This is a genomic window from Marinitoga arctica, from assembly GCF_054657315.1.
Genome location: NZ_BAAHYY010000018.1, coordinates 1 through 42398 on the forward strand (window position 1 = coordinate 1; position 42398 = coordinate 42398).

Sequence of the window (42398 nt, forward strand, 5' to 3'; positions counted from 1 at the left end):
ATTAAGTGCAGAGAATACTCCTGTTTTTGTGAATTTCGTTATTCCTGTTATGAATACAAATTTTATATATGCATCTTTTGTTTTTACTTTTTTATAGAATTCTCTCAAAAATGCTCTAAATTCTTCCGCTTTTTCTTTATTGTTTATATGTTCAAGTATTGGTGATTCATATTCGTCTATGAGTATTACTGTTTTTTCTTTATATTTTGCATACAATTCTTCTATTAAATTTCCAAATTTTGTTGGAAGATTATTTTTTATTGGAGGAATATTATATTCTTTATATAACTTTTCAATTGTTTCATTAAGAGAATCTATAAAATCTTTATATGTTGTAAGTGTGTTATCTGACATATCTAATTTTATTACAGGATATTCCTTGAATTCCCATTTGTCATATATGTATGTATCTTTAAATAATTCTTTTTCTCCTTTGAATAAATAATAAAACGTCGATACTGTTAAACTCTTTCCAAATCTCCTTGGTCGTGAGAAAAAGTAAAATTTACCACTGTTTATTAATTCATAGATGTATTTTGTTTTATCTACATATATATAATCTTCTGTTATTATTTCTTTATAATCCTGTACTCCTATTGGTAGTTTTTTCATCAAGTCACCTCCGAGCTTCTCTTCTGTTTTAATTATATCATATTTTTTCTTTATCATTCTTTTTGCAAATGTTGCTCTCAATAAAAAAAGCTCCCTTATTACTCTTGGGAGCTTTTTAAATAATAAAAATTTTTAATAAAACAAATAATTACTGCAAACTACAAAATATTTTATTTCAAATTTTCTACATTTAGGATAAAAATCAAATTTGATCCTTGATTTATAATATTTTTTAGGTATTTTCCAGATGAACTGTTAATACTTATTTCTTCAGGTACTTTTTCTATTTTACTTTTGTTTACTCTTATAATTTCTTCAACTTCATCAACAATTAATCCAAAATCTTTTTCTTTACCTTTTATTATCACTATATTTTTCGAATTACTAATTTCACCATTAAACATTTTATTTAAATCTATTAATGGTATTATTTCACCTCTAATATTAACAACATCTTTAGCATTTTCATCTTCTAATACTGTAACTTCCCTTACCTTTTCTATTTCTATTGCATAAACTTCATCAATTAATTTAAAAATTAAAAATAGATTTGATTCATCTATTTTCTCTTTTATTTTTCCAGTATCCTTTATATAATCATTTTTTATTTCTATTCCCAATTCATTAAATATTTTTTCTAAATCTAAAAGGGTTATTACTTCATCATTTAAATTAATTACACCTACTACCTTAGAATTTTTTGATGTTATATATAATTTGTTTATTGAATTTATTTCTATACTTGTTATATTTTCAATTTCTCCTACATGAAGTCCAAATTTTATACCATTTATTTTTACGATTATTAATTCTTTTAAAGTTACATCCCCTTTTCTGAAAATAGCATTTAAATCTATTATTTGTATAATTTCCCCTCTTAAAGTTATAACGCCTTTTATAAAATCTGGCATATCTGGAACAGAATAAATCATGGGTTTTTTAACTATTTCTTGAACATTTTCTACAGGAATTGCCATTATTTCGTTTCCTAATTTAAATTTTAAAATTTGGATTAATTCCTCATGCTTATCTTCTATATTTTTATTCAAGATTTCTTTTGTATAATTCTTTAAATTTCCTTCAAAGAGAGTATCAATTTCTATAACCTTATATAAACGGTCATTTTTTCTAATAACTGTTGAAAATTTGTCATTTTTTATTTTCTCTATTTCCTGATTTTCAACATCAATAATTTCTGATGTATCATCAACTATAATGCCTATATTATTTTCTTTTTTTGTTAAAATAACAATTTTTGAATCGTCTAAAATTGTCCCTCCAATATCCAATTTATCCTTAAGATTCATTATGGGAATGGTTTTATTTCTTAAATTAATAACTCCTAATATATAATCACTAAATCCTGGTACTTTTACTATATTTTCCTGTTTTACAACTTCTTGAACATTTACCATTGATATTGCATACTTTTCTTTGTTTAAAATAACGCTTATATACTGTGGCATTTTTTCACCACCTTTATTTTTTATTTTTAATTTAATTTAAATTGTTCAACAATATCTTCTAATCTTTCTGCTAATTCTGTTGACTGCTTAGCTTCTGCTGCTATATTTTCAATATTAGCTGTTTGTTCTTCAGTTGCTGCATTTATTTCTTGAACAGATGCATTTATTTTTGTAGAATTTTCAGATAATTCAGTCATTGCTGTAGCTATCTCATCTACAGACGCTGTTTGTTCCTCAACACTTGCTGCAATGCTTTCTAATTTCGCAGTTATTTCTTTTATTGCTTTTAATATTTTATCTAAATTTTTACCTGCATCATTTGAAAGTTCTGAACCTTCTTTAACTTTCTCATTTATAACGCTCGATACTTTCATTGCTTCCATTGAAACAACCTGAACACCTTCAACTACCTCTCTAATTTCATCAGCTGCCTTTCTACTTTCTTCTGCCAATACTCTAACCTCATCAGCAACAACAGCAAAACCTTTTCCAGCTTCACCAGCTCTAGCTGCTTCTATTGCTGCATTTAATGCTAATAAGTTTGTTTGTTCTGCAATATTTGTAACTGTATCAACAAAATCTTTAATTTTTATAGCGCTATCATTAAATTCCTTTACAACTTTTTCAATCTCAAGAGTTGTTTCTGTTATTTCTGCCATCTTATCAATAGCTTTTTTTACTGTATTTCCTGCTTCATCAGCTTCTTCTGTTGATTCATGCCCAAATTGAGCTGCTTCTGTTGCATTATCTGCAATTAATTTTGTTGCAGATGATATTTCTTCTATAGACGCTGTTGTTTCTTCAATCGCTGCAGTTATATTTTCCATTTCTGATGCGATATTTGTTATTGCAGTTGTTGTCTCTTGTGTTGCTTCAGAAGATACATCAAGAGTTTCTGTTATTTCTTTCATTGAGGATATAAGGGTAACACTTTCTTCCTTTAAATCTTTCATATCTTTTTTTAATTGTTTATGCATTTCTTTAAAAAACCCTATTAATTCACCTAATTCACTTTTATCTTTAACATCAGGTATTTCAACTGTATAATCTTTATTTGAAAGCGTTTTTGCATAATTCATCAAAATTCCCAAAGTTTTTTTAATTCCGTTTATTAGCATAATAGAAATTAACAAACCAACTAATATTGATATTACTATTATAATTATACCGGTTTGTTTAGCATTTAAAATAACTTTTTCATTATTTAATGTGATGTTATTTACAATATCGTCAATTCCATTTTGAAGATCCAAAAAAGAGGCTACTGCATTATTTCCTACATTTTTAAAATTTTCTACATTCTTTTTTATGTCTTCAGGAGATTTATATGAAATTATCAAATTAAGATATGCACTAAGATCATTTATTGCTTTTTGTTGTATTTCTTTTAAACTTACGTTTAAATTTAATTTTGATATATTATCTATAACTTCTTTTAATTTATTTTGTGCATCATTTTTTAAATTTTCATCATTAAATGCCAAATATTCTGCAATATTTTTTCTAGATTCCATAAACATTGTTGAGTATTTCCCGATATTTTCCATATTTTTTGTTGCTAAAACTAATTCGTCCTCATTTCTATTAATTACAGAAAATACATTGTTAGATATTAAAAATATAACCAATTGTGAGATCAATAAAACAAATACCAACAACCAAATTTTCGCTCCTAATTTCATAAATATTCCTCCTTTGAAATTTTATTTGACATTGTGTCATATATTTCTTTTATTTCTAAATGATATTTTTTAAATACTTCAAGTATTTTTGGATGAAAATGTGTCGGTTTCACTCTTTCATCACCTTCTGTTATAATTTTATACACTTTTTCATGAGAAAATGCTTCTTTATAACTTCTTTCAGAACGCAATGCATCATATATATCTGCTAAAGATACAATTTGAGCTTCTATTGGTATTTCCCCATTTTTTAATTTAAATGGATATCCACTTCCATCATAATTTTCATGATGATATACTGCTATGTTTTTAGCTAATTCAAAGTATGGGTCATCCAACAATTTAACGGCATATATAGTATGCATTTTTATTTTTTCATATTCTTCTTTTGATAGCTTTTCTGGCTTTCTCAACAAACTTCTATCAATAAAAATTTTACCTATATCATGTAAAGGTGAAAACTTCTCTATTTCAATGCATTTTTCCTCATCTAATCCTAATTTTTCAGCTATAAATTTTGATATTTTTCCTACTCTATAAATATGATTACCTGTAATATCATCATGTGCTTCAGCTATTATCGAAAGTTTAGTTGCAAAACGTAAATAAGCATCTTTTATTTCCCTGGTTAATGTTTTTTCTGACCAAAATGCCTTTATTAAATTTCCAAATCCTTCTATTAATCTATGTGAATTTTCAGAAAAATGTTTCTCACTTTTTTGAGATATATCTAAAGATATTCTTGCCCAAAGATTTTTATTTAAAGCTATTTCATGAATTAATGTTTCTTTTATAGGAAATGCCGCTTCAAGTAATAAATTGAACTCATTTTCAGGAAAATTTTCATTTTTTTCTTCATATATAACGTTATTTACAACTCTTATATCCTCTTTATCAGGGATTTTACCTATAATAGATGTTATTCTTTTTAATTTATTTAAATTATGCCCATATGATGCAACAAATTTGGTTTTTTGATTTTCTAAATCTATTATTATTATACTTCCATAATCTGCTTCTGATATTATATTTATAGCTACTTCTAAAATATTTTTATAAAATTCATCTATAGAATTTGAGGCTTTCATCTTCGATAAAACTTCTGTCATTTTCATAAATTTATTTGAAAATTCCTCATTTTTCCTATATAATTCTTCCAATTCTTCATTAAGAGATATTAATTCTTCATTAGCAGCTTCTATACTTTCATTCTTCTCTTTTAATTCCTTTGTTGCATTTATTAATGATTTTCTATAAATATATAACATTACTAAAGTAATGAATAAAATAAATATTCCTAAACTTAATATCCAAAATATCCACTCTGGTATTTTATTTTTTATATTTCCAAAATATTTTTCTATTAATTCATAATATACAGAATTTTTATCATTTTTCCATTTTTTTAGGTACATATCAATAGTATTTATTATGTCTGCATTTATATTTTTTCTAAATCCATATTTTATATCAACAGGTGAAAACAGTATATTTGTTTTATATAAATTATATTTTTCACCATTGTATGCTCTACTAATCACTCCAGCATATGCAATTTTATTTTTTACAGCTTTTATAACTTCCTCATATGTTTTTAATTCTAAAAATTTTATATTTAAATGGAATTTTTCAGAAAGCTTTTTTATTCCTTCTTCTCCAACATAATATATGTCTTTTTCTGCCACAGCTACAGTTTTATCTTTTAACTTTAATATTGAATCCAAATCTTTATCATAAGAGTATATATTTCCCCAATTTGTAAAAACGTTTTCTTGGTTAAATAAAATAAAATTTTCTCTCTCTTTAGAATAAGCAATATCTACAAGAATATCTATTTCACCATTCTTCAATTTTTCATATAAGGCTATAAATTTCCCATATTCATATTTTAAATTAAATCTTTCCTTTTTAGCTATTTCTTTTAATATTTCTACACAAAAACCCTCTGCCTTATTATTTTCATAATATACAAGTGGTGGATTATTATATATACCTATTATTGATGTTTTTGAAAAACCTATTATTATAATTGTTGTAAAAAATAATATTAAATATTTTTGTTTCATATACAAAAATACCACCTCATTTTAATAAAAAATAAAAAAAAAAAAAAAAAAAAGTTACATTAGAAATTATAATATAACCGTTTATCAATAAGTTTTTTAATGAGTTAAAATTTAATTACATTTTAATTTGTTTGTAATATAAAAATGTAATTATTTTATTTTTATATAAAAAATAGAAGAAGCGTTAAAGCTTCTTCTACGGACATAATATTATATTTCTCCACCATAAACAATCTGCACATGAAGGTTCATTACCCCAACAATCTTGCTGTGTTGTTTCGACAAATTGACATCCATCTTTTAAATCACAATCTGTACAAGATGGAAATAATGCATTTTTTACCTTATATCTAAACCATGAATAATCTTTAGACATCCAAATATTAGATAATTTATATTCTAGTATATTCCCAAATGAATGCGCCTTAATTTCTTTTTTCTGTCCATATACATATTCTATTCCATCATGTAAAAATCTATAACATGGAACTACTTCACCGTCCCATCTAATGACAGTTGCATTATTTTCAATAAAATTGCAATGTCTTTCTGTTTTTAATTTAAAATTGGGAATAATTGCACTTACTTTAGCTGTTACTGCATTTGATATTAATTTTCTTAAATTAATATCTCTCTCTTTATTATCCTCACTGTATAATTCCAATCCAAGAAAATGATCATATACTGGTAATAAATTTGAAATTACCACCTTTCTTATACCATAGGGTAAAAGGGTTTTTACTATGCTCCCAAAATCCTTATAATTTTTTTCTGTCAATACAGTTTCTATTGAAAGTGCTGGTTTCCCTGTATTTCTATTTTCTTTATATTTTGATATTTTTGCTAATAGTTTTTCAACATATTTAAAACTCGGATGCCCCACATCACCTGTTTCAACGGAAATAATCAATTCATCAACCTTAAGGTCTATTAATTGCATAATTAACAAATCATTTAACATATAACCATTTGAAGTAATCGTGAGCATATATCCTTCTTGTTTTATTTTTTTTATCATATCTAAAAAATGTGGGTTCATAGTACATTCTCCAATACCGCCAAAAACAACATGTTCAAAATTAGGAAATTCTTTCAAATCTTTTATGACCTTTTCAAAAATCTGTTTTGTCATAAAACCTTCCGGATCTGTAAATGTATTTTTAAAACACATAGGACAATCAAGATTGCATCTTGATGATAACTCTAAATAAATTTTTTTTAGATCCAAATTTGGTTTTAATATTAATTCCCCCATATTCATTTTAAAATGATATGAATTCATATTACTTCCTTCTTTCTTTTTTTAAATGTTTTTAAATGAATAAAATTCACATATTTCGTCTTTATATAATCCTTCTTTTCCTAATGGAATTCTAACAATCCCATCAGCCATTCTAAATGGAGAGGCAATTCCAGATTCTCCAAGAATAGGATGTGCTAAAAATTCATTATTTTTTCTTTCCAATTTTACAAATATAAATCTTTCTCTTCCTTGTGCTGTTGGAACATTTGTAGTTATTCTTACATATTTATCTACTTCTGGTATGAAATTACTAAATCCTGATATTTTTCTTATAGTTGGGAATAAAAACAAATATGAGCTAACAACAAACGATGTAGGATTACCAGGTAATCCTAATATTATTTTTTTATCTGTTTTCCCAAATATTACTGGTTTCCCGGGTTTCACTTGAACCCCATTATATAAAACTTCTCCAAAATATTCTATTGTTGATAATGAATAATCTCTAGCACCAAGAGAACTACCTCCAGAAATTACAACTATATCTCCATTTTCTAACGCCCATTTAACTCCTTCTTTAAATTCCTCTGGATCATCTTTTATCAATCTATATCTTTCAACATCAATTCCTTGTAAGTTTAACCACGACATTAGTGCATATGAATTACCGTCTCTAATTTGAGTTTTTATTCTATTTTCTGATGGTTCTACTACTTCATCGCCTGTCGGGATAATGCAAACCTTTGGTTTTTTGTATACATTTATTTTTGTAATACCTAAACTCATTAAATTATGAATATGTCCTATATTTATTTTTTCGCCTTTTTTTACCACTATGCTATTTTTCTTTACATCTTCATCTTTTTTTAAAATATTTTCACCAGGAGCTACTGATTTATAAATTTCAACTCTTTTTCCAAATTCTTTTGTATTTTCAATCATCACGCATGCATTTGCCCCAGCTGGTAGCATTCCACCTGTAGGTATTTTCACACATTCACCTGATTTCATTTCTCCTATATATTCTTCACCCATGAAAACTTCTCCTACTATTTTTAAAAAAGCTGGGTTACCATCACTTGCGCCAAATGTATCTTCAGCTATTACAGCATAACCATCAATTGTTGATTTATCGAATCCAGGCAAATTTTCAGGAGATAATATATCTTCTGCAGACGCATATCCTATTGCTTTTTCAGTTTCCAGTTCAATTATTTCAGTTCTTATATTTAACTTATCAATAAAATTAGTATAAATTTCTTCTCTTGGAACAAATATTTGAAATCTTTTCTTCATTTTACTACCTCCCATATTTTCCCAGTATCTTTTAATAAATACCCACCTAATTCTTCTGCTTTCTCTTTAAATTCTTTTGAAGTAATTATATTAACTATTATATCAAACCTTTTGTCACTTATAAAACTTTCATGAATTAATAAATCATATCTTTCATACGCTATTGGGATAAAATCTAAATCATATATATTTGCAGCTGCTTTGATACCTAAGCCCACATCTGCCATATCCTTTTTTATTTTTAATGCAAGATTCACATGTGAATACTCTTCATCTGAATATCCATGTATGTTTTTTGAGGATATTTTGTATTTATCTAAATAATAATCCAATAAAATTCTTGTACCAGCAGTTTTTTGCCTATTAATATATCTTATTCCTTCTTTTGTTAAATCAGTAAAATCTTTTATGTTTTTAGGATTGCCTTTTTGAACAATAAATCCTTGTTCCCTATATGATAAATTCATTAGTCTAAATTCATCAAGATATTCTTTAATATATGGAATATTATATTCTCCAGTCTCTGGATTTAATAAGTGCATTCCTGCCATATGCGTATATCCTTTTAATACTGCTAAAATTCCACCTAAACTTCCAACATTTGCAGATACTAAATTAATATTTTTCTCATATTTTTTTATCATATCTGCCAATAAATCTATTAACAAATCATGGCTTCCTATTACTAATATATTGTTATCTACTACTTTTTTCGATCTTTTTAAATATATGTTTATTTCTTCACCATCTTCAATAACCTCTACCCCTTTTTCTATATACACTACACCATCTTGCTTAGATATTGCAGAAATATTAGCAGCACCACGTTTTAACGGAACAGCTATATAATTGTTTTCTACTTTACCAACACCAACTCTTAAATATTCTTTTTCTGTAATTGATGAATGTATCCTTTTTGCTGAAATCCCATTTATTACTTCATTATTATAATAAATCTCCATTTTTGATTTGTTCAAAATAAGCGGTTTTACTATGTCTTCTAAAATAATATTACAAGATACAGGAAATCCTGGCAGCCCAATAACTGGCTTTTCATCAATTATTCCTAAAATAGCTGGTTTACCTGGTTTTATATTTATTCCATGAATAACTACTTCCCCAAGTTTATTGATTACATGAAATGTAAAATCTTTTGATCCAGCCGAAGACCCTGCATTTAATAAAATTAAATCATAGTCATTTATTTTATTTTCTATTATATTTGATATTATATTTTCGTCATCTGGCAAAATATCATTTACATCAACTTCGGCATTAAATTGCTCTAAATAGTTTTTTATCATTAATGAATTTGTTTCTGGAATTTGAAATTCTTTTGTTTTTTCTTCTGGTTTAACTATTTCATTTCCAGTAGGAATAAGTAATATTTTTATTTTTTTTATTACTGGTATTTTAAATATTCCAGCCATCATTAAAAATGATATATCTGAAGATGTTAATGTATGATATCTTGTAAATAGCATTTCGCCAGCACATATATCTTCTCCTACTTTTCTTACGTCTTTATATGGAAAAACACTATTTCTTATTTTTACATGTTCATCATCTATAATTTCAACATTTTCAATCATTATAACACTATCATACGGATGATCTATTGGATATCCTGTGTTTATATATTTAAAATCCTCATCTTTTTTTAAAATAATAGGGTTTGATTCATTTGCACCATATGTTTTTTTGCTAATAACCTCAATTCCATCCATAGCGCTACTATTATATGAAGGTACATTCTCTTTAGCTATTATAGGTTTTGCAGTAACTCTATTCATAGCTTCTCTTGTGTTTATAACTTCAATTTTATCATTTTTAAAATAAGTTTTTATTTTATCAAAATAATTATCCAAGGCTTCTTTTAGATCTTTTTTATTTAAATAAAATCTTCTTTTCACCTAACCCCTCCTTTAAATTATCTTTTTTAATTATACAATAAAATAACAAAAAAATGAAGATTATTTTCCGATTAATCATTATGAAATAATATAACGATATTTTGTAAAAAAAACGAAAAATGATATAATTATTAATACGAACAATTTTATCAATTATATTTAAAGGGGGAAAAATTATTAACAGCATTATTGTATCCTTAAATATATCTAAAAAAAGAGGAACAAGAAAAAATGTAGTAGATTCAGTAATCTTAAAGGAGAATTGGGGAATTATAGGAGATGCTCATGCTGGTAATTGGCATAGACAAATTTCCATGCTTTCAACAAAAAGCATAAATAAAATTGACAAAGAAAGACTTAAAACTTTAACTTATGGGGATTTTGCAGCTAATATTATTGTAAAAGATGTTATAATACACACATTACCAATTGGAACAAAAGTTAAAATTGGAGATGTTTTACTAAAAATAACACAAATTGGGAAAAAATGCGAAAAAGATAATTTAGTTAGAAAATTAACAGGAAAATGCATTACACCAGAAGAGGGTGTATTTTTAAAGGTGCTAAATGGAGGAGAAATTAAAATTGGTGATAAAGTTGAATTTTTATTGGAGGGATATCTTTGATTGAAAGTTATGTTGTTTCCATTAATATTTCAAGAAAAAAAGGCGTTGTAAAAGAACCCATTAAAGAAGCTGAATTACGGGTTAATTGGGGTATCGTAGGAGATGCTCACGCTGGTAATTGGCATAGACAAATTTCTATGTTATCAGAAGAAAGTATAGATAAAATGCGGAAATACGGTTATGAATTAAAATATGGGGATTTTGCCGAAAATATTACTGTTAAAAATGGAGAAATATATAAATTTCCTATAGGGACAAAGGTTCAAATCGGTGATACTTTATTAGAAATTACTCAAATTGGGAAAGAATGCCATACTTCTTGTGCAATTTCACAAACTATTGGAAAATGTGTTATGCCTCTTGAAGGTATATTTTTAAAAGTTTTAAAAGGCGGGAAAATTAAAATTGGTGATAAAGTGATTTTTTATACTCAAGAAACAAAAAAGTTATCAAAAATATAGGAGGGAATATTGTGAAAAAATTTCTAATAATACTTCTAATATTAACATCTATAACTTTATTTTCAGAAAATTTGATAATTCTTCATGCTGGTTCTTTAACAAATGTTTTAAAAGCTATTGCTATTGAGTTTGAAAAAGAAAATCCGAATATTAACATACAATTGATGGGATCCGGGAGTTTGGTTGTTGCGCGAAAAATTACAGAATTAAACCAATTAGCAGATTTAGCTTTTGTTGCAGACTATACTATTATTCCAAAATTTTTATATGACAAATATGCGAATTTTAATGTTGTTTTTTCATTTAATAGCATGGTATTAGCCTATACAAATAAATCTAAATATAATAATATTATTAATAAAAATAATTGGTATAACGTTATTTTCAATAATGGTGTTCTTTATGGTCACTCAAATCCTGATTTAGATCCTTGCGGGTATAGAACATTAATGACTATGCAGTTGGCAGAAGAACTTTATAATATTGATGGTTTATATCAAAAATTCTTAAATTCAAAAAATAGAATGGTTTTAAAAAAATCAATAGATTTAATTTCATATTTAGAAGCAAATGAAATGGATTATGCGTTTTTATATAAATCAGAAGCATTTCAACATAATTTAAACTATATAGAATTACCCCAAGAAATTGATCTATCCTCTGTAAAATTTGAAGAAAATTATAAAAAAGCATATGTAAACGTTCCAGGAAAAAATGGGGAAAAAATTAAAATTTATGGAAAATCAATAAACTATGGATTTACACTATTAAAAAATGCCCCCCATAAAAATTTAGCTATAAATTTTATAAAATTTATGTATTCTGAAAAAGGAAAAAAGATTTTTAAAGAAAAAGGTATGTCTTTATTTGCAAATGTTGATTTTCCTCAAAATTTACCAAATGATTTAAAAATATTATGGGGGTATTGATTTGGAAATTTTAGTTAAAGATTTCAAAATTACCTTTCAAAATTTTTCGTTAAAAATTGACTATTTAAAAATTAATTCAGGTGAATATATATATATTATTGGTCCAACCGGTTCAGGTAAAACATTATTTTTAGAAGCAATTGCAGGCTTTGTTAAACATAGTGGGAAAATTTTTTTTGGAAATAAGGATATTACTTTTTTCCCGTCTGAAAAAAGAGAAATTGGTTTTGTATATCAAAATTATCATCTTTTTCCACATTTAAATGTAGAAAAAAATATAAAATTTGGTATGAAAATGAAAAAAATGAATGATAAAGACTTTTTTTATTATATTGTCAAAAGATTAAATATATTTCATATTTTAAGTAGAAAAGTTCAAAATCTTTCTGGAGGAGAAAAACAGCGTGTTGCATTAGCTCGTGCATTAGTTACAAAACCAAATGTTTTATTATTAGATGAACCTTTATCAGCTCTTGATCAAGATACTAAAAATGATATTTTGAAATTGTTACATGAAATAAATCGGGAATATAATTTAACTACAATACATGTTACACATGATAAAAACGAAATAATAAATAATTCAAAAATATATAGAATTTATGACGGAACTTTAATGGAGGAATATGATGTTCAGATATCTAATTATAATTATTAGCTTTATTTTTATTTTTTCCATTACATTACCATTTTTAACTATTTTTTTGAATGTTGATTATAGCTTATTATTAGAAATCTCAAAAAGCTCTGAATTTTTAAATGCAGTAAAAACAACATTTAGTGCAGCTTTTTTAGCGACTTTTATTGCAATAATATTTGGAATCCCATTTGCTTATACCGTAGTTAGATATGATTTTCCATTTAAATCTATACTAGAAGCAATTGTTGATATACCTCAAACAATACCACATACAGCAGCAGGTATTGCTTTACTAATGACTTTAGGTAGAAATTCTATTATTGGGAAAAGTACCGAAATTGTAGGAATTTCATTTGTTCATACTTTTTGGGGTGTTGTTGCAGCAATGGGGTTTTTAAGTTTTAGTATTTTAGTAAATTCTGTTAAAGAAGGCTTTAAAAAAGTTGATATTAGATATGAAAAAGTAGCACGCTCATTGGGTGCAACTCCATTTAAAACATTTATTTTTATCTCTATTCCTATGATAAAACATGAAATAATAACAGGATCATTATTAATGTGGGCAAGAGGTATTTCTGAATTTGGCGCTGTAGCAATTTTAGCTTATTATCCTATGACGTTATCAGTACTAACATACGATAAATTTCAAGGTTATGGGTTAAAACAAGCAATTGCTATAACAGCTCTTATATTTATTATGTCTATGATTATATTTATTTTTATTAGAATAATACAAAACATATGGAAATATAATGAATCGAGGTAATTATTATGATTGATACATTTAATAGAAAAATTGAATACGTTAGACTTTCACTTACAGACAAATGTAATTTTAGATGTAATTACTGTATGAATGAAAATGCTGAATTTTTACCAGAAAATTTACTATTAACATTAAATGAAATTGAAAATTTGGTAAAGGTGTTGAAAGCTTTAAAATTTAAAAATATAAGACTCACAGGGGGAGAGCCTACTTTAAGATCTGATATTATAGACATTGCTAAAATTATCAAAAAATATTTTGGTTCATTTAGTATAACTACTAATGGTTCTCTTATGTATTATCTTGCTGAAGATTTAAAAAATAACGGATTACGCGATGTTAACTTTAGTCTTGATTCTCTAAATAGAGACACCTTTAAAGAGATTACAAGAAGAGATGATTTGTCCAATGTATTAAATGGACTAAAAAAATCTATAGATATTGGGCTAAATGTCAAAATTAATACAGTAATTCAAAAAAAGAATTCTTCGGAAGTTTTTGATTTAATAAAATTTGCTTCAAATTATAAATTACCTATTAGGTTTATTGAGTTAATGCCAATAGGTAATAATTATAGTGAAAAAGATTTTATTAGCGAGAATATGTTAAAAGAAAAAATTAAAGAAAAATATTTTTTAACACCTATAGATAACACATTTGGTTTTGGACCATCCAATTATTTTTCTATTAAAGAATTAAATGTTGTTGTTGGATTTATTTCAGCAATGACACATAATTTTTGTTCTTCATGCAATAAAATAAGAATTTCTTCAGATGGATACATATATCCATGTTTAGCTTTTGATTATAAGATTTTCATAAAGGATGTAATTTTTGATGACTATAAATTAAAAGAAAAAATCAAATATGCTATATTAAAAAAACCAAAAAGGCATTTTTTGAATAATTTTAAAAAAGAAACACCTATGCATAAAATGGGGGGATAATATGAATTTCACACATATAGATGAAGATGGTAATGTAAAAATGGTAGATGTTTCTGGGAAAGATGTTACTCTTAGGATAGCTAAGGCCCATGGGAAAATAAAAATGAAAAAAGAGACTATTAATGCTATAATAAAAGGGAATTTAAAAAAGGGGAATGTTTTAACAACTGCAAAAATAGCTGGAATTATGGGAGCAAAAAAAACTTCAGATTTAATTCCAATGTGTCATAATATTTTTATTTCAAAAATAGATATTGAATTTAAAATAAATGAGGATAATATAGAAATTTTTTCATATGCTAAAACATCTTCACAAACAGGAATTGAAATGGAGGCATTAACAGCTGTCAACATTACTGCTTTAACAATATACGACATGTGTAAAGCTGTTGACAAAGAAATGGAAATAACTGAAATTTATTTGTTGGAAAAATCCGGAGGAAAAAGCGGGCATTTTATCAGAGGTGATAAAAAATGAATTATTTTATATTAACACTAAGTGACAAAGGTTCAAAAGGTGAAAGAGAGGATTTAAGCGGAAAAGTCATAATGGAATTAATGAGCTCTATAAATGCAAAAATGATTGGATATAAAATACTACCAGATGAAGAAACTTTAATAACAAATGAATTAAAAGACTTAGTAAAAAATGATATAGATGTTATTTTAACTACAGGTGGAACTGGGCTAACCCCAAGGGATGTTACTCCAGAAGCTACTTTAAAAGTTATAGAAAGAAGAATATATGGAATGGAAATTGCAATGATTATTGAAGCACTAAAACATACTCCTCATGGCATGTTATCTAGAGCAATTGTTGGAGTCGCTAATGAAACATTAATTATTAATCTTCCAGGTAACCCTAAAGCTGTAAAAGAAAACCTTCAAGTTCTTTTACCTGCAATTCCACACGCAATTGAGAAAATTAAAAACTTAGGTGGAGATTGTGCAAGATAATTCATTTTGATATTAATATTAAAAATATCATTTAGAAAACATACTATTTTATAAAAACAAAGCCCGATTTTTCGGGCTATTTCTTTAATGAATTTCTTTCTACTATTTTTTATTAATTATATTCAATAATATCAAAAGAATTAAAATATAAATCAACAACTAGCATTTTGTTTATTAACATATGCTCATAATCTTCCATTATTAACTTCATAGTTTCGCTTACTTGAATTGAGGCTATTACAGAAACTGCATACGGTGTTACAAATTTTATTTCATCTGAATCTTTTATATCTCCTAATATATCTCTTAATGATTTTGTTTTCCCTGGAATTATGTCGGTTACTTGCCCAAAAAATCTTTCTACACCACCATGTATTAACGGTATTTTCATTTCATGAATCTTTCTATCAAGAATTTTTCTACTTTCAAAATTATCAAAACAATCTATTACAACATCTACATCTGGTAATTTTGTTTCATTATTAATTTTTTCATTAAAAATATGAATTTTTACATCAGGATTTACTCTATTTAATTTTTCTTTCGCTACAAATACTTTTGGTTTTCCAATATCTTCTATGTCATATAATATTTGCCTATTTAAATCTGGCATATCTAATATACCATCATCATAAATAAAAATCTCCCCAACACCTAATCTACACAGGTGCATTAACACATTGCTTCCTAAACCACCTGCTCCTGCAACTAATATTTTAGATTTTCTTATTTTTTTAAAGTCTTTATAAAGCTTCATATGTCTATTATATCTAAGAATATTATCCACCTCCTGCTGGCGGAAAAATCGATATTATTCCTTCTTCTACTAACGTATTTAAACCATTAATGTGAATAATGTTTTTCCCATTAATTAGTATCATTGTTCCAACTTTTATTTTTTCTCCATCAACTAGATACTCTCTAATTTTAAAATCATTAAATTTATCAACTAATAAATTTATTAATTCATTTACTGTTATTGGATTATCCAATTCAATATCAACAGAATCAACCTTGAGATATAATCTCAAGGTTGCAAAAAATTTTACTTTAATTTTCATATTATATTAAGCTCCTTTAATTTTTCATCTGTTGGTATCCCTTTTTCGCTCCATCCCCTAACTTCATAATACTTAGGTAATAACACTTCTAAATGAACTACTTGTCCTTTATTTGGCCCTTCTTTTACCGGTTCTTCTAATAATCTTTTTGGTAATGTGTCTTGAGATGGATCAATTCCAGCCTCTAAATTAAATTTTCTTTCTAAATTCCATATTCTTTCACCTATTTTTAATGTTTCTTCTGATGATAAATTCCACCCAAGTGCTGCATTTATAAGATCTTTATAATCATCTAATCCTAATGCAAATGATGTGAATAAACATAGTCCTGCAGAGTCTATAACTGCTGTTAAATCCTGGAATGTTTTTACCCATTCTGCTTTTCCTTCTAATTCTTGTGGATCTATTTTTTCAGGAGCTCCTAATATTTCAGGTGAAATCATATATCCTCTTACATGACATCCTCCCCTGTTACTTGTTGCATATTCAAGTCCATGGCCTTGTGCCCCTCTTGGATCATATGCCGGAATTTCTTGTTTTTTTACTGTCATAGAAATCTCTGGGTGACCATAACTTTCTGCTAATCTATAAGATCCCTCTGCTAATTTATCTCCAAATCCTTCTCTCAAACCAATTTGTTTCGTATAATATACAATTGCTTCAGAACTACCAAATTTTAATTCAGGTCCATTATTTAATTCTTCCCTTTTTATTAATCCTTTTTCATACATTTCCATTGCAGCTGCAATTGTTGCACCAGCAGAAATTGTATCAAGTCCATATTGATTACATAAATGATTTGCTTCAACAATGGCAATTAAATCAGAAACTCCACAATTAGCTCCAAATGCCCAACCAGTCTCATATTCTGGCCCTTCTGTTTCAATACCATTTGGTAGGGTTACTCTTCTCCCACAAGCTATAGGACAGCCAAAACATGGCATATTTTTTATTAAATATCCTTTTTCTACTAAAGCTTCACCCGAAACTTCATCTGTTAATTCAAATATAGATTCCTGGAAATTCTTTGTTGGATATAATCCATTTTGATTGATAATATTATCTAATACTTTAGTTCCAAGTTTTGGTAACCCTTCACCAGTAACTCCATTTTCCTTTAATTTCTTTATTTTTTCTTTTACTGTTTCCATAAACTTTGCAGGTTCTTTTACTTCAGGTCTTTTTTTACCTCTAACAACAACAGCTTTTAAGTTTTTACTACCCATTACAGCGCCAACTCCAGTTCTTCCAGCTGCCCTATGTTTATCATTCATAACAGCTGCAAATTTAACTAATTTTTCTCCAGCCGGCCCTATACATGCAACTCTAGCTTTTGGGTCACCAAACTCTTCTAGTAATTTATCGGTTGTTTCAAAAACATCTTTCCCCCATAAATGAGATGCATCTTTTAGTTCAACGTGGTCTTCATTAATGGATAAATAAACAGGTTTGTCTGATTTACCTTCAAAAATAATCATGTCATAACCAGCAAATTTTAATTCAGCACCAAAGTAACCTCCTGAATTACTAGAAGCAATTGTTCCAGTTAGTGGCCCTTTGGTTACAACCATATATCTTCCGCCAGTTGGCGCAGCAGTTCCTGATAATGGCCCTGTTGCAAAAAATAGTTTATTTTCTGGCGAAAGAGGATCTACTTTTGGATCTACTTCGTCGTAAAACATCTTTGTTGCAAGACCTCTGCCGCCTAAATAAAGTTCTGCATCCTTTGGCAATTCTTCGACTTTTACACTTTTTTCTGTAAGATTTACTCTTAAAATCTTTCCGTTAAATGACACCTTTACCCCCCCTTTTTGATTTTCCTTCCTTTCCAAACACGGGAGGCATAGTCGTTTCCAACTATACCCATTGGCCTTTTACCATGACTAAAAGTTTTAGGTAGAAAGGCTCGGAAGGGGTAATGTATTCACTTTGATTTTATCACATTTTCATAAAAAGTTCAATATAATAATAAACCGGGGAATTTTTCCCCGGTTTTATAAATAACATTATTTTTCAAATAATTTTTTTAAATTTTCTGAATATGGTGGTCTTACTACACCCTTTTCTGTAATAATTGCAGTAACTAATTCATTTGGTGTTACATCAAACGCTGGATTATACACTTTAATTTCTTCTGGAACCATTTTAGATTTATGACAATATCTTACTTCTTTGTGAGATCTTTCTTCAATAGGTATTTCATTCCCAGTAGGTGTATTTAAATCAATTGTTGATAACGGTGCTGCAACATAAAATGGTATTCCATGTTCTTTTGCTAATAACGCTACAGAATATGTCCCAATTTTATTAGCAACATCTCCATTAGCAGCTATTCTATCTGCACCAACTACAACTGCATTTATTTTTCCTTGTTTCATTACCCAGCCAGCCATATTATCTGATATTAATGTAACATCAAATCCATCTTTGTATAATTCCCATACTGTAAGTCTTGCACCTTGTAAATATGGTCTTGTTTCATCAGCATATACTTTAATATTTTTTCCTAATTCTCTAGCTCCTCTTATTACACCTAAGGCTGTTCCATAATCTACTGTTGCTAAAGCTCCTGCATTACAATGAGTTAATACAGTATCTCCATCATTTAATAACTCACCACCAAATTTTCCCATAGCCTTATTTGCTTCTATATCTTCATATGCAATATCTAATGCCTCTTTTTCTATTAATTCAATTAAATTATCTTTATTTTTTATTTCATTAAATTTTTTTTCCATTCTATTTAATGCCCAAAATAAGTTAACTGCTGTTGGTCTTGTATTTGCAAGCGTTTCTTTTACTTCTTTTATTTTTTCATCAATTTTCTCACTATTTGCAAATTCCTTTACTCCTAAAACATAACCAAATGCCGCTGATGCACCAATTGCTGGAGCTCCTCTAACAACCATATCTTTTATAGCAATGGCTACTTCTTTATAATTATTACATATTACATACGTTTCTTCTAATGGCAAGTATCTTTGGTCGACTAAAATTAATGAACTTCCTGTCCATTCCATAGTTATAGTCTTTAACTTGCTCATTCTTTATCATCCTTTTCCACTTCATTTATGACTCTTTTCGCTAATTGAACATAAGGAGCTACATGTTCAGGTTTCCCAAAATATGCTGCTGGTTTCCCTGTATCCATATTTGTTCTTATATCTTCACTAATAGGAATTTCTGCTAAAATTGGTATATTATATTTTTCAGATAATGATTTTGCACCATTTTTACCAAAAATATAATGTTTTGTGTGACAATTTGGACATTCAAAATACGCCATATTTTCTACTAATCCTAAAATGTTCTTATTCATAATTTTAAAGAAATTAATAGCTCTTTCGACATCGTCTTTAGATACTTCTGAAGGAGTTGTAACTATAATTGCCCCATCAAATTTATTAATCAATTGCATAACTGTTAAGGGTTCATCACCTGTACCTGGAGGTGCATCAATAATTAAATAATCTAAGTCTTCCCATTCAATATCATTGAAAAATTGTTTAATTGTACCTGTTTTAATAGCCCCTCTCCATACTATTGGCTTTCCAGATTCCGGAACAAATTGAGATACTGATAAAACTTTTACACCATTCACTTCAGGTGGTAATATTTTTTCTCCTACCTGATAAGGATGGTCTTTTTCTGTTCCGCCAAGCATTCTCATAACATTTGGACCATGCATATCTATGTCCATTAATCCAACTTTTCTTCCTTCTAAGGATAAGGCTACTGCTAAATTTACAGCAATTGTTGATTTACCGACTCCCCCTTTTCCACTCATAACCATAATTACATGTTTTATATTATCTAATTTGGGTTGATCTGGTAAATGAAACGGTATTTTTTTATCTGCCATATTATTCCTCCTCAACTATAATCTCATATGTAACTTCTGCCATGCCTTTTACTGTTGCAGAAGCTGAACAATATTTTTCTTGAGATAATTTAACTGCTCTTTCTAATTTTTCCATCGGCAAATCTTTACCTTTAAATATATATTTCACATTTATTTTCTTAAAGTATCTTGGATGTTCCTCATTTCTCTCTGTTTCTAATTTTACTCTTAAATCTTTATAATCTACTTTCATTTTCTTTAAAATCATTGCAACATCTATTCCAGTACATCCACCAATGCCTAATAAAAATAATTCTAAAGCTCTTGGACCACTATTTGTTCCTCCAACCTCTGGAGAAGCATCAATTATTACTTCATGACCTGATGGTGTTTTAGATACAAATTGCATTCCCACTGTTTTTTTTAATTCTATTTCCATACTTTCCCTCCTAAATATGATTTTTTATGTCAAATATAATTATAGCGCTATACTTATAATAATGTATAACAGAATTTTTAAAAGTTATCTTTTTGAGTTTTTAATATTTTTAATGTATAATACTTAATGAATATAAATAAACCAATTGAAATAAAGAATTGATGGAGGTAATATATGCAAAAAATACATTTAAAAATTATTTTATTACTATTTATATCAATATCCAGAATATTTTTTGCTTCCCCAGATACTTTTCAGATTGTTGATAGGATTCCTGTAGGTGAAAGAACATTTCATATTGATATTTATGGAAATTATGCAACAATTTGTAATTATAGCGGCACTGTAAAGGTAATTGATTATGTAAACGGTGATGTAACTTTATATGTAGATAATGGGATTATGTCAAGACCGATGGCTGGATATTATATTAATAATTATTTATATGTAATAGATAATGGAGATCCTTCTATTAAGGTTATAAACAAATGGGGAAGTTTAAGTAGAAAATTAAAATTAAAAGCTAAACCAATAAATATGAAAGTGTTAAATGATAAATTTTATATCACTACAACTAATCCATATGGATTGTATATTGTAGACAAAAAAACTTTGAAGATAGATAAATTTATTGAATTTCCCGTGAAAACACCTTTTATTTCTATTATAGATAATGATGTATTAATTCCAATGTATGAAAATGAAAAGGATAATATTTTAAACACTTATAAGCTTTTATTCATAGTAAGTGAAAATAAATTTATCACAAATTTAAAAAGAATTGTATTTCCTATCGATATAGAAAAACATAATGATAAATACTATTTAGGGGAATATTTTGATGGTGGAATTTATGAGTTTTGGGATAATTATCAAAAAAAAGTTGCTCAATTTGGGAAAATGCTAATTAATATAGGCATTTTCAATGAAAATATAATTGGAAACTCTCTTTTTGGTGGTCTATATATATACTCTTTAAAAAACAAAACTACAAAAGTTATTTTAAAAGATGTCCCTATTACTGATTTTGATTATAATTCATCAAATGATTTTCTTTTTGCTATATCCCATATAACTGGTCAATTTTTTGTTATAGATAAAAATTTCAATATTTACGAAACTTTAAAGTTAGATGATTATCCTATAGATATTGAAGTCCCTACCGATAATATAATCCTCGTTTTGAGTACGGACGGTCGTTCATTAAGTATTATAAGAAGGTTTTAATTAATTCTTTTGTTTTTTCATATGTTTTATTTAATTTAAACAAATAAGTCTTTTGTACTTCGTTAAAATCAATTCCTTTTATTTCTGTTAAAGCATTTATTAAGCTGTCTTCATTTCTAAAGAATAAATTATATTTTTTATCTATAGTTTTAAAAACTCTATAATTTTTTTGATTTTTATACATTATTACTGGAACACCTAAATATATTGAAAGGATTCCTCCGTGCAATCTATCAGAAATAACAAATTCAGATTTCAATAACTCATCAAGTATTTTCTTTTCTTCTGTAATAGGAAAGGATATATTAAATTTGTTTTTATACTTTTCGTAAAATTCATAAGCATATATAGAATCTTGTGACTTATTAAAAACAATTGGCGTAATTCTTTTTATATTTATTTGTTTTAATAAGAATAATATTTTTTCCCAGTTCTTTTGTCTTTTTATAACAATAGATATATGTGATTCCTGAGGATCACTTTCAAAAATAATATTTTTATATTTTACTGGTCCAATATCTACCCCCAAGTCAAAGTTTTTAGAACATCTTTTTGCATATCTATAACTTGTTTCATCTCTTAAAATACCATATGATTTCTCATATTTTAAAATTTTCTTTAATCTTTTTATTGCATAATTATGCCTAAAATGTCCAAACCCTTGTGACAAGAATAACACATTTTTCCTATAATGTTTTGCTATATTAAATAAAAAATCATAATACATAAAACTTTTTAATGATGTTTCAGTTTGAAACAAGTTTCCTCCACCATAAATTACAAAATCTGATTCTTTTATAGTATTAATTATTTTTAACATATCGTATTTCTCCAGTGGGATGATTTTGAATTTATGATCTTTGTTATATATAACCTTATCTGAAATTATATATATTTTTCCATCGTAATTTAAATCCTTAAATAATTCTAATATGGATTCAAATAACATTTCATCTCCGAGGTTATTATGACCATAATAACCTATAAGAAAAATCTTTTTCATTTTTTCAACTCCTTAGGGTTTTTTTTATTATATATAGAATTATAATTCAGGAGGCGGATAAAATGTTTATAAAAGATATCACTATGAATATTATACCAAAAGCTTTAGATGCAGTTGAAACTAGACAAAAAATATATTCACATAATATAGCTAATTATAACACACCTGGCTATAAGAGAAAAGATGTTTCTTTTGAAAAGGAACTAAAAAAAGCTTTAGGAGATTCTTCTGAGATTAAATTAAAAACTAAAAATGACAAACATTTTAAAAATATACCTTCTCTTAATGAAGTTAAATATAATATTATTGAAGATAACAGTCGTTCTGCAAGAGAAGATGAAAACAATGTAGATATTGATATAGAAATGGTAAAAATGATGGAAAATACTTTACAATATAATGCTTTAACAAGACTTATTAATTATAGATTATCCGACTATAAAACAGTAATAGGAGGCATTAGATAATGAATATAAACGCATTTAAAATAATGGATATTGCTGCAAGTGGGATGACTGCCGAAAGATTTAGATCAGAAGTTATATCAAATAATCTTGCAAATGTTAACACTACAAGAACTGAAAATGGTGGGCCTTATAAGAGGAAAATCGTTACATTTAAAGAAGTTTTAAATAAAAATTTTTTAGAAAAAGATGAACAAATTTCCGGTGTTAGAGTCTCAAAATTAGAAGAGGATAACAGTCCATTCAAATTAGTTTATGATCCAGGACATCCCGATGCCGATGAAAGTGGTTATGTAAAATATCCAAATGTCAATCCTCTTAGAGAAATGGTCGATTTAATTACTGCCCAAAGAGCTTATGAAGCTAATGTCGCTGTTGTAAATTCTGCAAAAACAATGTTTAATTCTGCTTTATCCATAGGTCGTGGAGCTTAGGAGGTGTAGATTATGATAGAAAAAATCCCTGGAGTATCAGGAATAAATGGAATTAATAATATAGCAAGGACGCAAAAAAACAATCAGACATCATCAAAAAATCTTAATTTCGCAGATATTTTAAGAAATGCTATTGATGATGTTAATAAAACACAAAAGATTTCAGAACAAATGAGTGCTGATTATGCTGCTGGAAAAATCGATAATATTCACAATGTTATTATTTCAGCAGAAAAAGCCTCTTTATCCTTGAAATTAACTACAGAAGTTACTAACAAAATTGTTCAAGCTTATAAAGAAATTATGAGAATGCAAATCTAGAAATGAGGTAATAAAATGGAAGAAATTATAAAAGCAGTCGATGAATTTTTTGAAAAAAATCCAGAATTTGATTTTGAATCTTTAGAGTTATTTCTTTATGAAAATTTTAAAAAAGACGATGTTGAAGAATATTTAAGATTATTAGGTGAAACTATTTTAAGTGCAGAAGGTGGTTTTAAAGATCCTATGGGTGCTCTTTTAGATAATGAACCAGAAATTAAAATAATCGAAAACCCTTCAGAAGATGTGTTAAATAAACTCAACATCAGTGAGTGGCCTATATGGGAAAAAGAAATTTCAACTTTTGATTGGTATTATGATGATACCGAAGTATGTTACATATTAGACGGAGAAGTGATTATCCATACAAAAAACAGTACTTATAAAATAAAAAAAGGTGATCTCGTTGAATTTAAAAAAGACCTTTCATGCAAATGGGAAATTATTAAACCTATTAAAAAATACTATAATTTTGGTACAAAAATATAGACTGCTTATGCAGTCTATATTTTTATTATTAAAACAATACAAATAATTATCTCTATATATAAAAACCTTTAAAAAATATAATTTTTTTTGTATAATTTAATATAATTACGCGTATTTATCTTTAATTGCATGTAATTATATTTTTTGTTTATTGATTATATGACTATAATTATAGTCAAGGAGGATTTTTATGGATATTGAAAATTTGAAATTTTATAGTGTTGCTGAATCTAAAGCAAAATTTTCACAAGTTACAGAGGAGTCAAAAAGCAAATTCATTATTATAACTAAAAATGGAAAACCAGAATTTGTATTAATTGGTTATGATAAATTTAAGAAATTAATTAACTTTATAGATGAAATTAGAGATTTATATTTAATGGAAATTGGAGATCCTTCGAGATATAATGAAATAAAGGATATTTTTAAAGAAATTGAAAATTTAGAATAGTTGGAGGTGTTTTTATGGCACAAGTTGTATTGGAAAATATTGATAAAATTTACCCTAATGGATTTCATGCGGTAAAAAATGCAAGTTTTACTATTGAAGATAAGGAATTTTGTGTTCTATTAGGTCCATCAGGTTGTGGAAAAACTACTACATTGAGAATGATCGCTGGTTTAGAAGAAATAACAAACGGAAAGTTAATGATCGATGAAAAAGTTGTAAATGATGTTGAACCAAAAGATAGAGATATTGCTTTTGTTTTCCAAAATTATGCTCTTTATCCCCATATGACTGTATATGATAATATGGCCTTTGGTTTAAAATTAAGAAAATTCCCTAAAGAAGAAATCGATCAAAGAGTAAAAAATGCAGCTAAAATTTTAGATATAGCTCATTTATTAGACAGAAAACCTAAACAATTATCTGGTGGGCAAAGGCAAAGGGTAGCTGTTGGAAGGGCTATTGTTAGAGATCCTAAAGTTTTCTTGTTTGATGAACCTTTATCAAATTTGGATGCTAAATTGAGAGTTCAAATGAGGTCTGAATTAAAGAAATTACACCATAGATTAGATGCAACTATTGTGTATGTTACTCATGATCAAGTAGAAGCTATGACAATGGCAGATAAGATTGTTATTATGAAAGATGGCGTTATTCAACAAATAGGATCTCCTCACGAAGTTTATTTTAAACCTACAAATAAATTTGTTGCCGGATTTATTGGTACTCCTCCAATGAATTTCCTTGAAGCTAAAGTTATTAGAGGAGAAGGAGGATTATGGATTTCTGCTGAAGAATTAAAAGTAAAAGTGCCAAAACAATTTGAAGAAAAATTAGATAAATATATTGATAAGGATATTATTTTTGGTATTAGACCTGAAAATATTCATGATAAATCAATTTATAAAGGGGAACACACAAATGATGTTGTTAAAGGTAAAGTTGATGTTGCAGAACCGCTAGGTAGTGAAACATTATTGCATGTTACTATAGGAGGTCAATATTTAGTTGCAAAAGTTGATCCTACCACAACAGCTAAAGAAGATATGGATGTTGAATTAATATTAGAAATGGAAACTATGCATGTGTTTGACAAAGAAACAGAACTAGCTATCATATAATTAGTCTCCGCAAATGCGGAGATTTTTTTTAGGTTATAATTATTGCGGGGGTGATATTATGGCAAATATTTTTGAAATAGAAAATTTCTTAAATAATTTATTGGAAGTGGATAAATTCAATGATTTTTGCTTCAACGGAATTCAAATAGAAGGAAAACATAATGTGAATAAAGTTGCTGTTGGCGTTTCTTTTAATAAACGCTTTCTTGATGAAGCATTAAAAATTAATGCTGATATGTTATTTGTTCATCATGGAATATTCGGAAAAGATTTTTTTAAAATTAGAGGGTATTTTAAAAAAAGAATAGAAAATCTTATAAAATATAATATTACGTTAATGGGTTACCATTTACCTCTAGATGCTCATATAGAATATGGAAATAATGCTCAAATTGCAAAAAAAATAGGATTGAAAAAATTTGACCCTTTTGATGTTGGAATTATAGGTGAATATGATGAAAAAATATCTTTTGAACAATTTCATACTCTTTTGAAGAATACTTTTAAAAGAGATGACATGGTAATTTATAAAAATAGTGATTTTATAAAAAAGGTAGCTATTATTTCTGGTGGTGCATCCTATGCTTTAGAAAATTTAGAAGGCAAAGTTGATACTTTTATTACTGGTGAAGTAAAAGAACATATTAGAAATATTGCTGAAGAAATGGGAATAAATTATATTAATGCTGGACATTATGTTACAGAGACTTTTGGTGTAAAAGCTATTACTGAGTTATTAGAAAAAAAATTTAATTTAGAAACTATTTTTATTGATATATATAATGAAATTTAATTAATTTATGGTATAATATTCCTGAGAATCTTCAGGAGGTTAAAACATGAAAAAATATTTATTTTTATTAATATTTTTTGTATATGCTATTTTGATTTTTTCTACAAATTTTCTTAAAAGTAATGAAGGATATTACGAGGTTCCTTCATATAGAACTTTCGGATATTTTGAATTTAACAATAATTTTTTTGATAAAAATATTCCATTCTTATTAGCTAATTTAGAATATAAAAATAAAACATATTTTTTGCCTTATAAAAAATATTTATATAAAAATAATGAGATTTTTGTTCTAGGATTGATAGATAGAAACACCAATTATTTAGAAAAAAATTTTCATATTTACAGTATAAAAGAAGCCCTTAATAAATTTTCAAAGGAAATCAATAATGCTAATATTTCTATTCTAATTTTATATGAAAATGTATCTTTGCATGGAGTGAAAATAAGTCAAGAAAGTACAGATATAAACACAATAACAGATAAATTCACACTTGTTATAAAAGATACTTATCCGAGAGAAATTTATTCTCTTGATAATTCAATTTTCGAAAAATACTATAAAGAAGAAAATAAAGATGATAATTATATTTATTACAAAGTAAAAAATGGAGATACTTTATACAGTATTTCAAGAATATTTGGTGTTTCTATTGAATATTTAACAAATATAAATAATATTAAATCGCCAGATTTTTTAAAAGAAGGAATTTTCATTATTGTTGGTACTTCAGATGATTTCAAAGTAAAAGGTGAAGAAAATGACTTATAACCTAGAAAATATTAAATCTTTAATAGCAAATATTCCTATTTCAAATTTTAGATTTATATTAGGAATAAAAATTTCGGATAATTTATTTAGAATAATCACTTATTTTGATTCCGAAAAAATGGATTTTGATTTATCCATGAATAATATGTTTTTTTCTGTAGAAGAAAAATTTAAAATAAGTAATTTTGATTCTATTGAATACGAAGAATCAATTAATAAACATTTTTTTGATGGCAAAGAGGATTTTTTCGCAATCGGTCAAAATATAATTTTCAGAAACGAAGTTGTTGGCTTTATTTATATTTTATTACCAAAAAATACTAAGTTTGATAATATTAATACTTTAAAAGATCTTTTATATGAACATTTAAAGAATTTTTTAACTGTTATACTTGATATTAAAGATAAACACTTGAGGGATTACTCAATTGAGCAAACAATAAATTCAATGTTTTATATATTAAAAGCACATGATGCTTATACATATTACCACTCATTAAGAATTGCTGATTTATCTGTTCTTATAGCAGAGAATTTAAAATTAAATCAAGAAGACATCGAAAAAATATATTATGCTGCTTTAATTCATGACCTTGGTGAAATATGGATCCCTAAGGAAATATTACAAAAATCAGAAAAATTAACTCCTGCTGAGTTAGAGCAAATAAAACAACATACAAATAAATTAGAATTTTTATTTGGTGGTAACGATTATTTTTCTGAATTTGTTGAAATAGCTAAGTACCATCACGAATATCTTGATGGAAGTGGATATTTTAAAAAGAACAAATTTAATTTAACTATATTACAAAGAATTTTAGTTGTTTCAGAAGTTACTGATGCTTTACTTTCAAATAGACCTTGGAGAAAAGCATTAAATATTGAAGATGCTCTTAAAATATTATTAAAAATGGTAGAAAATAATAAATTAGATAACGATATTGTTAATACAACTATAGAAATAATTCCAGAATTTTATGGTGGTTTAATGCAAAGGTCTTTAATGAAATACAACGATGTATTTATTAATATAGAATCTGATGAAAAAACTGAGATTAAACTTAAAGGTAAAATTTTAGATTCCAGAAAAGACTATTTAAACATTTTCATACCTAATAAAATAATAGAAATTAATGACAAAGATATTGACGTTAAAAATACTTATTTAAAAATAGGAAATACATTTACTATAGAGTATTATTCAAATAATAATCTATTTAATAAAACATGCAATATTGTAGGTAAAAATAAATTAGGATATATTTTTAAAATAGAAAAAAACTTATCTAAAGATACTATACATTCTGTAAAATGGAACTTAAATGGTATTGCAGTTCCTTTGAAAAGAGTTGTTTTTGTTGATAAATATGTATGGCGCCTTGACAACGAAAATGCTTTTAAAATTAATATCGAAAGCATTTCTAATAGCAACATTATTTTCTACGCTTTAAAAGATAAAGTAAAAAACATGGCTGATAAAAAAACAGTTATTACATTTGAAGCTATGAATCTAAAAATCAATTTAATCGGTGAAATTGTTTATACAGAAGAAATTTTTAAAGGTTATTATCATTGTGATTTTAAAATTGGAGAAATAAATGCTGATGAGTATACTAAACTAATGCAGGTTATAAATTTAAGAAAAGAACAACTAAAAATGTTACATTAAATTCGGGGATACCCGAATTTTTTCTTAAAAAAAAAATAATTGTAACTTTTTATATTGACATAAAAAATATTTTAAAGGTATAATAGGTGAAGGTATATAGAATAAAATGGAAAAGGAGGAATTTTAATGAAAAGAACATACCAACCTTCAAGAAGGAAAAGAAGCAGAACACATGGTTTTTTAGCTAGAACTAAAACTCCAGGTGGAAGAGCAGTATTAAGAAGAAGAAGAGCAAAAGGAAGAAAAAGATTAGCAGTTTGATATGAATGAAACTTTTAAAAAGAGTGAGAGAATTCACTTTAAAAATGACTTTGATAATGTTTTTTCTTGTGGAAAGAGACAAGTTAATGATTATTTTGTAGTGATATACATTAAAAATAATCTTGAATATTCTAGAATCGGTATTACTATTAAAAAGAAATTTGGTAAAGCTTATAAAAGAAACAAATTAAAAAGATATATTAGAGAAATATTTCGTAGAAATAAAAGTCTCTTTCCACAAGATTATGATATTGTTTTTTTACCTCGAAAAAAACTTTCAAAAGATTTCGATAATATGTCCTTTAATGATGTAAAATATATTATTTTAAATATAGCGGAGCGCTTAAAATGAAAAAAGTATTTTTGTTGTTAATAAAATTTTATAAAAAATTCATTTCACCTTATAAACCATCAAAATGTATTTATTATCCTACATGTTCTTCATATACTTATGAGGCTATAGAGAGATTTGGGGCGTTGAAGGGTATATATTTGGGTTTTCTTAGAATTCTTAGGTGCAATCCTTTTCATCAAGGTGGTATTGATCCAGTACCAGAAAAATTTGTATTTATTCCGAAAAATAAAAATAAACAAAGGGGTGTAAAAAATTGAAAAAAGTATTTTTAATAATAGGACTAATTGTCCTAGGGGTTTTTGTTTTCTCTCAAAATCCAGAATATAAGATTTCTTCATCTGCAACTGAAATCAATTTACAGATGAGGCTGTATAAAGTAACTTTTGATAATATTGGACATATAAAAAGTTTTGAAATATTACAGGACAGAAGCAATACATTATTTGTAAAAATATATAGTTATTACAATGATAGTTTTGATATTTATGATGAAAATGGAAATGAATTATTACCCATATCTTATGACATAGATGATTCATCAGAAGAATTTGTTGAAATAAATTTTAACTTTGATAATTTTGGAAAAAAAACATATAGATTCTATAATGATTCATATTATCATTTTGATATTTCTTTCAATAATTTAATTGGAAAAGTAATTATCCCAACTATTTCATATCCTAATAGCGTAATTACTGATAACGATATACTCCTTTCTTATTTAGATAAACCTATAAAATCTTTATATATTTTTGATGGAAATAATTTAAAAATAGAAAATAACAGCATCTATATTACAAAAAATGTAACTTTTAAAAATTATATGGGACCTAGAAAATATATTTTTGTTAAACAAATTTTCTCAGAGAAATACGATAAAATTATTGAATTATCAAAATCTATAAATGCTATAAATTGGTTATGGTATATTAATTATGGTTTTGTTACCTTTTTATGGTGGCTATACAAATTTACTGGTAACTTTGGTTGGGCTATAATGATCTTCACTGTTGTCATTAGAACCTTGCTATATCCTTTATATCATAAGCAAACAAAATCAATGATAGAAATGAGAAAATTACAACCAGAAATAGAAAAAATTAAGAAAAAGTATAAAGATCCACAAAGGCAACAACAAGCATTAATGGATTTATATAAAGAGCATAAAATTAATCCTGCTGGCGGTTGTTTAACTGCATTTGTTCAATTGCCTATTTTTTGGATTTTATATGGAGCAATAAATTATTATCAAGGAACTTTTGCTTATAACCCTCAATTCTTAATATGGTCTGATTTATCTCAAGGTGGATTTACTCAAAATATCGTGTTAGTTTTATTAAGTGTTGCTGCTTATTTTTATAATTCATTGCAATCAGCTACTGATAGAAAAACAGCATGGAATACATCAATTATGATGATTGTTTTCCCATTCCTATTTATCAATTTACCAACTGGAATATTTATTTATTGGGTAACAAATGCTGTTTTACAAATATTTATTACTGCATATGTAAATAAGAAAAATAATATAAAAGGTTTAACATTAAGAGAATTTTTTGGATTAGGACCTAAACCTTATAAAACATCTAAATAGTCACAATTAGGAGGTGCCAAAAATGAATATCAAGATTCGAGAAAAAAAATTTGAAGGTAAAAGTATTGACTTGGCATTTGATGAAGCTGTTAAATATTTTGATGCCTTACCTGAAGAGATTAATTTTGAGGTGATTCAACAACCAAAGAAAGGATTCTTAGGAATTGGTAACAAAAATGCTATTATCAGCGCATTTTTAAATGAAAAGTATTTATTGAATAGATTAAATGATTTCTTGAGTTCTATTTTAGAACATTTTGAAGGAGATTTTGATTATTCAATTAATTTTCAAGGTAAAAATGTTTTGGTCAGAATGGAAGGCGATGGTTTAGGTAAATTAATAGGAAAATACGGAAGAACAATAGGTGCTATGCAACATATTTTATCTATCTATATTAATAGGTTATCAAGCACTAAAATTGATGTTAATTTAGATGTTGGCGAATATAGGCGGAAGAAAAAAGAAAAAATATATGAAATTGTAGATAACGCTGTAAAAAGATTGAATGAAGAACACGAACGTATAGAATTAGCTCCCATGTTTTCTTATGAAAGAAGAATAGTTCATGAATACGTTAGAAAACAATATCCATATTTAAAAACGGAATCAATTGGCTTAGAACCGTATAGAAAAGTTGTTATAAGATTAGAAAAATCTCATATTAAAGCCTGAAAGAAAAGGGGATTTCCCCTTTTTCTTTTTTTGTAGTATAATTAGGTAGGGGGTGTAATAATGTTTATTAATCCTTTATCAGGAAATTCATCTCAAAAGCCTGAGGATAAAAAAATTAAAAAGAAAAAAACTTCAAATTCACATAAATCTTCTACTAGAAAAAAAACAAATTTTTCTGAAATAATGGATCTAAATGAATTTGAAATAATAAAAAAAGATTTAAATAAAATATTGGAAAAAATCGAAGAATATGGCACAGAGTTTAAAAGATCCCCTGTTGAAAAAAACCTGGAAAAATACAAAAAAAGCGTAAAAAGTTTTTTGAGAAAAATTGAGAAAAATTTATACAGATTAAATTCTAAAATGAATTTTAAGGAAAAAAATTTTTTTGTCGTTGCAGAAGAAGTTAACAAAGAACTAAAAGAACTTACAGATTCTCTATTGAAAAATGAAGCTGGAGCATTTTTTTATGCAAAAAAAATTGATTCTATCAACGGCCTTTTGCTTGATTTATATAAATAGGGGTGATTACCATTTTAGACAAAATACAAAATTTTAAAGGAAACTCAATTTGTCTTGTTAATCAAGATAAATATATTTTATATAATACAGTTGAAAATTTAAAAAATAAGATAAATACAAATGATATTTTTGAAATTATTCCAAAAGATGGTAATATTAAAATTCAAGATATTAGGGATATGCAGGAGTTTTTATTATATAAACCAAACTTTTCTGATTATAAATTGGTTATTATTCATGAAATAGATAAAATGACTCAACAAGCAGCAAATGCTTCTTTGAAAGTTTTAGAAGAACCTCCAGAATTTTCTATTATTATTGGCACAACTTCAAGATGGTATAATCTTTTATCTACTATAAGAAGTAGATTATATAAAATTGTGTTACCAAATCCAAATATAATTGAAATAATTAAAAATAAATATCCAGAGTATTACATTAATCTTTCTTTTTCAATAAAAAATGATTTTGAATGTGCTTATTATATTTTAGAAAATCAAGAAAATGCAAAAAAATTACTTGATTTAGTAAAGAATTTTTCTTCCTTAGATAATAATGATCTAATAAAATATTTAATAAGTGAAAATACTGATATAGAAAGTAAAATACTAAAATACGAATCTTTTTTTGAATTAATAAAAAGATTTGAAAAACTAAATTTAATAGAAATTCAAAATATAATTGATAAAATATTATCGTATAAAAATAAGCTTAATGATAAACTGAAAACAATAAAATTTCTTGCAAAGTTATTTTTAGCTGTTTATCATGATGCATTTATATATTCTTTAACAAGTTATTGGAAAGAATTTTATTCATTAAATATGGTTTATTTTTTTGGTATGGCGGAATTTGAATTGGACTTTCAACAAATATATGATAATGTTCAATGGTGCGAAAATATAACTAAAAGCAATATTTCCAATTTTAATTTCGATTTAACTATTCAAACTATGTTTTTAAGGTTTATTCATGCTTTTTTCAAAAATAAGGAGGAATAAAATATGATAAATTTAAAAGCTTTAGTATATGGAGTGGAAATTACTAAACTTTCTCCAATTCTATATTACGCCGGAAATGGTGAAGAAATTAATATTGGAGATTTAGTTCTAATAAATGCAGATATGGGATTAGACGTGGGAAAAGTAGTGTCTGGACCAAAAGAAATGACATTTGAAGAAATTGGTTATGAAGTAACATCTATTATAAGGAAATTAAATAATGATGATATGAAAATCTATGAAGAAAATAAAAAAATGGCTAAAAAAGCTAAAGAAGTTACTGAAATAAAAGCTAAAGAATTAGGTCTTCCTATGCGCGTTCTCGCTGCTAGATTTGTTTTTGATAAATCAAAAATAATTGTTTATTTCGGTTCCGATACTAGAGTTGACTTCAGAGAACTGGTTAAAGATCTTGCTAAAGAATTTAAAGCACGTATTGAACTAAGACAAATTGGAATTAGGGATGAAGTAAAAATGATCGGAGCTATTGGATTATGTGGTCAGATTACTTGTTGCTCAAGATTTTTAAGAAAATTTGATTCTATAAAAATGGAAATGGCAAAAACTCAACAAATGTTAATAAACACTGCAAAAATTTCAGGAAGATGTGGCCGTTTAATGTGCTGCTTAGCTTATGAAAATGAATTTTATGAAAATGAGTTGAAATGTATTCCTAATGAAGGTTCTACTATAGAATATGAAAATGTACCTGCTAGAGTAATTACTGTAAATGCATTTTTAAAACAAGTAACACTGCAAATTATTGAAAACAATCAACCAGTAATAATAAAATTACCATTTGAATATTTCAAAAAAAATTGCCCTTACGGTGATTAATATGCAGATTATAGGAAAATCTCTGATTTCAATTGGAATAGTTTTAATTATTATTGGTTTAATTTTTTATTTTTCCAATAAAATTCCATTTAAGATAGGTAGATTACCTGGAGATATATTAATAGAAAAAGATAATTTCAAATTTTATTTTCCTGTAACAACAACCATAACTATAAGTATTATACTAAATATAATATTTTTTATTATAAAACGCCTTACAAAATAAACATCTTAAATAAAAAATAATGAAGGAGGAGTAAAAGATGAAAAAATCCATAAAAGAATTAAAGGAATTAGGCAAAATTTGCAGAGGAGATATTTTAAAAATGACTACTATTGCAAAATCGGGTCATCCAGGAGGGTCAATGTCTTCAATTGATATGTATTTAAGCGTATTTAATATGGCTAACATAAATCCAGAAAATCCATTTGATCCAAAGAGGGACAGAGTTGTTATAAGTCATGGACACACTTCTCCAGGTGTTTATTCTGCTTTAGCAAGACTTGGATTTTTTGATGTTGATGAATTAATAGCAGGATTTAGACATGCTGGATCAATTTTCGAAGGACATATAACAAGAGGCATTCCTGGCGTTGAATGGACCACTGGAAATTTAGGGCAAGGTTTATCTGCTGGAGTTGGGATGGCTTTAGCAGCTAAAATTACTGGAGATAATTATCATGTTTTTGTTTTACACAGTGATGGAGAAGCTCCAAAAGGGCAAATTTCAGAAGCAAGAAGAACTGCAAAAAAAGAAAATTTAAATAATTTAACAGTTTTAGTAGATTATAACGATATTCAAATTTCTGGAAGAGCTAGAGACGTTTTATATGTTGATATAGTTAAAGAATATGAAGCAGCTAATTGGAATATTATCGAGGTTGATGGTCATGATTATGAACAATTATTTAATGCATTAGAAGAAGCAAAAAATAATAAATTAGGACCAACTGTGATTATTGCTAAAACGATTATTGGAAAAGGTGTTTCATTTATGGAAAATAGACATGAATATCATGGAGCTCCTTTAAAAGAAGATGAATTAGATAAAGCTTTAAAAGAATTAGGTTTAGAAAATGATATCGAGAAATATAAAAATATGCGAAAAAACTTACCATTATTAAGAGAACAATTGAAATTTAAGGATTATGTAGTAACTGCTGATCCAGGAACTCCTATTATTTATTCAAAAGAAGATAAAATTGATAACAGGGGAGCTTTTGGAAATGCTATTGCTGATCTCGCCAAAGTCAATAAAGGGAAAGTTCCTATCGTGGCTGTTGATTGTGATTTAAAACCTTCAGTTAAGTTGGAAAAATTTGAAAAAGTATCACCAGACGCTTATGTTCAAATTGGAATTCAAGAACATAATGCTGCAACCATTGCTGGGGCTATGTCAGTTTGTGGTGTTGTACCATTTTTCGCTGATTTTGGAGTATTTGGACTTGACGAAACATTTAATCAACAAAGATTAAACGATATTAATCATACTAACTTAAAAACAGCTGTCACTCATTGTGGAATTGATATAGGTGAAGATGGAAAAACCCATCATGAAATAAACTATATAGGCTTGGTTAGAAGTTTCTTTGATACAAAATTAATTGTCCCAGCGGATCCAAACCAAACTGATAAGGCAGTTAGATATGCTGCTTCTACATTGGGAAATGTAGTTATAGCTATGGGAAGATCAAAAATACCTGTAATATTAGATGAAAATGGAAACCCATATTTTGGTAAAGATTATAAATTTGAATATGGAAAAATGGATATTATTAGAAAAGGTAAAAAAGTAACTATATTGACTCATGGAAGTGTTGTATATAAAGCTGTTAAAGTTGCAGATAAACTAAAAAATGAAGGAATAAACATAACTGTTATTAATGTCTCAGCTCCATTAAAATTTGACGCAGCTAAAATAAGTGAATATATAAATAATTCACATGTAATAATATATGAAGATCATAATAAGTATAATGGACTAATAGTAGAATTTTCAAAATCAGTAGTGGAAAATAAAGTAAATCCATTAAGCGTTAACTCATTAGGTGTCGATAATTATTCACCATCAGGAAATAATGAATCATTATTTAAAATATTTAAATTAGATGAAGAATCATTATTTAACTTAGTTAAGGAGAAAGTAAATGAATGATTTTGAAAAACATATTATAAATAAAGTAAAAAATTTAGTCGGGTTTGAAGATATAGACGAAGAGCTTCTTTTCGAAGCTCTTTGTCATTCATCATATTCAAATGATTATAATTCAAAAGGACGAATGATAAATTCAAATGAAAGATTAGAATTTTTAGGTGATTCTGTTTTAAACTTAATAATAGCAGAACATTTATATGTAAATTATAATCTAAATGAAGGTGAAATGGCTAGAATTAGAGCAACCGTCGGAAGTGAACTAATTTTATTTGAGGCAGCTAAAAATTTAAATTTGGGAAATTATATTTTGCTTAGTAAAAATGAAGAAAAATTTGGTGGGAGAGAAAAACACTCTATTATCTCAGACCTTTTTGAGGCTATTTTAGGAGCAATATATTTATCTCTTGGATATGAAAAAGCACGAGAGTTTACACTAAAAAATTTAAAACCTTATATAAAAGAGGCTATAGATGGAAATTTATTTTTAGATTATAAAACAAAATTACAGGAATTAACTCAAAAGGATTTAAAGATAAGACCTGAATATATTCTTGTAAGACAAGATGGCCCACCTCACAACAGAACTTTCATAATTGAAGCTAGAATTAATGGGAAAACCTATGGAAAAGGTATTGGAAAATCCAAAAAGATTGCAGAACAACTTGCTGCAAAAGAGGCTTGTAAAAATTTTAGTGGTGAGAAAAATGGGAAATAAAATACATTTTGTAAAGATGAAAGAAACTAAATCTATTTCGTTAACAGGGCAATATTGCTATTTAAATTGCAAACACTGTAATAAACATTATTTAGAAAATATGGCAACATTAAATGAAATTGAAAAATTAAATAACATATCTTCTTTTCTTTTAAGTGGAGGTATGAATAATGAAATAAAAGTACCTGTATATAATTTTGTTGATCAACTTAAAAAATATAAAGAAAAATATAATTTTAAATATAATATTCACACTGGTTTTATGAATTATAACGAATTATTAAAAATAAAAGATATAAGTGATGCTATTTCTTTTGATTTAGTGGGAAATAAAAAAACCATGTTAGATGTATATGGCATTGATAAATTTGAAGATATGTGGAAAACCCTAAATATTTTATTTGAATTAGAATTTAATGTAAAGCCGCATATTACCATTGGTCTTAATGGGGGAAAACTAACTCATGAATATGATGCTTTAAATAGACTAAAGAAATTTAAGCATATTGATGAAATTATTTTTTTAGTGTTTATACCTACAAAAGGTTCATATTTTGAAAACAAACTTCCACCTTCAATTGATGATGTATATAAAGTATTCGAATATACAAAAAGCATTTTCCCAAATATTAATCTTACTCTTGGTTGTATGCATCCAAAAGGAAAATACAGAAAAAATTTACAAGAAAAATTGCTTTTTATAGCAGACAAAATCGTTCAACCTGTAAAACATACTATTGATTTGGCCAGAAATTTAAATTTTGAAATAACATGGAGCTATGAATGTTGCGTATTTTAGGAGGTAATTGAAATGGTTAAAAAGAATATTTTAGATTTTAGTTATGAAGAATTGATTGAAGAATTCAAAAAAATAAATTTGCAAAAATTTAGAGCTGATCAAGTTTTAGATTGGATATTTAAAAAACATGTTTTTGATTTTTTTGAAATGACAAATCTTTCTAAAGAACATAGAGAATTATTAGATGAATATTTTTATATATATATACCTGAACCTATAGATATTCAAGAATCAAAAAAAGATAAAACTACTAAGTTTCTTTGGAAATTAGAAGATAATAGAACTATTGAATCAGTATTACTTTTCTACCCTAATAGGATTTCTGCTTGTATTTCCTCACAAGTCGGGTGTGCTTTAAAATGTAAATTCTGTTCTACAGGCGCAAGTGGTTTCGAAAGAAACCTTAGTACTGGTGAAATAATTGCTCAAGTTTTAGCAATAGAAAAATTAAGAGATGTAAATATAAACAATATAGTTTTAATGGGGATGGGCGAACCTTTATTAAATTATGATAATGTTTTAAGAGCTATTAAAAATTGGAATAATAAAAAAATGAAAAATCTTGGTGCAAGAAGGATTACTATTTCAACTGCAGGAATTGCTGATAAAATAGAAGAATTAGCAGATTTTAATTTGGATATTAGATTATCCGTATCTCTACATGCACCTAACAATTATATAAGAGATCAAATTATGCCAATTAATGCAAAATATCCAATTGAAGAGGTTATTCAATCTTGCAAAATCTATCAGGAGAAAACTAAAAATAGAGTTACAATAGAATATATAGCTATAAAAGGTTTAAATGATGAAGAAAAACATGCAGAAGAATTAGCAGAATTATTAAAAGGATTAAAAGTTATGGTTAATATTATTCCCGTAAATCCAAATCCTGCTAATTATGAAAGACCCTCAAAAAGATTTTTAACCAATTTTGTTAATAAATTGAAAGAACATAATATTGAAGCTACTCTAAGAATTGAAAAAGGAACTGATATTGATGCTGCCTGTGGTCAGTTAAAATTAAGAAAAAAGGGTTTTATTCAAAAATGAAAAAAAAAGAGGTTATTCCTTTTATAAAAAAAATTTCTTACAATTTAACGATGTTTATATTAGGAGCAATTACTGGAGGATTAATATTGCTCCTCTTTATATTTATCTTTGTTAATAGCTCTTCTTATGTTTCAATACCAGAATTAAAAGGAGAGACTAAAGATACCGCTATAAATGCTTTAAAAGAATTAGGACTTATTCCTTTAATTGAAGGAATAGGAGAAAAAGTGTTATATACAGAACCCGCAGCTGGAACAAAAGTAAAAAAAGGCAGACATGTTTTTATTCAATTAGGAAAAATTGAACCTCTAAAAGTACCTGATTTAATAGGTGTTCCTTTGGAAATTGCTGAACAATTTCTTTCTTCTTATGAATTAAATTATAAAATAGAAAAAATATATTCTCAAAATAAAGATATAGAAACTGTTTTCGAAATGAATCCAAAACCTGGGACTCCTGTAAAAAAAGGAGATACTATATTATTAAAAATTTATTCTTCGGAGGTGAATGAGTGAACATAAGAAAAGGAATAGTTACTCGTTTCCATTCAAACACTTTAGAATTAATAGATTTAGAGACATCAAAAAAATTAACTGCTTATTTAAGGGGAAAATTTAAATTACAAAAAATAACACCTATAGTTGGTGATTATGTTGAATACTCTTTAGATGAAAATAATTCTGCAAAAATTGAAAATATACTTCCAAGAAAAAATTTATTATATAGACCTAAAATCGCAAACGTTGACCAAACAATTTTAGTTACCTGTTTAAAAAGTCCAAAAGTTGATTATTTAATTATGGACAAATTTCTTGTTCAAGTTGAAAAAAATAATCTCGATTGTATTATTGTATTAAACAAAGTAGACCTATTGAACAAAGAAGAAATAGATAATTTTTTAAAAATTTATTCTCCATTATACCCTGTTATTTTAACAAGTGCTAAAAAAAATATTGGAATAGATGAAATTAAACCCTATTTAAAAAATAAAATTTCAACTTTTGCTGGAATGTCTGGCGTTGGAAAATCTTCTTTACTAAATAAAATTAATCCTGGACTTCAACTAAAAGTAGGAAAAATTTCAGAAAAACTTCAAAGAGGAAAACATACTACTACTTATACAGAACTATTAGATTTTGATTTTGGTGGATTTGTTGCAGATACCCCAGGATTCGCTGCATTTGAAGTATATGATTTTGAACCAAAAGAACTACAAAAATTTTTTATAGAATTCCATGAACATTCAATGTACTGCGCTTTTAATGATTGTGTTCATATAAACGAACCTCACTGCGGAATAAAAGATGCTGTTAAAAATGGGGAAATTTCAGAAAATAGATATAAAAATTATTTAAAAATATATAATGAGGTAGAAGATTATAATAAAAAAATAAGGAGGAAAAGATGGAAATGAAAATTTATCCTTCAATTTTAGCTGCTGATTTTTCTAAATTAGGAGAACAAATAAAAAACGTAGAAAATACTATTGATGGAATACACTTAGATATTATGGATGGGCTTTTTGTTCCTAACATTTCATTTGGTACTCCCATAGTAAAATCTATTAGAAAAATTACAAACAAATATTTAGATGCTCATTTAATGATCGTTAATCCAGATAGATATATTGAAGATTATGCAAAAATGGGTGTAAATGGAATTACTGTTCATTATGAAGCTGTTACTCATTTACATAGAACTATTACAAAAATTAAAGATTTAAACTGTGATGCAGGTGTTTCTTTAAATCCACACACTCCTGTATTCCTACTTGAAGAAATACTCCCATTTGTTGACAGAGTTTTAATAATGAGTGTAAATCCTGGATTTACTGGACAAAAATTTATACCTGAAACATTAAATAAAATAAAAAAACTCAAAAAAATGATTGATGAAAAAAATTTAAATGTTGTAATAGAAGTAGATGGTGGAATTGGAGAAAAAAATATTAGAGATTTATATATTTCCGGAGCAAAAGAATTTGTTGTGGGTGCTGGTATTTTCCATCAAGAAAATCCTTCAAAAGCTGCTAAAATTTTAAAAAAGGTTGGTTTAGGAGAATGATTATATATTTAGCTACTAACAATAAACATAAATTAAAAGAAGTCAACGAAATAAAACCAAATAACTTTGAAATAAAAGGAATGTTCGAAATCCTCAAAAATTTCGAAGTAAATGAAAATGGAAAAACATTTCTTGAAAATTCCATAAAGAAAGCAATTGAAACTGCACAAGTTTTAAGAACTCCTGTTATTGCTGATGATTCTGGTCTTGAGATTGAAATATTAAACGGATTTCCAGGCGTATATTCTTCGAGATTTATGGAAAATAAATCTTATAAAGAAAAAATGAAACATATATTAAAGAAAATGGAGAATGTTCCATTTAATAAAAGAACTGCAAGGTTTGTTTGTGCAGCAACATATTATAATCCTAAAAACAATTTTCTTTTTTCTGTTGAAGGCGAAATAAAAGGAAAAATAGCATATTCCATATTAGGTAAAGATGGTTTTGGTTATGATCCGATTTTTATTCCTGATGGTGAAACTTTGACATTTGGGCAACTTGGTCAAGAGGTGAAAAATCGTATAAGCCATAGAAAAAAAGCATTTCAAAAACTATTTTCAATATTGCTTAATATTCCAAAATTAGAAATCATTTCTTAAAATTTTTAACCTATTGTTTTCTTGACTTTTAATGATTTTTCTGATATTATATTCTCGGTCACGAATGGTGAATAACTAAA

49 protein-coding genes and 1 riboswitch are annotated in these 42398 nt (G+C 26.6%); of the genes, 35 read left to right on the forward strand and 14 right to left on the reverse strand.

What is annotated here, in order from left to right; translation table 11 throughout:
- The 7 genes from ACYQ44_RS06170 to ACYQ44_RS06200 all read right to left on the reverse strand — a co-directional run.
- A partial coding sequence (locus tag ACYQ44_RS06170) for an AAA family ATPase (RefSeq protein WP_459996013.1) occupies nt 1–612 on the reverse strand: 612 nt, incomplete at its 3' end.
- 170 nt (nt 613–782) lie between these two features.
- A complete protein-coding gene (locus tag ACYQ44_RS06175; protein WP_459996014.1) occupies nt 783–2078 on the reverse strand; it encodes a chemotaxis protein CheW in 1296 nt (431 codons plus the stop codon).
- A gap of 26 nt (nt 2079–2104) precedes the next feature.
- Nucleotides 2105–3760, reverse strand: coding sequence for a methyl-accepting chemotaxis protein (locus ACYQ44_RS06180; RefSeq protein WP_459996015.1), 1656 nt, complete (start codon nt 3758–3760; stop codon nt 2105–2107).
- Nucleotides 3757–5826, reverse strand: coding sequence for an HD domain-containing phosphohydrolase (locus ACYQ44_RS06185; RefSeq protein WP_459996016.1), 2070 nt, complete (start codon nt 5824–5826; stop codon nt 3757–3759). The genes ACYQ44_RS06180 and ACYQ44_RS06185 overlap by 4 nt, the downstream gene beginning before the upstream one ends.
- 196 nt (nt 5827–6022) lie before the next feature.
- On the reverse strand, nt 6023–7108 hold the full coding sequence (locus ACYQ44_RS06190) for a tungsten cofactor oxidoreductase radical SAM maturase (protein WP_459996017.1): 1086 nt from the start codon (nt 7106–7108) through the stop codon (nt 6023–6025).
- 21 nt (nt 7109–7129) lie between these two features.
- Nucleotides 7130–8365, reverse strand: coding sequence for a molybdopterin molybdotransferase MoeA (locus ACYQ44_RS06195; protein WP_459996019.1), 1236 nt, complete (start codon nt 8363–8365; stop codon nt 7130–7132).
- Complete coding sequence (locus ACYQ44_RS06200; protein WP_459996020.1) at nt 8362–10278, reverse strand: molybdopterin biosynthesis protein; 1917 nt, start codon at nt 10276–10278, stop codon at nt 8362–8364. The genes ACYQ44_RS06195 and ACYQ44_RS06200 overlap by 4 nt, the downstream gene beginning before the upstream one ends.
- A 272-nt stretch (nt 10279–10550) precedes the next feature.
- On the opposite strand from ACYQ44_RS06200, the gene ACYQ44_RS06205 reads away from it, so the two are divergent.
- From ACYQ44_RS06205 to ACYQ44_RS06240, 8 genes are read left to right on the forward strand one after another with little or no spacing between them, the layout of a single operon-like run.
- Nucleotides 10551–10904, forward strand: coding sequence for an MOSC domain-containing protein (locus ACYQ44_RS06205; protein ID WP_459996077.1), 354 nt, complete (start codon nt 10551–10553; stop codon nt 10902–10904).
- Entirely contained in the window at nt 10895–11365 is a 471-nt protein-coding gene (locus tag ACYQ44_RS06210; protein ID WP_459996078.1) for an MOSC domain-containing protein, read from the forward strand. Before ACYQ44_RS06205 ends, ACYQ44_RS06210 begins: the two co-directional genes overlap by 10 nt.
- Before the next feature lie 11 nt (nt 11366–11376).
- Nucleotides 11377–12294: an extracellular solute-binding protein gene (locus ACYQ44_RS06215; RefSeq protein ID WP_459996021.1), complete on the forward strand. Its 918-nt coding sequence runs from the start codon at nt 11377–11379 to the stop codon at nt 12292–12294.
- A 1-nt stretch (nt 12295) separates the two neighbouring features.
- A complete protein-coding gene (locus tag ACYQ44_RS06220) occupies nt 12296–12952 on the forward strand; it encodes an ATP-binding cassette domain-containing protein (RefSeq protein WP_459996023.1) in 657 nt (218 codons plus the stop codon).
- Entirely contained in the window at nt 12924–13700 is a 777-nt protein-coding gene (locus ACYQ44_RS06225) for an ABC transporter permease subunit (RefSeq protein ID WP_459996024.1), read from the forward strand. Before ACYQ44_RS06220 ends, ACYQ44_RS06225 begins: the two co-directional genes overlap by 29 nt.
- 5 nt (nt 13701–13705) lie before the next feature.
- Nucleotides 13706–14647 carry a GTP 3',8-cyclase MoaA gene (gene moaA / locus ACYQ44_RS06230; protein ID WP_459996025.1) on the forward strand — a complete coding sequence of 314 codons (942 nt, stop codon included), beginning with the start codon at nt 13706–13708 and terminating at the stop codon, nt 14645–14647.
- A gap of 1 nt (nt 14648) precedes the next feature.
- Entirely contained in the window at nt 14649–15125 is a 477-nt protein-coding gene (gene moaC / locus ACYQ44_RS06235) for a cyclic pyranopterin monophosphate synthase MoaC (RefSeq protein ID WP_459996026.1), read from the forward strand.
- On the forward strand, nt 15122–15604 hold the full coding sequence (locus ACYQ44_RS06240; protein ID WP_459996028.1) for a MogA/MoaB family molybdenum cofactor biosynthesis protein: 483 nt from the start codon (nt 15122–15124) through the stop codon (nt 15602–15604). The genes moaC and ACYQ44_RS06240 overlap by 4 nt, the downstream gene beginning before the upstream one ends.
- Before the next feature lie 112 nt (nt 15605–15716).
- Here ACYQ44_RS06240 and ACYQ44_RS06245 read toward each other — a convergent pair whose 3' ends face one another.
- The 6 genes from ACYQ44_RS06245 to ACYQ44_RS06270 form a co-directional block, all read right to left on the reverse strand.
- The gene (locus ACYQ44_RS06245; RefSeq protein WP_459996031.1) at nt 15717–16361 is read right to left on the reverse strand and encodes a HesA/MoeB/ThiF family protein; all 645 of its coding nucleotides are present in this window, start codon (nt 16359–16361) and stop codon (nt 15717–15719) included.
- A 22-nt stretch (nt 16362–16383) separates the two neighbouring features.
- The gene (locus ACYQ44_RS06250) at nt 16384–16665 is read right to left on the reverse strand and encodes a MoaD family protein (protein WP_459996032.1); all 282 of its coding nucleotides are present in this window, start codon (nt 16663–16665) and stop codon (nt 16384–16386) included.
- Entirely contained in the window at nt 16662–18461 is a 1800-nt protein-coding gene (locus tag ACYQ44_RS06255; RefSeq protein ID WP_459996033.1) for an aldehyde ferredoxin oxidoreductase family protein, read from the reverse strand. Before ACYQ44_RS06255 ends, ACYQ44_RS06250 begins: the two co-directional genes overlap by 4 nt.
- A gap of 9 nt (nt 18462–18470) precedes the next feature.
- Nucleotides 18471–18589: riboswitch (molybdenum cofactor riboswitch) on the reverse strand.
- A gap of 82 nt (nt 18590–18671) precedes the next feature.
- Nucleotides 18672–19709 (reverse strand): S-methyl-5-thioribose-1-phosphate isomerase, encoded by a 1038-nt coding sequence (gene mtnA, locus ACYQ44_RS06260; RefSeq protein WP_459996035.1) that lies wholly within the window; start codon nt 19707–19709, stop codon nt 18672–18674.
- Nucleotides 19706–20527 carry an Mrp/NBP35 family ATP-binding protein gene (locus ACYQ44_RS06265; RefSeq protein WP_459996036.1) on the reverse strand — a complete coding sequence of 274 codons (822 nt, stop codon included), beginning with the start codon at nt 20525–20527 and terminating at the stop codon, nt 19706–19708. Before ACYQ44_RS06265 ends, mtnA begins: the two co-directional genes overlap by 4 nt.
- 1 nt (nt 20528) lies before the next feature.
- Nucleotides 20529–20945, reverse strand: a complete 417-nt coding sequence (locus tag ACYQ44_RS06270) for an OsmC family protein (RefSeq protein ID WP_459996037.1) — start codon at nt 20943–20945, stop codon at nt 20529–20531.
- 174 nt (nt 20946–21119) lie between these two features.
- Here ACYQ44_RS06270 and ACYQ44_RS06275 point away from each other — a divergent pair, with 174 nt between their 5' ends.
- Nucleotides 21120–22172: a YncE family protein gene (locus ACYQ44_RS06275; RefSeq protein WP_459996038.1), complete on the forward strand. Its 1053-nt coding sequence runs from the start codon at nt 21120–21122 to the stop codon at nt 22170–22172.
- On the opposite strand, the gene ACYQ44_RS06280 is transcribed toward ACYQ44_RS06275, so the two are convergent.
- Nucleotides 22156–23175: a polysaccharide pyruvyl transferase family protein gene (locus ACYQ44_RS06280; RefSeq protein WP_459996040.1), complete on the reverse strand. Its 1020-nt coding sequence runs from the start codon at nt 23173–23175 to the stop codon at nt 22156–22158. The genes ACYQ44_RS06275 and ACYQ44_RS06280 overlap by 17 nt on opposite strands.
- 62 nt (nt 23176–23237) lie before the next feature.
- Here ACYQ44_RS06280 and flgB point away from each other — a divergent pair, with 62 nt between their 5' ends.
- From flgB to rdgB, 26 genes are all read left to right on the forward strand, one after another.
- Complete coding sequence (flgB, locus tag ACYQ44_RS06285; protein ID WP_459996042.1) at nt 23238–23642, forward strand: flagellar basal body rod protein FlgB; 405 nt, start codon at nt 23238–23240, stop codon at nt 23640–23642.
- Between the two features lie 5 nt (nt 23643–23647).
- Complete coding sequence (gene flgC / locus ACYQ44_RS06290; RefSeq protein WP_459996080.1) at nt 23648–24073, forward strand: flagellar basal body rod protein FlgC; 426 nt, start codon at nt 23648–23650, stop codon at nt 24071–24073.
- 12 nt (nt 24074–24085) lie between these two features.
- A complete protein-coding gene (fliE, locus tag ACYQ44_RS06295; RefSeq protein WP_459996044.1) occupies nt 24086–24394 on the forward strand; it encodes a flagellar hook-basal body complex protein FliE in 309 nt (102 codons plus the stop codon).
- 15 nt (nt 24395–24409) lie between these two features.
- Nucleotides 24410–24883: a cupin domain-containing protein gene (locus tag ACYQ44_RS06300; protein WP_459996045.1), complete on the forward strand. Its 474-nt coding sequence runs from the start codon at nt 24410–24412 to the stop codon at nt 24881–24883.
- Nucleotides 24884–25073: 190 nt separating this feature from the next.
- On the forward strand, nt 25074–25334 hold the full coding sequence (locus ACYQ44_RS06305; RefSeq protein ID WP_459996046.1) for a type II toxin-antitoxin system Phd/YefM family antitoxin: 261 nt from the start codon (nt 25074–25076) through the stop codon (nt 25332–25334).
- A gap of 14 nt (nt 25335–25348) precedes the next feature.
- Nucleotides 25349–26452: an ABC transporter ATP-binding protein gene (locus tag ACYQ44_RS06310; RefSeq protein ID WP_459996047.1), complete on the forward strand. Its 1104-nt coding sequence runs from the start codon at nt 25349–25351 to the stop codon at nt 26450–26452.
- 58 nt (nt 26453–26510) lie between these two features.
- A complete protein-coding gene (locus ACYQ44_RS06315; protein WP_459996049.1) occupies nt 26511–27245 on the forward strand; it encodes a Nif3-like dinuclear metal center hexameric protein in 735 nt (244 codons plus the stop codon).
- Between the two features lie 46 nt (nt 27246–27291).
- Complete coding sequence (locus tag ACYQ44_RS06320) at nt 27292–28017, forward strand: LysM peptidoglycan-binding domain-containing protein (RefSeq protein ID WP_459996051.1); 726 nt, start codon at nt 27292–27294, stop codon at nt 28015–28017.
- Nucleotides 28007–29686, forward strand: coding sequence for an HD-GYP domain-containing protein (locus tag ACYQ44_RS06325; protein WP_459996052.1), 1680 nt, complete (start codon nt 28007–28009; stop codon nt 29684–29686). The genes ACYQ44_RS06320 and ACYQ44_RS06325 overlap by 11 nt, the downstream gene beginning before the upstream one ends.
- Before the next feature lie 126 nt (nt 29687–29812).
- Entirely contained in the window at nt 29813–29947 is a 135-nt protein-coding gene (gene rpmH, locus ACYQ44_RS06330) for a 50S ribosomal protein L34 (protein WP_459996054.1), read from the forward strand.
- Nucleotide 29948: 1 nt separating this feature from the next.
- Nucleotides 29949–30299, forward strand: coding sequence for a ribonuclease P protein component (gene rnpA / locus ACYQ44_RS06335; RefSeq protein ID WP_459996055.1), 351 nt, complete (start codon nt 29949–29951; stop codon nt 30297–30299).
- The gene (gene yidD, locus ACYQ44_RS06340; RefSeq protein WP_459996056.1) at nt 30296–30559 is read left to right on the forward strand and encodes a membrane protein insertion efficiency factor YidD; all 264 of its coding nucleotides are present in this window, start codon (nt 30296–30298) and stop codon (nt 30557–30559) included. Before rnpA ends, yidD begins: the two co-directional genes overlap by 4 nt.
- Complete coding sequence (gene yidC / locus ACYQ44_RS06345; protein ID WP_459996058.1) at nt 30556–31896, forward strand: membrane protein insertase YidC; 1341 nt, start codon at nt 30556–30558, stop codon at nt 31894–31896. The genes yidD and yidC overlap by 4 nt, the downstream gene beginning before the upstream one ends.
- Before the next feature lie 22 nt (nt 31897–31918).
- Complete coding sequence (gene jag, locus ACYQ44_RS06350) at nt 31919–32569, forward strand: RNA-binding cell elongation regulator Jag/EloR (RefSeq protein WP_459996059.1); 651 nt, start codon at nt 31919–31921, stop codon at nt 32567–32569.
- Between the two features lie 60 nt (nt 32570–32629).
- Complete coding sequence (locus ACYQ44_RS06355) at nt 32630–33091, forward strand: YaaR family protein (RefSeq protein WP_459996060.1); 462 nt, start codon at nt 32630–32632, stop codon at nt 33089–33091.
- 2 nt (nt 33092–33093) lie between these two features.
- Nucleotides 33094–34092 (forward strand): hypothetical protein, encoded by a 999-nt coding sequence (locus ACYQ44_RS06360; RefSeq protein WP_459996061.1) that lies wholly within the window; start codon nt 33094–33096, stop codon nt 34090–34092.
- Nucleotides 34093–34095: 3 nt separating this feature from the next.
- Entirely contained in the window at nt 34096–34929 is an 834-nt protein-coding gene (locus ACYQ44_RS06365; RefSeq protein ID WP_459996063.1) for a PSP1 domain-containing protein, read from the forward strand.
- Between the two features lies 1 nt (nt 34930).
- The gene (locus tag ACYQ44_RS06370; RefSeq protein WP_459996064.1) at nt 34931–35155 is read left to right on the forward strand and encodes a DUF2905 domain-containing protein; all 225 of its coding nucleotides are present in this window, start codon (nt 34931–34933) and stop codon (nt 35153–35155) included.
- Nucleotides 35156–35192: 37 nt separating this feature from the next.
- The gene (locus ACYQ44_RS06375; RefSeq protein ID WP_459996065.1) at nt 35193–37085 is read left to right on the forward strand and encodes a transketolase; all 1893 of its coding nucleotides are present in this window, start codon (nt 35193–35195) and stop codon (nt 37083–37085) included.
- Nucleotides 37078–37800 carry a ribonuclease III gene (gene rnc / locus ACYQ44_RS06380; RefSeq protein WP_459996066.1) on the forward strand — a complete coding sequence of 241 codons (723 nt, stop codon included), beginning with the start codon at nt 37078–37080 and terminating at the stop codon, nt 37798–37800. Before ACYQ44_RS06375 ends, rnc begins: the two co-directional genes overlap by 8 nt.
- Nucleotides 37790–38599, forward strand: a complete 810-nt coding sequence (gene lipS1 / locus ACYQ44_RS06385) for a LipS1 family lipoyl synthase (protein WP_459996068.1) — start codon at nt 37790–37792, stop codon at nt 38597–38599. The genes rnc and lipS1 overlap by 11 nt, the downstream gene beginning before the upstream one ends.
- 12 nt (nt 38600–38611) lie before the next feature.
- On the forward strand, nt 38612–39652 hold the full coding sequence (rlmN, locus tag ACYQ44_RS06390; RefSeq protein WP_459996069.1) for a dual-specificity RNA methyltransferase RlmN: 1041 nt from the start codon (nt 38612–38614) through the stop codon (nt 39650–39652).
- Nucleotides 39649–40167, forward strand: a complete 519-nt coding sequence (locus tag ACYQ44_RS06395; protein ID WP_459996071.1) for a PASTA domain-containing protein — start codon at nt 39649–39651, stop codon at nt 40165–40167. Before rlmN ends, ACYQ44_RS06395 begins: the two co-directional genes overlap by 4 nt.
- The gene (gene rsgA, locus ACYQ44_RS06400) at nt 40164–41066 is read left to right on the forward strand and encodes a ribosome small subunit-dependent GTPase A (protein WP_459996073.1); all 903 of its coding nucleotides are present in this window, start codon (nt 40164–40166) and stop codon (nt 41064–41066) included. Before ACYQ44_RS06395 ends, rsgA begins: the two co-directional genes overlap by 4 nt.
- Nucleotides 41057–41716 carry a ribulose-phosphate 3-epimerase gene (rpe, locus tag ACYQ44_RS06405; protein WP_459996074.1) on the forward strand — a complete coding sequence of 220 codons (660 nt, stop codon included), beginning with the start codon at nt 41057–41059 and terminating at the stop codon, nt 41714–41716. The genes rsgA and rpe overlap by 10 nt, the downstream gene beginning before the upstream one ends.
- Complete coding sequence (gene rdgB / locus ACYQ44_RS06410) at nt 41713–42318, forward strand: RdgB/HAM1 family non-canonical purine NTP pyrophosphatase (protein WP_459996076.1); 606 nt, start codon at nt 41713–41715, stop codon at nt 42316–42318. Before rpe ends, rdgB begins: the two co-directional genes overlap by 4 nt.
- Nucleotides 42319–42398 lie beyond the last annotated feature (80 nt).

Excerpts from the sequence above, each read along its gene's own strand:
- ACYQ44_RS06175 (WP_459996014.1), bottom strand. The coding sequence starts at position 2,078 with ATGCCACAGTATATAAGCGTTATTTTAAACAAAGAAAAGTATGCAATA.
- ACYQ44_RS06180 (WP_459996015.1), bottom strand. The coding sequence starts at position 3,760 with ATGAAATTAGGAGCGAAAATTTGGTTGTTGGTATTTGTTTTATTGATC.
- ACYQ44_RS06185 (WP_459996016.1), bottom strand. The coding sequence starts at position 5,826 with ATGAAACAAAAATATTTAATATTATTTTTTACAACAATTATAATAATA.
- ACYQ44_RS06190 (WP_459996017.1), bottom strand. The coding sequence starts at position 7,108 with ATGAATTCATATCATTTTAAAATGAATATGGGGGAATTAATATTAAAA.
- ACYQ44_RS06195 (WP_459996019.1), bottom strand. The coding sequence starts at position 8,365 with ATGAAGAAAAGATTTCAAATATTTGTTCCAAGAGAAGAAATTTATACT.
- ACYQ44_RS06225 (WP_459996024.1), top strand. The coding sequence starts at position 12,924 with ATGTTCAGATATCTAATTATAATTATTAGCTTTATTTTTATTTTTTCC.
- moaA (WP_459996025.1), top strand. The coding sequence starts at position 13,706 with ATGATTGATACATTTAATAGAAAAATTGAATACGTTAGACTTTCACTT.
- moaC (WP_459996026.1), top strand. The coding sequence starts at position 14,649 with ATGAATTTCACACATATAGATGAAGATGGTAATGTAAAAATGGTAGAT.
- ACYQ44_RS06240 (WP_459996028.1), top strand. The coding sequence starts at position 15,122 with ATGAATTATTTTATATTAACACTAAGTGACAAAGGTTCAAAAGGTGAA.
- ACYQ44_RS06245 (WP_459996031.1), bottom strand. The coding sequence starts at position 16,361 with ATGAAGCTTTATAAAGACTTTAAAAAAATAAGAAAATCTAAAATATTA.
- ACYQ44_RS06250 (WP_459996032.1), bottom strand. The coding sequence starts at position 16,665 with ATGAAAATTAAAGTAAAATTTTTTGCAACCTTGAGATTATATCTCAAG.
- mtnA (WP_459996035.1), bottom strand. The coding sequence starts at position 19,709 with ATGAGCAAGTTAAAGACTATAACTATGGAATGGACAGGAAGTTCATTA.
- ACYQ44_RS06265 (WP_459996036.1), bottom strand. The coding sequence starts at position 20,527 with ATGGCAGATAAAAAAATACCGTTTCATTTACCAGATCAACCCAAATTA.
- ACYQ44_RS06270 (WP_459996037.1), bottom strand. The coding sequence starts at position 20,945 with ATGGAAATAGAATTAAAAAAAACAGTGGGAATGCAATTTGTATCTAAA.
- ACYQ44_RS06275 (WP_459996038.1), top strand. The coding sequence starts at position 21,120 with ATGCAAAAAATACATTTAAAAATTATTTTATTACTATTTATATCAATA.
- ACYQ44_RS06280 (WP_459996040.1), bottom strand. The coding sequence starts at position 23,175 with ATGAAAAAGATTTTTCTTATAGGTTATTATGGTCATAATAACCTCGGA.
- flgB (WP_459996042.1), top strand. The coding sequence starts at position 23,238 with ATGTTTATAAAAGATATCACTATGAATATTATACCAAAAGCTTTAGAT.
- fliE (WP_459996044.1), top strand. The coding sequence starts at position 24,086 with ATGATAGAAAAAATCCCTGGAGTATCAGGAATAAATGGAATTAATAAT.
- ACYQ44_RS06300 (WP_459996045.1), top strand. The coding sequence starts at position 24,410 with ATGGAAGAAATTATAAAAGCAGTCGATGAATTTTTTGAAAAAAATCCA.
- ACYQ44_RS06305 (WP_459996046.1), top strand. The coding sequence starts at position 25,074 with ATGGATATTGAAAATTTGAAATTTTATAGTGTTGCTGAATCTAAAGCA.
- ACYQ44_RS06310 (WP_459996047.1), top strand. The coding sequence starts at position 25,349 with ATGGCACAAGTTGTATTGGAAAATATTGATAAAATTTACCCTAATGGA.
- ACYQ44_RS06315 (WP_459996049.1), top strand. The coding sequence starts at position 26,511 with ATGGCAAATATTTTTGAAATAGAAAATTTCTTAAATAATTTATTGGAA.
- ACYQ44_RS06320 (WP_459996051.1), top strand. The coding sequence starts at position 27,292 with ATGAAAAAATATTTATTTTTATTAATATTTTTTGTATATGCTATTTTG.
- ACYQ44_RS06325 (WP_459996052.1), top strand. The coding sequence starts at position 28,007 with ATGACTTATAACCTAGAAAATATTAAATCTTTAATAGCAAATATTCCT.
- rpmH (WP_459996054.1), top strand. The coding sequence starts at position 29,813 with ATGAAAAGAACATACCAACCTTCAAGAAGGAAAAGAAGCAGAACACAT.
- rnpA (WP_459996055.1), top strand. The coding sequence starts at position 29,949 with ATGAATGAAACTTTTAAAAAGAGTGAGAGAATTCACTTTAAAAATGAC.
- yidD (WP_459996056.1), top strand. The coding sequence starts at position 30,296 with ATGAAAAAAGTATTTTTGTTGTTAATAAAATTTTATAAAAAATTCATT.
- jag (WP_459996059.1), top strand. The coding sequence starts at position 31,919 with ATGAATATCAAGATTCGAGAAAAAAAATTTGAAGGTAAAAGTATTGAC.
- ACYQ44_RS06355 (WP_459996060.1), top strand. The coding sequence starts at position 32,630 with ATGTTTATTAATCCTTTATCAGGAAATTCATCTCAAAAGCCTGAGGAT.
- ACYQ44_RS06365 (WP_459996063.1), top strand. The coding sequence starts at position 34,096 with ATGATAAATTTAAAAGCTTTAGTATATGGAGTGGAAATTACTAAACTT.
- ACYQ44_RS06370 (WP_459996064.1), top strand. The coding sequence starts at position 34,931 with ATGCAGATTATAGGAAAATCTCTGATTTCAATTGGAATAGTTTTAATT.
- ACYQ44_RS06375 (WP_459996065.1), top strand. The coding sequence starts at position 35,193 with ATGAAAAAATCCATAAAAGAATTAAAGGAATTAGGCAAAATTTGCAGA.
- rnc (WP_459996066.1), top strand. The coding sequence starts at position 37,078 with ATGAATGATTTTGAAAAACATATTATAAATAAAGTAAAAAATTTAGTC.
- lipS1 (WP_459996068.1), top strand. The coding sequence starts at position 37,790 with ATGGGAAATAAAATACATTTTGTAAAGATGAAAGAAACTAAATCTATT.
- rlmN (WP_459996069.1), top strand. The coding sequence starts at position 38,612 with ATGGTTAAAAAGAATATTTTAGATTTTAGTTATGAAGAATTGATTGAA.
- ACYQ44_RS06395 (WP_459996071.1), top strand. The coding sequence starts at position 39,649 with ATGAAAAAAAAAGAGGTTATTCCTTTTATAAAAAAAATTTCTTACAAT.
- rpe (WP_459996074.1), top strand. The coding sequence starts at position 41,057 with ATGGAAATGAAAATTTATCCTTCAATTTTAGCTGCTGATTTTTCTAAA.
- rdgB (WP_459996076.1), top strand. The coding sequence starts at position 41,713 with ATGATTATATATTTAGCTACTAACAATAAACATAAATTAAAAGAAGTC.